Below are 55171 nucleotides of genomic sequence, written 5' to 3' on the forward strand. Positions count from 1 at the left end.
GTCAACCGCTACACCCTCGACGAGGAGGAGCCCTACGAGCCCCTGCGCGTCGACCCGGCGATCGAGGCCCAGCAGGCCGAGCGCCTCGCCAAGCTCCGGGCGTGGCGGGACGTCACACGCGTGGAGGAAGCACTCATCCGGCTGAAGAAGGCCGCCGAAGGAACGGACAACGTCCTCTACCCGATGAAGGACGCACTCGCCGCGTGCGCCACGGTCGGCGAGGTGTGCGGCGCGCTGCGCGAGGTCTGGGGCACGTACACCCCCACCGATGCGTTCTGAGCCTGCTGTGAGAAAGGGTGACGCAACGATGCACGACCAGATCAGGATCGTGGTGGCCAAACCGGGCCTCGACGGTCACGACCGCGGGGCCAAGGTCATCGCCCGGGCCCTGCGGGACGCCGGGATGGAGGTCATCTACACCGGCCTGCACCAGACGCCGGAGCAGATCGTGAACACCGCGATCCAGGAGGACGCCGGGTTCGTCGGCCTGTCCATCCTGTCCGGGGCGCACATGACGCTCTTCCCCAAGGTGATCGAACTGCTGAGGGACCGCGACGCCGCGGACATCGAGGTGTTCGGCGGCGGCATCATCCCGGACGCGGACATCGCCCCGCTGAAGACCCTCGGGGTGGCGGAGATCTTCACCCCCGGCACGCCCACGGAGAAGGTCGTGGAGTGGGTCCGCCGCCGGGTGGCCGACAGGGTCTGACCCCTCCGGTTCCCGCACGCGGGGCGGGCGGCGGCGGGCGGACCCCGGTGCCGCCCGTCGCTCATGTGCCGTCGTCCGGGAGCAGATCGGCCCGGATGCGCGGCATGGGCGCGCACGTCACCCGGTAACGGCCGTTCGGCACGTGCGCGGATCCCGTGATGTGCACGGTGAGCGGTCCCGCCCACTCGTACCCCTTCTGTTCACCGTGCCGGGCCAGTGAGTCCGTCAGCTCCTGGCCCACCGACTCGCCGCTCCGGTCCACCTCGGCGTGGACGTCGTCGGCCAGTTCGACGACGTAGACGTTCGGCACCACGACACGGCTGTGACTGCACACGACCGCGTGGTCGTCGCACTCCCGGCGCAGGGCGTCCAGCACCTCCACCGGTTCCCTGCCGAAGACCTTGGCGATCAGCGACTGCTCGAATTGCTCGATCGCGCGTTCCCACCGCTTCAGCTCTCCCATGGAGAGCGCGTGCCCGTCCCCCCGGACTTCACGCGTTCCGGACGCGGGTCGGCGGGTGCGCAGCCCCGGCGCCCGGCGGCAACCCCACGCGGCGTGTTCCGCTGAGATGTCTCAACTACCGTTCCCCGTCTGACAAATGTCATGGGATTTGATGTGCACGATCGGTCCTCAGGAGGAGGTCCGGGGTGTTGCGGGGCGGTGAGGATGGTCCGGGCGCACACACCGGTGCGCGCCGTCGACCGTGCAGGAAGTGCTCATGGACCTCACCCCTCGTCCCGCCCGCCCGGCGCACCGCCGCGGGCTCCGTCTCACGGCGCTGGCATCCGGCGCCGTGCTGCTGTCGCTCACCGCGGGCGCGCTCCCGGCGCACGCGGTGCCGGTGGCGCCCGTCAAGCCGGCCGCCGCGGAGTTCGCCGCCGGTCAGGGCCTGGACCGCAAGGCACTGCGGGAGTCGCTCGACGCGATACGGCAGGCCGGGATGTACGGCACGTACTCGGCCGTCCGTGACGGCTCGTCGCGGTGGCGCGGTGCCGCGGGCGTCGCCGACGTGGACACCGGGCGTCCGGTGCGCCCGCAGTCGGAGCACCGGGTCGGCAGCATCACCAAGACGTTCACCGCTGTCGCCGTGCTCCAGCAGGTCGCCGCGGGCCGCATCGAGCTCGACGCGCCGATCGGCCGGTACCTGCCGGACCTGGTGCCGGGCGAGCGCGGCCGCACCATCACGGTCCGGATGCTGCTCAACCACACGAGCGGCCTCGGCGATCACGTCCTGGGCGCCTTCCCCGGTCTGCTGGAGGACCCCGGCAAGGCCCTCGACGCCAGGCGTTTCCACCGCTTCGCCCCCGAGGAGCTGGTGCGCCTCGGGCTGGAGGCGCCCGCCGCGGCTCCGCGCGGCACCTACGCGTACTCCAACACCAACTACGTGCTCGCCGGGCTTCTGCTGCGGGAGGTCACGGGCCAGCAGCCGGAGCGGTACATCACCCGCAACGTCATCCGCAAGGCCGGGCTGCGGCACACGTACTTCCCGCGGACGGCCTTCCTGACCGGGCCGCACGCGAAGATGTACGAGTCGATGTACGGCCTGATAGCGCCCGCGCGCGACTACAGCGTCTACGACATGTCGTGGTGCGGTCCGGCCGGGTCGCTGGTGTCGACGGTCGACGACCTGAACTCCTTCTACCGGCAACTGCTGAGCGGCCGACTGCTCCGTCCCGCCGAACTGGCCGCCATGAAGACCACCGTCCCCACGTACGAGGCACCGGCGGGTGAGGAGGTCGCCATGCGCTACGGCCTCGGCCTCTACACGCTGAAGATGCCCGACGGCCGGTGGTACTGGGGCCACGACGGGGGCGTCTTCGGTGCCGGCACCTGGGCGCTGTCCACGGAGGACGGACGGCGGCAGGTCGCGATCGGCTACACCCTCATGAAGTACCAGCGCTTCGACGAGCAGGGGAAGCTCGAACCCCACCCGATCGACGAGGCGATGCTGCGCCATGTGACCCTGGCTCTCGGCGGTTCCGAGGCCGGCGCCCGGGCCCGGTCCTCCGCACCGGCGCACGTGATGCCGCAGCCGTTCGCCGCGCCCGACAGCCTGCGCCGCCCGGCGGCCGTGCCGTCGCCGCGGCAGGGCTGACCTTCCGCCGCCCCGACGGAGCGCGTTCGCGCCAGTGGCCCCCCGTGACGGGCACTGGCGCGAACGGCGCACGGCGTGTCAGGAGGTGCAGACCGGCACCCCGTCCAGCCATGCGGGCCCCTGGATGTAGATGTTGGTGACCCATGCCTTGTAGTCGGGGAGGTAGGACCAGGCGTCGTTGGTGTAGCCGTCGGCGGTGACGAGCTCCGCGTGCTTCTGGCACCCGACGCGGATCGTCGTCGGCTGCGGGAAGGCGTAGACCCGTGCGGCCTTGGTGGACGGCTGCGCCTTGGTCCACACCCCCGTGCCCCAGGTCCGGAAGACGTGGCCGGTCACCGGCCCGGTGTCGACGCGGACCGCTCCGAAGTAGGTGCCGTCCATCCGGACGTCGCTGACCATGAGTTTGGTGCCCGACTGCCTGGCCTCCACCATCCTGCCCGCGCCGAGGTAGATGGCGATGTGGCGCAGGTGCTGGGAGGTGCCCCAGGCGAGCAGGTCGCCGGGGAGCAGCGGCGTCAGGCCCTGGTCGGCGGTGAAGCGCGCGGCGGCGCGGTGCGTGTAGTACTGGGCGCTGGCCACGCCGTTGAGGATGTCCGAGCCGGTCGCCTCGGCGTAGGCGTGCCGCACCAGGCCGGAGCAGTCGAAGCCGAGCCGTTCGGGGTCGTGCGCGCTGGCCGGGTCGTCCGGGTCGACCTTCCCGTACGTGGGCCCCGGTTGCGGGCCGTGGCCGCCGCCCCACGTGTACCAGACGTCCGCCGCGACCTGCGCGCAGGCGGCGGCGACGGCGCGCTCCGCGTCCGCGGACGCGCCCGGCGCGAGGACGGCGCAGATGTTCCCGGCGGCGGCCGCGCGGGCGGCACCGGTGGTGGGCGCGACGGCCACGGGCGGCGCGCTGGAGGCGGCGGCGGGCAGGGGCGCCCAGAGGGAGAAGGCCAGGACGGCGAGGAGCGTGCCGATGAGGCCGGGCCGGTGACGCATACGAGGACCCCCGTGTGACGGTGCGATGGTGGGAGCGCCGACGTGCCGTGCGGCGCCGGTCATCAGAGTGCGGGCGCGGGTACCGCGTGATCCAGGGCCGGGCGGCACCCCGGTGGAACGGGCAACGGGAAACGGCCGGGAAACCCCGTCCGAGCTGCGCGGGTCGCCGGGGCCCCGACTGGGGAGTGTCCGCAAAGCAGCGTCGTCCGCCCGCCGGGCAGACGGGACTTCGCGGAGACGACCTGGGGCATCAGGGCCGGGCGCAGGGCCGGTGCGGGGGGACGGCGAGTTGGGGCAGGAGCGATTGCCGCTCCTCGGGACCGATGCGGTCGCGCAGCCGGCACGTGTGCGCCAGCCGGGCACCGATGTCCAGGTTCCACAGCCGTACGGTGCCGTCGTTGCTGCTGCTGGCGACCGTCCGCCCGTCGCGGGCGAAGGCGATGCCCCACACCGCGTTCGTATGCCCCGTCAGGGCTGCCCACAGCCTGCGACCCGGCACGTCCCACAGCCGCACCGTACGGTCGTTTCCGCTGGTGGCCAGGGTGTGGCCGTCCGGGGAGAAGGCGATGCCGCGAGCGGAGCCGGTGTGGCCGGTCAGCGCGGTGAGGGAGCGGTGCCGCCGGGTGTCCCACAGCCGTACGGTGCCGTCGTTGCCGCTGCTGGCGAGCGTGCGCCCGTCCGGGCTGAAGGCCACCCCGCGCACCGCGCCCGTGTGCCCGGTCAGTACGGCGGTCTGGCGTCGCGCGGCGACGTCCCACAGCCGCACGGTCAGGTCGTCGCCCGCGCTCGCCAGGGTGCGGCCGTCGGGGCTGAAGACGACGTCGTTGGCGAAGTCGGTGTGGCCGGTGAGGACGGCGAGCGGCCGGCGGGCGGCGACGTCCCACAACCGGACGGTGCCGTCCGATCCCGCCGACGCCAGCAGTCGCCCGCCGGGGGCGAACGCCACCGCGTACACGTCCCCGCTGCGTCCGGTGAGGACCGCGAGCGGCCGGCGGGCGGCGACGTCCCACAACCGGACGGTGCCGTCCGATCCCGCCGACGCCAGCAGTCGCCCGCCAGGGGCGAACGCCACCGAGAAGACGGTCTCGCGGTGACCGGTGAACGCCGCCAGGACGCGGCGCCGGGCGACGTCCCACAGCCGTACGGTGTGATCGGCGTCGGCGGTGGCCAGCAGTTTCCCGTCCGGGCTGTAGTCGGCTTGCCAGATCTCGGTGAACGGGCGTGCCGTCAGGGCCGATCCGTCCAGGTCCCACAGGACGACGGACTGGTCGAACCCGGCGGTGGCCAGTACCGAGCCGCCCGCGTCGGCGGCCACCCCGAGGACGTAGTCGGTGTGTCCGGAGAGCATCGCGGTGGGCCGGCCGCTGCGTACGTCCCACAGCCGGGTGGTGCCGTCGCCGCCCGCGCTGACGACCGCGGTGCCGTCGGGTGTGTAGGTGACCGCGTTGATGTCGTCGCTGTGTCCGGTCAGGGTCGCGGCGGGCCGCGCCGCGGCCGGGTCCCACAGCCGTACCGTACGGTCCATGCCACCGCTGCAGACCGTGCGGCCGTCCGGCGCGAACGCCACCCCCAGCACTTCGTCGGTATGTCCCCGCAGCACGGCCAGCGGGCGGGCTCGGACGGTGTCCCACACGCGTACGGTGTGGTCCGCGCCGGCGGACACCAGGGTCAGTCCGTCGGACGCGTAGGCGAGGGCGTTGACCTTGCCGGTGTGGCCGCGGAGGGTCGCCAGGGCGCGGTGGCGGCCGGTGGTCCGCCACAGCGCGACCGTCCCGTCCGCCCCGGCGGTGGCCAGCGAACGCCCCCGCGGGTCGAAGGCGACGGCGCGGCTTCCGGCGGTGGCGGGCAGGACCGCTGTCGTACGGCGGCTGGTGATGTCCCAGAGGCGTACGGGGCTGTCGGTGGCGGTGGCGGCGAGTGTGTGCCCGTCCGGGCCGAACGCGACGGAGCGGGCCCGTCCGGGCAGGGTGAACAGCGCGGACTGCCTCCGGCCCGCGACGCTCCACAGCCGCACCGTGCCGTCGGAGCCTGCGGTGGCCAGCAGCCGCCCGCCGGGGGCGAACGCGACCGCGTTGACCGGGCCCGCGTGCCCGGTCAGGCGTGCGGAGAAGTGCTGGGCCTGCGTGCTGAGCAGGGCCCCGCGTGCCTCGGTCGTGGCAGAGGTGCGGTAGGCCGCCTCGGCGAGGAGCATCGACGCCTCGGGCTGGCCCGCGGCCAGGGACGTGGACCGCGCGGCGAGGGCCTGGGAGCGGGCCACGCGTTCCTGGGCCACGGCACCCGCGCGCTGCTGGTACGCCAGGGCTCCGGCGGTCAGGGCGAGCGCCAGCAGGACGACGAGCGTGACCAGCATCCGCTGCTGGAGCCGGACCTGACGGCGGGCCTGTTCCGTCCGCCGGTCCTCCTCCGCCCGCCCGGCCCGGAGGAACGCCTCCTCCAGTGGGCTGAGCCGGCCGTCGCTGTCGAGTTCACCGGCCCAGGCGCACACGGTGTCCAGCCGGGCCCCGCGGTAGAGGGCGGACGGGTCGCGGCCCTCGCGCTCCCAGGCGGCGGCCGCCTGGGTCAGCTGCTGGTGGAGGAGGAGTCCGTCGCGGTCGGCGCGGATCCAGCCGTGCAGCCGGGGCCAGGCGTGGAGCAGTGCCTCGTGCGCGATCTCGACGGTGTCGCTGTCCAGGGTGATGAGCCGGGCCCGTACGAAGGCGTCCAGGGCGGACGCGGCGCCCTCGGCGTCGGAGAGCCGCTCCATGAGGGCGGTGCGGCTCATGCGCCGCCGGGTCGCTCCGGTGCCGTCGGTGGCGCCGGTGCCGTCGGTGACGTGGACGAGCCGTACCAGGTTGCGGCGGATCGTCCGCTGCTCGGACGGGTAGAGGCGGGCGAACACGTTCTCGGCGGTCCGCGCGATGGCGCCGTGGATGCCGCCGGTGTGCTCGTACCCGGCGACGGTCAGGGTGGAGCCCTCGCGCCGCTCCCAGGTGACCATCAGCGCGTGGGAGACCAGGGGCAGCGCTCCGGACGGGGTGTGGTCGGGCGGGGCGGCGGGGCCGGCGGCCGCGGGGTCGTCGCGCAGTCCCGCGTCGCGGAGGATCAGTTGGACGAGTCCTGGTTCGAGCGTGAGACCGGCGCGCTCGGCGGGGCGTGTGATGGACTCGCGGAGCTCCGCCACGGACATCGGGGGCAGGTAGAACAGCCCGTCGGTGAAGACGGGCGCCAGTTCGGGGAGTTCCAGGCAGCGCCCGGAGAAGTCGGCCCGTACGCCCAGTACGACGACGGCGGCGTCGTGGCCGGCGGCCCCGGGTTCCCCGGGCCGGGCCGTGGCGAGCGTGCGCAGCACGCGGACGAAAGCGCGTCGCTCGTCCTCGTCGGAGCAGAGGGTGAAGAGTTCCTCGAACTGGTCGACGAGCAGGACCGGGCGGACGGGCGGGGGCCGGCGGCCGTCGGGCCCGGGCGGCGCGGTGTCGTCGACCAGGCGGTGAACCGCGTCGAGGAGGGTCGCCGGCCGGCGCCGCAGTTCATGGGCGGTGATGCCGGGGTCGCTGCCGAGGGCCTTGGCGGTGCGGTCGAGGAGTTCCTGGAGCGGATGGGCGGTGGGCGTGCACCTGATGACGGGCCACCGGTCGGCGCCCGGCATGGGGAAGCCCCCGTCACGGCGGAGTGCCGGTACGAGGCCTGCGTTGAGGAGGGAGGACTTCCCGGCGCCGGAGGGGGCGACCAGCATCAGCGGTCCGCTGCCGACGCGTTCGAAGACACGCTCGACCAGCGCGGCCGTGGCGCGCTCCCTGCCGAAGAACCATGCGGCCTCCTGCGGGGTGTACGCGCGCAGGCCGCGGTAGGGGCACGGTCCGTCCGGCGGTGCTCCGGCACCGGCGGGACCCGCGGGACCGGGGGCGGTTTCCGCGCCGGGCGCCGCGGGTTGCCGTACGAGCCGCAGCAGGAGGCCGTCGGCCCGCAGGACTTCGTCGCAGCGGCCCGCGACGTCGACGGTCGCGCGCTTGGAGCCGGTCTCGATCTTGCTCAGGTAGCCCTTGCTGTAGTGGGTCCGGCGGGCCAGGTCGGCCAGCGACATGCCGCGCCGGGCGCGCAGGCGCCGCAGTTGTGCGGGGAAGGACATCGCTGCCGGATCGGGTGCGTCGTCATGGTGACCGGTGTCCGGTCCGCGGTCCGGGTTCCCCACGGCATCCCCCCATGGCCATGTGCGCCCTGGCAACGAGACGGCAGGTGGCCAGGTTACGGCGAGGATGGGACGGTCCGTGGGCGTTCCGTCCGGTGTGGCGAGAACAGGAACGTCCGGAGCGGCGGCTCGCTGCTCCGGACGTTCCCGTTGCGGGAGGAGATGGTCGGTGTGGGGCCGTGACGGAGGTTACGGCCGGTTCAGGCGGATGGAGTTGATGGGCGTGAGGTCGGCGTACACGCCGGTCTTGGCGGCGATGGGCGCTCCGCAGCCTCCGCCGTTGTAGCCGGTGCAGAGGTTGGCGGTCGCGCCGCCCGTCTGGTTGTTGAGCACCCAGTGGTTGCCGACCTGGTTGCTCAGGTTGTGCGCCCCGTAGCGGTAGAGGACGTGGGTCGGCCGGACGGCGGGGTTCTGGTTCTGCGGGTAGATGCAGACCGCTCCCTCGGGGCATCCGGCCCAGTCGGCGGCCGGCCTGGCGTCGGCCGAGGCGGTGAACACCATGACGGCGGCGGCCGCGGTGGCGAGTGCGGCGGCGCTGCGGATCATCTTGCGCATGTCGTTTCCCCCTTGCAGGTGGTGCCTTGCTGGGTCGTGCCTTTCAGGTGGTGCCTTGCTGGGTCGTGCCGTCGAGGCCGTGCCGCGGGGGCCGTGCCGTCGTTCCCGGCGACTTCAGGTTGCCTCCGCCGCGCACCGGGGTCGACGGGTTTCCCGTTGCCCGTCGGCCGGGCGGCCGGGAAACACCCGGTGACCAGCGAGCCCACGGAGCGGAGGTCAACGGCCGGAGGAGGAGGTGGGCCCGAGGGACGGCCGTCCGGGGGCGGACCGGGTGCCGTTCCGCCGGGGGCGGCAAATGAGTGAACTCCGCCGTCCGTGGACACGCCGGGCCGTTACGCCGGCACAGCAGCCGTGTTACGCAAAGCGGCCCGACGGTCGGGCCTGCCACAACGTAGGGACGGAAGATGACCAAGAGAATCCTGGCCGGCGTCGGTGTCGCGATGGCCATGCTCGGCGTGTCGGCTCCGGCGGCCGCGGCCGTCGGCGACCGCGGTGTCGACACCCAGAACGGCAACCACTCCCTGCAGTCGTACGGCAACACGGTGACCGGCGGTCAGATGAGCGGGCAGTTCGGGCTGGTACAGGGTTCGCTCAACAAGCTCTGCCTCGGTGTGCCGGTCGAGGGCGACGTCCAGAACATCCTCCTGGTCAACATCGGTGTCCAGGACCTGGTGAACGACTCGCAGAACCAGCAGTGCGCGGAGAACTCCACCGCCGTCAAGGGCGACAGCGCGCTGTCGCACATCCTGGAGGACGTGATCTCCGAGAACGCGTCCGTCGCCACCGACTAGGGTCTCCCGTTCGGATCAGGCTGGGTCGGGGAGTGGCGGACGCCACGAGGCCGGCACATACGGACGGGAGCACGGCATCCCCGCGCGGCCGGGCGCCCACCCGTTTCGGGGCGCCCGGCCGCGGCGTGCGGCATACGGGTGAATGCGGCGCGCCGCCGTCCCGCCGGGGGCATGAGGTCAAGGGGGGTCCGGTCGCTCGACGGGAGGACGCCATGGCCCTGCACCACTCCGGCGACGACGTGCGCGCCGCCGACCGCGACCTGGAACTGAATCCGCTCTTCAGCAGGGAACCGGTCACGATGCCGCGCGACGCCCTGCCGGACACGGCGACGGACCCCGCCGTCGCCTACCAGCTCGTGCACGACGAGCTGATGCTGGACGGCAACGCGCGGCTGAACCTGGCGACCTTCGTCAGCACGTGGGCCGAACCCCAGGCGCTGCGCCTGATGGCCGAGTGCGCCGACAAGAACATGATCGACAAGGATGAGTACCCGCAGACCGCCGAGCTGGAGATGCGCTGCGTGCGCATGCTCGCCCGGCTCTGGAACGCCGGCGACCCGCACCGGGCACCCGGCTGCTCGACCACCGGGTCGAGCGAGGCGGCGATGCTGGCGGGGCTGGCGCTCAAGCGGCGCTGGCAGCGGCGGCGGCGGGCGGCCGGGCAGGACACGGGGCGGCCCAACCTGGTCATGGGGATCAACGTCCAGGTGTGCTGGGAGAAGTTCGCGAACTACTTCGAGGTCGAGCCCCGGTACGTGCCGATGGAGGGCGACCGCCACCACCTCACCCCGGACACGGCGGCGGCGCGGTGCGACGAGAACACCATCGGGGTGGTGGCCGTGCTCGGGTCGACGTTCGACGGCAGCTACGAGCCGGTCGCGGAGATCGCCGCCGCGCTCGACGCCCTGCAGGAACGCACCGGCCTGGACGTTCCGGTCCATGTCGACGGGGCGTCCGGGGCCATGATCGCGCCGTTCGTCGACCCCGGCCTGGAGTGGGACTTCCGCGTACCGAGGGTGGCGTCGATCAATACCTCCGGGCACAAGTACGGCCTGGTGATGCCGGGCGTGGGGTGGGCCTTGTGGCGGGATGCCGACGCGCTCCCCGACGACCTGGTCTTCCACGTCAACTACCTGGGCGGCGACATGCCGACGTTCGCGCTGAACTTCTCCCGGCCCGGTGCCCAGGTGGTCGCGCAGTACTACAACTTCCTGCGGCTGGGGTTCGACGGCTACCGCAGGGTGCAGCAGACCTGCCGCGACGTCGCGACGCGGCTGGCGCGGCGGATCGGCGAACCGGGGCCCTTCGAGCTCCTCACCGACGGCAGCCAGACGCCGGTGTTCGCGTTCCGGCTGCGCGAGGGTGTCGGCGCGTACAACGTCTTCGACGTGTCCGCAGGCCTGCGCGAGCGCGGCTGGCTGGTGCCCGCGTACACCTTCCCGGCCCACCGCACCGATCTCGACGTGCTGCGCATCGTGGTCCGCAACGGCTTCGGGCACGACCTGGCCGATCTGCTGCTGGACGACCTGGGGCGGGTGGTGCGGCGGCTGGAACGGCAGGGCGGGCCGCAGCGGAGCGCCGAGGATTCCGGCGGCTTCGCCCACGGAGCCGAGACGAAGAACCCGCAGCATCCCGGGCGGCAGTGAGATGTGCCGGCTCTTCGGGATGAGCAGCGCGCCGCACCGCACCCGCGCCACGTTCTGGCTGCTCGACGCGCCGGACAGCCTCCGGGACCAGTCCCGCCGCGACCCCGACGGCGCGGGCATCGGGTACTTCGACGAGGACGGCACCCCCCGGGTCGACAAGGCGCCCCTGGCCGCCTACCAGGACCTGGCCTTCGCGCAGGAGGCGAAGCGGATCGACTCGGCCACCTTCGTCGCCCACGTGCGGTACGCCTCCACCGGCAGTCTCGTACCGCGCAACACCCACCCCTTCCGCATGGACGGGCGGCTCTTCGCCCACAACGGGGTCATCGAGGGCCTGGACGCGCTCGATGCCCGGCTCGGGGACGAGCGGGCGGCGGTGGCGGGCGACACGGATTCCGAACGGTTCTTCGCGCTGGTCACCCGGGAGATCCGCGCCCGTGGCGGCGACGTGGGTGCCGGTCTGGAGCACGCGGCGCGGTGGATCGCCGGCCATCTGCCCCTGTACGCGCTGAACCTCGTCCTGGTCACCCGGGACGAGCTGTGGGCGCTGCGCTATCCCGGCACCCACCGCCTGTACGTCCTGGAGCGGCCGGCCGGCGGCCACCACGGCGACCGGCACCTGGACCACAGCGGCACCGGGGGCCGGATGCGGGTGCACTCCGGGGACCTCACGTCCGTCCCGGCGGTGGTGGTGGCCAGCGAGCGGATGGACGACAACCCGCACTGGCGGCTCATGGAACCCGGTGAGCTGCTGCGCGTGGCGCCCGGCGTGCGCACGATCAGCCGGATCGCCCTGCCGGACCCCCCGGCACACCAGCTGCGCACGTCGGACCTGCGCCCGGAGGCCGCGGCCTCGCAGAGCGCCGACACGCTCTAGGAACCGGCGCCGGGGGTGTCCTTCTTCTTCCGTACGGACTCCTGAGCGGCCGGGCTCGGGGTCAGGCTGTCTGCCGCCTCACCGTCGTCCGCGTCGTCCACGTCCTCGTCGAGGCGGAGCTCCGCCTCCTCGAATTCGTGCAGGACCTCGTCCTTGGCCGTCCGGGGCTGGTGCTTCGGCTGGTTCATGCGTTCCGTGTTCCTCGCGGGAGGCCGTTCTAACCGGTCACCACGCCGAGGCGGTGCAGCTCGACCCCGGTCAGCCGGCCGCCGGTCACGAGCGCGGTCATGTACGTGCGGTACGGCTGGCGGCGCCGGTCGGTGGGTGAGCCGGGGTTCAGCAGCCGCAGCCCGCCGGGCGCCGTGCTGTCCCACGGGATGTGGCTGTGTCCGAACACCAGGACGTCGAGGCCGGGGAACCGCTGCTCGCAGCGGCGCTCGCGGCCCTGCGCGGGACCGGAGTCGTGGACGACCCCGAGCCGCAGCCCGCCGAGGACGGCGCGGGCGACCTCGGGCAGACGGGCGCGCAGGTCGGGGCCGTCGTTGTTGCCGTGCACCGCGACGAGCAGCCGGGCACGGGACTCCAGCAGGTCGAGGGTCGCGGTGTCGACCCAGTCGCCGGCGTGCACGACCGCATCGGCCCGCTCCACGGCGTCCAGCAGCTCGGCGGGCAGGCTCCTGGCGCGCTTGGGCACATGGGTGTCGGAGGTGAGGACCAGCCGGACCTCGTCGCTCATCGCCGGTGGTGATGGTGGTGGTGGAGGACCGCGCCGATGCGCGCCCGCCACGAGCCGGGCAGCGGGTGCGCCCTCCAGCCGCGGTCCCACTCGGCCCGGCAGGGCTCCCGGTCCGGGTCGGCGCCGGCGGGCCCGGCCGCGTCCCGGGAGGCGAGCGCGGTCAGTACGGCGGTGAGTGCGGCCAGCTCGATGGCATTGGGGCGGCCGTGGACGATACGCAGGTGGTGCGGCATTCACTCATGCTGCGCCTCGGGAGCCGCTCCGGGCATGTCGTGCTCGGCCACACGGGTGAGGCGTGCGCACGCCAGACGGTCGCTGTAGTTGCGCACCTGGCGAGCTCGGCTCTCCATTCGCCTCCGCGACCCGGCACCATCCGGGTCGCGGAGGCGGCGTCGGCACTCGCCACAGGCGTTCCCAGGCCGTGCCCGGCCGCACGACCGCCCGTCCGGGAGCGGCCGTCCACCGGTGGCGCGGGGGCGTCCGGTCACCGCTTCGGCGCAACGGGGGCGGGAAATCCTCGACGCGCGCCTCGGCTTCGGGTCCGTGATTCTTTGAGCAAACGCGACGAAAGGGCTTACGTCATGGCCACGTTGTGCAGACCCGCAGTGGCGGTCCCGGAGCATGTCATCACGATGCAGCAGACGCTCGATCTGGCGCGGTCCATTCACGCGGACCACCCGCAGCTGGCTCTGGCGCTGCGGCTGATGGAGAACACCGGCGTACGGAAAAGGCATCTCCTGCGGCCGATCGAGGAAACACTCAAGCACCCCGGTTTCGAGGCCCGTAACGCGGTCTACGAAGCGGAGTCCAAGGCGCGTGTGCCGGCGGTCATCCGCCAAGCGCTCGACGACGCGGAACTCCGTGCCCAGGACATCGATGTGATCATCTATGTGTCCTGCACCGGTTTCATGATGCCGTCATTGACCGCCTGGCTGATCAACACGATGGGCTTCCGCACGGACACGCGGCAGATCCCCATCGCCCAGCTGGGATGCGCCGCCGGCGGTGCGGCCATCAACCGCGCGCACGATTTCTGCACCGCCTACCCGGAGGCCAACGCGCTCATCGTGGCCTGCGAATTCTGTTCCCTGTGCTACCAGCCCACCGACCTGGAGGTCGGCAACCTGCTGTCCAACGGGCTGTTCGGGGACGGTCTGGCCGCCGCGGTCATGCGCGGCCGGGGCGGCACCGGCATCTCGCTGGAGCGCAACGGTTCGTACCTGGTCCCGCAGACCGAGGAGTGGATCGCCTACGACATCAAGGACACCGGGTTCCACTTCAAGCTCGACAAGCGGGTGCCCGGCACGATGGAACCGCTGGCGCCCGCGCTGAAGGAGCTGGCGGGGCAGCACGGCTGGGACGCTTCCGACCTGGACTTCTACATCATCCACGCCGGCGGTCCAAGGATTCTCGACGACCTCAGCAAGTTCCTGGGCGTACCACCGGAGGCGTTCCGCTTCAGCCGGGCCACGCTCACCGAGTACGGCAACATCGCCAGCGCCGTCGTCCTGGACGCGCTGCGCCGGCTGTTCGACGAAGGCAGCGCCGAGCACGAGGCGCGCGGCCTGCTCGCCGGGTTCGGCCCCGGTATCACCGCCGAGATGTCCCTCGGTCGCTGGACCATCTCCGACCGCTCCTGACCGCGTCTTCGCAGAGGAATCGCACCGTGCTGGATGAGACGACCACGGCCCCCCTTCCCCCCGTGCGCGAATGGCCCGCGCTCGATCTGTTCGGGGTGGACTTCGACCCGGTGCTCGCCGAGCTGATGAGGGAGGGGCCGGTCACCCGGATCAAGCTGCCCAACGGTGAGGGCTGGGCCTGGCTGGTGACGCGTTACGACGATGTGCGGATGGTGACCAACGATCCGCGCTTCAGCCGCAAGCTGGTCGTCCAGCACGACGTCACCCGGCTGGCCCCGCACTTCATCCCCGTCGACGGGGCGGTCGGCTTCGAGGACCCGCCCGACCACACGCGGCTGCGGCGCGCGGTGGCACCGGCGTTCACCACGCGCGGTGTGGAGCGGGTGCGGCAGCGGGCCCGGGAAAGCCTCGACGAGCTGGTCGAGGAGCTGCTGCAGGACGGGCCGCCGGCCGATTTCACCGAGCGGTTGCTCGGCCCGTTCCCGCTGGCCGTGGTCTGCGAGCTCATGGGTGTCGCCGAGGCCGACCGGCCGCGGATGCACGAGTGGACCTCGCTGATCCTGTCCTCGGCACAGGGCGCGGAGCGCAGCCAGCAGGCCAAGGAGGAGATGTGCGCCTACTTCACGGAGGTGCTGCGCGAGCGGCCGTCCGGCGGGGAGGACGTCATCGGCCTGCTGGCGGCGGCGATCGAGAACGGTGAGATCACCGCGTCGGAGGCGGTCGGGCTGGCGCTGCTGATCCAGATCGGCGGCGAGGCGGTCACCAACAACGTCGGCAACATGCTCTTCCTCCTGCTGACGCACCCGGAGCACCTCGCCCGGATGCGGGAGGAGCCGGAGATCCGTCCGCGCGCCATCGACGAGTTGCTGCGCTACATCCCGCACCGCAGCGCGGTGGGCCTGTCGCGGATCGCGCTGGAGGACGTGACGGTCGCCGGAGTGCGCATCCGGGCCGGCGATCCGGTCTACGTGTCGTACCTGGCGGCGAACCGCGATCCGGAGGTGTTCGCCGACCCCGAGTCGCTGGACTTCGACCGGAGCCCCAACCCGCATGTGGCGTTCGGCTACGGACCGCACTACTGCGTCGGCGCGATGCTGGCGCGACTGGAGTCGGAGCTGCTCGTGGACGCCATGGTGGACCGGTTCCCCGGGCTGCGGTTCGCCGTTCCGGTGGAGGAGCTCCGGTTCCGCCGCGGCGCGCTGATCCGCGGGCCCGAGTCCCTTCCGGTGACCTGGTGACCGCGCATCTGGGGGCGCCGCTGTCCCTGTTGGAGAGCGCACCCGACGGGCTGCTCGTCCCACCTGGGCACGGCCGTACCCTGCGTACGCCGGCCCAGCAGGTGACGTTCAAGGTGACGGGTGAGCATTCACGGGTGGCGTCGAGTTTCGAGGTCGTGGTCTCCCCCGGCTTCGACGTCGGGGCGCACGTGCACACGCGCAGCGAAGAGCTGTTCTACGTGCTGGAGGGTGAGTTGGACGTCCTGGCGTTCGAGCCGCGGGTGCGGACGCGGGACGACTGGCGGAACTGGGAGTCGTCGTCGGGGAAGCGGGTGGTGCGGGCGACGCCGGGCACGGTGATCGTGGTGCCGCCGGGCTGTCCGCACGCGTTCGCCAACCGGACGGACACACCGGCGAAGATGTTCTTCCAGGCGTCGCCGCCCCCGGACCACGAGCGCTACTTCGACGAGCTGCTGGAGATCCTGGACCAGGGCGGGCCGGTGGACCACGCCGCGATCGCGGCGCTGCGGGCGCGGTACGACATCGAGCAGCTCACGCCGCTGCGGCACGACGCGCACGCGGAGGCGTGAGCGCGTCGTGCCGCGTGCGGCCCGTCCGGCCGCTCAGGCGGTGGCGGGGAAGCGTTCCCAGACGCGGTGGCCGCCGAGCAGTTCGACGATGCGGGCGAGGGTGGCCGTACCGTCGTCGGCGGTCACCACTCCGGGGGCGCCGGACGGCACGCCAGCCGCTTCGAGGGCGTTCACGGCGCCGTTCCAGCCGCCGATGGCCTTGGCGTGGCGGAACGCCTCGGAGAGCATGAGCAGCACGCGGGGGTCGCTGGTGGCCCCGGCCTGTACGGCGTCCCCGGCCTTGGCGTCGCGGGCGCCGTAGGCGTCGTCGCCGTGGCCGGGCGCTCCGGCCAGGACGAGGGCGTCGAACTCGACCGAGCGGGCGGTGGCGAAGGTCCGCTGCACGGCGATCGGCTCGTCGCCGTCCGCGTCGAGCGTGCCGCCGGAGGGGGCGACGACGAGGGGCACCATGCCCGCGTCGAGAGCCGCCCGGCGCACCGCCCGCACCCCGTCCAGGTCGGCGTTCTCGTCGGCGACGATGCCGATGACCCGGCCGGCCGGGGGCCAGGTCCGCCCGATCTGGGAGAGGGCGGGGCTCGGCTCGACCGGTGCGAGGGGCTCGGTGGGCTCGGGCGCCGGCAGGCCGAGACCGGCAGCCACCCGAGCGCACAGCTCGGGGTCGATGTTCGCGAGCACCTTCAGCGCCCGTTCCTTGACGGCCTGTTCGTAGCACTTGCCGAGTTCGAAAGTGTAGGCACCGATGATGTGCTCGCGCTCGGTCGGCGTCATGCTGAGCCAGAAGCGGCGGGGCTGGCTGAAGTGGTCGGAGAAGGAGGCGGGTGCCGCACGGACTTTTTCGGCGGCCGGGACCGGGACGGGCACCTCGATGTACGCGCCGTTGTCCGCGCCCGCGAGGAACGGGCAGCCGCCGTCGAGCGAGTTGGGGCGGTAGGGCGCCACACCGGTGTGGACGGCCGTCTGGTGCAGGCCGTCGCGCAGCATGTCGTTGACCGGGGCGTGCGGGCGGTTGATGGGGATCTGGGCGAAGTTGGGGCCGCCGAGGCGGGTGATCTGGGTGTCGAGGTACGAGAAGAGCCGCCCTGCCAGCAGCGGGTCGTCGGTGATGTCGATGCCGGGGACGAGGTGCCCGGGGTGGAAGGCGATCTGCTCGGTCTCCGCGAAGTAGTTCGAGGGGTTGGCGTTGAGGGTGAGCAGCCCGATCGGCTGCACGGGGGCCAGTTCCTCGGGGACGATGTTCGTCGGGTCGAGCAGGTCGATGCCCTCGAAGGTCTGCTCCGGGGTGTCGGGGAAGGTCTGGATGCCCAGCTCCCACTGCGGGTACGCGCCGGCCTCGATGGCGTCGGCGAGGTCCCGGCGGTGGAAGTCGGGGTCCACTCCGTTGATCATCTGGGCTTCCTCCCACACCAGGGAGTGCACGCCGAGCTTCGGCTTCCAGTGGAATTTGGCGAGGGTGGTCGCGCCTTCGTCGTTGACCAGGCGGAAGGTGTGCACCCCGAAGCCCTCCATCATCCGGTAGGAGCGGGGGATGCCGCGGTCCGACATGTTCCACAGGGTGTGGTGCGTGGCCTCGGTGTGGAGGGTGACGAAGTCCCAGAAGGTGTCGTGGGCGCTCTGGGCCTGGGGGATCTCCCGGTCGGGATGCGGCTTCCCGGCGTGGACGACGTCGGGGAACTTGATGGCGTCCTGGATGAAGAAGACCGGGATGTTGTTGCCGACCAGGTCGAAGACGCCTTCGTCGGTGTAGAACTTCGTCGCGAAGCCCCGGGTGTCACGCACCGTGTCGCTCGAGCCGCGGGAGCCGAGGACGGTGGAGAAGCGGACGAACACCGGGGTCTCGACGTCCTTGCCGAGGAAGGCCGCCTTGCTGACCTTGGCGGCCGTCCCGTACCCCTGGAAGATCCCGTGCGCGCCGGCGCCGCGGGCGTGGACGACCCGCTCCGGGATGCGCTCGTGATCGAAGTGCATGATCTTTTCGCGCAGGTGGTGGTCCTGCAGCAGGACGGGGCCGCGGGGCCCGGCCTTGAGGGAGTGGTCCGTGTCGTGCAGGCGGTTGCCCTGCGCCGTGGTGAGGTACGGCCCGGCCTGCGCGGCCCGTGACCGGTCGGCTCCGGTCGGGCGGCCGGTGGGACCGAAGGTGTCGGGGCCGCTCTGGTCGGGCTTGGGCGGGAGCGGTCCGCGTACGGTGGCCGGCTCGTCCGCCTGCGCCGGTTCGGGCGCCGGGCGGCCGGGCGGTTCGGCCGCGGGCCCCTTGTCACCGCGAACCGCCTCGGTCACCTTGTGGGCGACCGCCTTGAGCGGGTGGGGGTCCTGGTTCCGGTTCGCCATCGTTCCTCCGTGCTCGGGTCGGCAACTCCACAGCCATGACCGTCGCCGGGGTGGCCGTAACGGATCCGCGGAACGGATCCGTCCTTCGGCACACCCGCGCGGGCATGGTCACGGCTCCGCAGGTACCCCGGGTCACAGGGCGGAAGCAGGACTTTCGTCACGAGTCGAGGACCGGGCGCCCTGCGGCCTGGCTGCCGGCGGGCAGGGCCCTTCACGGGGAGCCCTGAAGGAGGAGCCCGGAGGAGAGGTCCGCCTGAGGCCCGGGTGAGGACCGGGGGTCGTGCCGTCACAGAGCCATGGAGGCCCACACCGTCTTGCCCCGCGGGGGCGTCGGGGCCCAGGACCACGTGTCGCACAGGGCGTCGACCAGGAGCAGCCCCCTGCCGCCGGTCGCCAGGTCATCGGCCTCCCGCGGACACGGCGGGGCGGAGCTGGGGTCGGAGACGGCGCAGACCAGGTGGGTGGCGTGGCGGAACAGGCCGAGCCACACGGGGAATTCGCCGTGGTCGTCCCCGTCCCGCTCCGCTGCGGGCGGCTGCACTGCGTGCCGTACCGCATTGGTGACGAGTTCGCTGACGACGACCTGCGCGTCCCCGCTGACGGTCCGCAGTGCCCACCGGTCGAGTGTGTGGGCGACGAACCGGCGCGCCTGGCCGACGTTGCGCGGCGCGCCGTCGAAGCCGCAGGCCGCGAAGCCTCCGGGGGGCAGGAGGCCGATGTCGTCCGGGCTCATGCCCGGGGGCTCGCTGGGCAACGGCGCACCGGCTCCGGCGACATGGCCCGGCGGGCTCATCGGCCCGGCGTACGTGCTCGTCGAGTCCGGCATGTGAATCGTCACGGTGAAGTCTCCCTGCGAGCTTCGGGGTTCGAACGCTGCGGCAGCCGGTGCGGGACGAGTATCGTCGAGGTCGGCACGCGAGTGCAATTGCATCTGGGATTGCACTGTCCGATTCTGATGGGCACATACGAGCGATTCGAAAGAGGTTTGTGGGGGTGGAGTTGTTCAACGGCATGCGTTCGAGCTCCCTGGCATCGGCTGTGTGGATCAAGAGCAGTCACAGCAACGCCACGGGGAACTGCGTGGAGATGGCGGCGTTGCCGGACGGGCGGGTAGCCGTGCGCAACAGCCGGGACCCGGAAGGGCCGGCTCTGGTCTATACGAGGGAGGAGATAGCGGCGTTCGTGGCGGGGGCCCGGGACGGCGACTTCGACGCGCTTGTCGGCTGAAAGCCACCAGTGGCGGCTCCCGGCTCTGGCCCGGGCGCGGGTCGGATGGGTAGGGTCAGTCCATTCACCAGTCCGCAGGAGCGAGTGATGGCCGCAGCCGAACCGAGTCCGTCCTTGTTCGTCCGGCCCCTGGGAGCCGTCGAGAACAACCCGACCGCACTCAAGATCATCCTCGGCGGCAAACTCCGCGAACTACGCCTGCGCGCCGGACTCGAACCCGCCGACGTCGACGCCAAACTCGGCTTCTCCCGCTCCAAGACCAGCCGCATCGAACTCGGCCGCCACGGCTGCAAACCCTCCGACGCCACCGCACTGCTCCACCTCTACGGCGCCGACGACCCCCTCCAGACCGACGAATTCCTCCGCCTCCTCGAACAATCCCGCCGCCCCGACTGGTGGCGCTCCTACAGCGACGCCCTCTCCGACTTCTTCGCACCCCTCGTCGCCCTCGAAGGCGCCGCCGCCACCATCCGCACCTACGAACCCTTCTACGTACCCGGCCTCCTCCAAACCCCCGACTACACCCGCGCCGTCGTACGCTCCGGACCCGGCCCCCTCCTCGACCACGACATCCAACGCCGCGTCGCCCTCCGCCAGGAACGACAACGCCAACTCGACCAACCCGACGCACCACGCCTCTGGGCCATCATCGACGAATCCGTCCTCATGCGCACCGTCGGCGGACCCGCCACCATGCGCGCCCAGCTCCACCACCTCATCGACCTCACCCAACGCCCCCGCATCACCCTCCAGATCGCACCCCTCGACATCACCGCATCCGTCGGCGTCGGCACCGGCCTGACCTACCTCCGCTTCGCCCTCGAAGACCTCAAGGACGCCATCTACATCGAACACCTCACCGACAGCACCTTCAGCCAGAAACCCCAGATCGTCGAGCAATACCGCGACATGCTCGACCGCCTCGGCGCCTGCGCCCTCACCCCCCGCCAAACCCTCGACACCCTGCACAAACGACTCTCCACCCTCTGACACCCCCCCCGGCCCCCCGAGGCTTGTGAAGTCGTTCCGGCTCGCGCGGGGTACGGCGCGGCCCCGGACAGCCGTCCGTGGGGACGGGCCGCCCGGGGCCGCGGGGTCGTGTGCCGTGCCGGCGCGCTACGGGAGCCGGCCCACGCCGCCCCACTCCAGCCATTCGTCGGACGGCTGCACCGGTGCGAGGTCGGTGTCGGGCCGCCAGGTCGACACCTCCACCAGGCCGGGTTCGAGGACCTCCAGCCCGTCGAAGTACGCGCTGACCTCGTGCTCCTCCCGCACACGCCCCCAGCGGCCGCCGGTGCTCTCGGCCATGAAGTCGGTGACGAAGGAGCGGATCTCGGGGCGGTCGCTGACGAGCTGGCAGATGACGAGGAAGCTGCCCGGTACGAGACGGGAGGCCACGCGCCGGATCAGGGCCGCGGGGCCGTCCTCGTCCGGGATGCAGTGCATCACCGATACGAACAGGGCGGCCACAGGTCGGCTGAAATCGATCAGCCGCCGCGTCTCGTCGTGACCGAAGATCCCGTCGGTGTCCCGCATGTCGGCCTGGATGACCGCGGTGCGGTCGTTCTCCTCCAGCAGGGCCCGGCCGTGCGCGAGGACGATCGGGTCGTTGTCGACGTAGACGACCCGCGACTCCGGGTCCACGGCCTGGGCGACCTGGTGGACGTTGTCCTGGGTGGGCAGTCCGGATCCGTGGTCGATGAACTGGCGGATGCCGTACTCGGTCGCCAGCACCCGGACCACCCGGCGCAGGAACCGCCGGTTGTTGACGGCCAGCACCTTGGTGCTCGGCACCTGCTTCAGCAGTTCCTCGCACGCGTCGCGGTCCGACTGGTAGTTGTCCTCACCCCCCAGGAAGTAGTCGTACATACGTGCCACGCTGGGCACCTTCGTGTCGATGGCGTCGGGGCGCCACGACTCCTGTCGCATCCAGGCCTCACCCGGTCGGGGAACAGCAGCGTTCGTAGGACGGACATGTTAGGAACCGGGAGGGTGCAAGCACGGCCGATGCCCGACCTGAGTGAAATGATGGGGTCACTTTCGGACAGTCCGTCGCCCGTCCGCGGCGAGGACGACCGTCGGGGTACGGCGTGCGGGACGCCAGGTGGCGACCAGTGCGGCCGCGAGGAGCAGTTCGGCGATGTCGCCGCCGTAGTACATGAGTTCCGCCCCGCCGCGGATCTGCTCCAGCGGGGCCCGGACGCGCAGGTGGAGCCCCGCGTACATCATCTGCGCCACGGTGGCGTGCGCCGCGATCGCGAGGCCGAGGACGACCAGCCGCGCGGGGACCCCCGGCCGGGCCGGCCCGGGGTCCGGTCCGGCGACCGACCAGGCGAACAGCGCGCCCGAGAGCAGGAAGTGCGCGTGCAGGACGTGGTGCCACGGGCCGTGGCCGGCCGTGGCGCCGTACAGGGGCGTGAAGTACAGCGCCACGAGCGAACCCGTGCTCAGGAGCAGGGCGGTGACCGGGTGGGCGCACACGTGCACGGACCTGCTGCGCAGCGCGCGGGACAGGCGCCGGGCGTGCCGCACGGGCAGGGTGCGCAGGAGCAGGGTGACAGGGGCGCCCAGAACGAGCGCGAGGGGGGCGTACATGCCGATCAGCAGGTGCTGGAGCATGTGGCCCCGGAAGTCCTCGTGCGCGAAGGACGCCACCGGCGGCAGCAGCGCCAGGCCGAGCAGGCCGAGACCGCACAGGAACGAGCCGGTGCGCGCCCGGCTCCAGCCCGCCGCCGGGTTGTGGTGGCGGGCGAGCGCCGTGCCCAGGACGTACAGCGCGCCCACGGCGAGCAGCACGGTCGCCGGCAGCAGGACACCGAGGAGCTGCCCCGCTCCGTGGCCGGGCCCTGCGGGGTGGCCGGTCATGCGGCGGCGGGGCCGCCGGGCGCGGGCCGGGAGCCGTCACCGGGGCCGTCCTCGTGGTCCAGGGGGCGTCCCCGGCGCTGGAGGAGCCACCCGGCCAGTACCAGCAGCGCGCCCAGGAGCAGGAAGCCGAGGTCCCACCAGGTCTGGTGGGGGCCGGAGCGGACGTGGTGGATGCCGAGGACATGGTGGTCCAGCACCCCTTCGACCAGGTTGAACAGGCCCCAGCCGACGAGCACCCAGCCCCACAGGACCGCGGAGGTCCACACGCGCCGCCGATGGCGCGTCACCCGGGAGTACAGAAGGGCCAGGCCCGTGAGGACGGCGAGCCAGCAGACGGTGTGGAAGATCCCGTCCCACACCGTGTTCATCTCCAGGCCGTCGACGGTGGTGGGCGGGTAGTACTTCACCCCGATCCGGTCGTCGTCGGTGCTGGTCAGCATGTGGTGCCACTGCAGGAGCTGGTGCAGCAGGATCCCGTCGACGAACCCGCCCAGTCCTACGCCGAGGACGAGGCCCGGGAGCCGCAGGCTCCCCGTGCCGGTGCCGCGCGCGGGGGCGCCGCCGGTGGTGGTGGCCATCGGGCCGACTCCTTCTCTGCCGGTTCTCTTCCGGGGGTGGACGTCGGGCGTGTGCCCGCGGCGGCCGCTGCCAGTCATCCACACGCCCGCCGGCTCCACCACCCGGCGTGATCCGAACGGCTCCCGGCCGGTCACGCGTCCGCCGGGGGCTCCTCCAGGACGGTCAGCAGCTCCTGTGCCGAGACCACTTCGAGGGACAGGGTGCGGTAGCCCACCGAGTCGAACAGGACGGTGATCCGGTCCGGGTCCTTGCTGAGCACCGTGCCGTCGCCCCGCGGAACGCCGCGCCCCCGCCCGGCCGGCGTCACCGGTTCGGCGCAGGGGCGTGCGAGGACGGCCCGGCGGGTGCGGAGGGTCCCGTCCCGCCGCCCGCGCGCTCCGGCCCGGGCGGGCGCCTGCGGGCATGCAGTGCCAGTCACGTGCCTGCGGTGGTCACAGGCCGGTGCGGGCGGTGCCTCACGTGCCGCGGTGGTCACCGGGCGGCGCGCGGCGGTACGGTCACCTGCCTGCGGTCACAGGTCGCCGGTCTGCACGAGCCGGTTGGGGGAGCCCTTGCTGACCTGGAGCACCCCCTTCACGGACTGCTCGGCCAGCCGGACGGCGACCTGCTCCGGTGTGGCGCTCGGGGTCCTGGCCTTGTGGAGGACGGCCACGCCCGCCACGTGGGGGCTGGCCATGGAGGTGCCGTTGAGGGCGACGCTGCCGCCGCCGAGCCGCGCGGAGACGATCTGCTGACCGGGTGCGTAGATCCACAGGCAGGGGCCGAAGTTGGAGAAGCCGGTCTCCTGGTCGAGGTGCTGGGTGGCGCCGACGGTCACCACCCGGGCGGCGCTGGCGGGCGACACGGTGCAGGCGTCGACGGCGTCGTTGCCCGCCGCGACCACCGGGAGGACCCCCCGGTCGGACAGTGCGGTGGCCGCGCTGTTGACGGCCTCGGAACGCGGGCCCCCGATGGAGGCGTTGAGCACGGCGGGCTGGCGGGCGTGCTGGGCGACCCAGTCCAGTCCGGCGATGACGCCGGCGCTGGAGCCGTTGCCCTCGCAGTCGAGGACGCGGACGCTGACCAGGCCGGCCCTGCGTGCCACGCCGTACGTGGCGCCGGCGACCGTCCCGGCGACGTGGGTGCCGTGACCGTTGCAGTCCTGGCCGTTGCGGCCGTCTCCGATCGCGTCGAAGCCCGCGGATACGCGGCCGGAGAACTCCGGGTGCCGGTAGTCGATGCCGGTGTCGAGGATGAACGCCCCCACGCCCGAGCCGGTGGTGGCGACGTCGAACGTGTTGTCGAGCGGCAGGTAGGGCTGGTCGATCCGGTCCAGGCCCCAGCTGGTGGCGGGCGCGCGCAGCCCCTCGTCGGGCACCGGGGTCGCGGTGACCACGGCGTCCTCCTCCACCGACACCACCTCGGGCAGCGCCCGTACGGCCGCGAGCTGGTCCGGGGTGAGCCGGGCGGCGAAGCCCCGGAACGCGAGCGAGTAGGAGTACAGCGGGGTGACGCCCACCTGTTGGGTGACGGTGGCCGCCGCCGTCTGCGCGTCCAGGGCGACGATGTACTGGCCCGCGATGGCCTGTGGCTGGGTCTTCAGCGGCGCGGGGGTGGCGCGGGCCGGCGGCTCGGGAGTGGGTTCGGCCGCGGCGGCCGGAGCTGCCACCAGGGGCAGCAACAGGAGGAGGGCGGCGGACAGACGGCGTGCGGACGGCTTCATCCGGGGTCTCCGTTCGATGGGGCGGCAGTCCCGCGGCGCCGGCCGGATGCAGTACGCACCTGCCGAGGCCTACCGGGGGACATGCCTCACGCCTGGAATCTGGGCAGGCGGACGGCACGCCATGTCGCCGTGACAGGCGCACGCCATAAATGTGATGAATCGAGATGGAGAGGAGGTCGCCGAATCAGGTCAGGGCGCTGCGCCGATCGCGGCAGCGCCGCCCGCATGGGCGCGGGGACGCGATATGGGCACGGGCGCCGGGTGCGCCGCCGGCACGGGCACGGTTACCGGCACGGGCGCCGATCACTGCAGCACCACCCGCATGGGCGCGGGCCGCGGGTGCGGCGCGCGGTGTGCCGTTACGGGGCGTCCTCGAGGTAGCCGCACAGCCAGGACAGCGCGTCGCGCGCACCCTCGGTGTAGGCGCGGTCCGATTCCGGCAGCATGGGGTCCTCCAACCGGACCACGGCCGCGTCCACCTCGGCGGTGAGGAGGCCCATTTCGGGCACGCCGTCCGCCCCCACTCCGGTGACGGGCGAACGGGAGGAGGCGCCCATGGCCCATTCGTACGCCGCGGAGGCGCCGGCGGCGAACCGGGGCGGGTTTCCCGGGGAGCCGGACCGCACCGCCGCCTCGACATCGCCGTAACTGCGTACCCCGACCATTCGCACTGGCCTCTCCCTGCTTCCGCTGCCGGTCTGTGGCTCTTCACACGTACCCCACCACCGGCCGCCGATGACCGCGCGCCGGACCCGAGTTGAAGAACGATCGTTCTTGACTGCTCGTTCTTTTACTCGCTACGCTTCCGGCATGGGACGACCGAGGGGTTTCGACGAGGATCAGGCGGTCGCGCAGGCGGCCGTCGTGTTCGCGCGGCACGGATACGAGGGCACGTCCGTCGACGACCTCGTGGGCCGGCTGGGCGTGCACCGGGGCAGCCTGTACAAGGTGTTCGGCAGCAAGCGCGGCCTGTACCTGGCCGCACTGCGGCGCCACCTCGACGACGAGGTGCTGCCGTGCGCCGCCGCACTCGCCGGCTCCGCCGACCTGGCCACGGCCCTCGCGGCCGCCGCGGGCGGCTTCGACGGCGGTCCGGCCGCCGGTCTGCTCACGCTGGCCGCAGCCGAACAGGCGCCGCACGACTCCGACGTGGCCGCGCTGGTGGCGGAGGCGTGCGACGCGCTGGACCGGGCCCTCGGGGACGTGCTCGCGCGGTCGGGCGAGGAGTCCCCCGCAGCCGCCGCCCTCGCGCCCGCTCTGGGCGCGACTGTCCTGGGCCTGCGCTTGCGCGGCCGTACCACAACACCGGACGCCCGTCCGGTGCTCGCACTCGCAAGCCGGGTTCAGCCCGTCCGAGGAGGATGAAGATGGCGAAGGTCACCGTGGAGAACCGCTCCCTCGTGGTGGAGGTGGAGGGCTTCGACCGGCTGTGGGCCCTCAGGAGCCGGCTCGACATCCCGCTCGACCACGTGCGCGGGGCGACCCACGACCCCGGTATCGCCCGGGAGCCGAAGGGGATCCGCACCGGCGGGACGCACCTGCCCGGCGTCATCACCGCAGGCAGTTTCCGCCAGGACGGCGAACGCGTCTTCTGGGACGTCAAGAACCCGGCCGGAGCCGTCGTCATAGAGCTGGCGGACGAACGCTACGCACGGCTCGTGGTGGAGGTGGACGACCCGCGCGCGGTGGTGGCTTCCATCGAGCGGGCCCTGGCGCCCCGCTGAGCCGCCGGCCGCCCCGCCCCACCGCATCGGCAACCCCGCCCGTCCCCCGGCCACCCCGCCCGCCGCATCGGCAGCCCCGCCGAGCCGCCGGCCGCTCCCCCGCCCGTCACACCGCCGCTTGAACCGACACCGCCGGCCAACCGTACTCACCACGGCGGCCCGGGCCTGCGGGTCCGGCCCGCCGTGCCATCAGGTCACGTACGGGAGAGGACCCTCCAGGTGTCGATCCGCACCACCGCACAGCCGTCCCGAGCCGCCGCCCCGCCCCCGGAGGAGGACCGGCCACCGGGCGGCGGCGCCTCCGGATCCGGCGGTGCGCCGGACGGGCCACGCCGCCCCGGGTGGCGGCGCACGGGGCGGTCGGGCCGGGGGCGGGTGCGCCACGGGCTGGCCGCCGCGCTGGTGCTCGGCGCCCTGCTGCTGCCGGACGATCCCGCCCGCCTGTCCCCCGGCGCGTTCACCCGGATACCGGTGGAGGCGATATGCGGCGTGGCGCTGCTGCTCGTGCTGCGGGCGGGGGCCCGGCGGACGGCGGCGGCCCTCGCCGGCGTGCTCCTCGGGCTGCTGACGGTGCTGAAGTTCCTCGACATGGGCTTCCGCTCCGTGTTCGCCCGGCCGTTCGACCTGGTGCTCGACTGGGTGCTGTTCGACGACGCCGAGGCGTTCCTCGGCGACTCCGTGGGCCGCGCGGGTGCGGTCGGTGTGGTGGCGGGGGTGGTCCTCCTGGCCGTCGCGATGCTCGTGCTGATGGCGCTGTCGGTCGTCCGGCTGAGCCGGCTGGTCGTCCGGCACAGCGCCGCGGCGACCCGCGCCACGCTCGCCGCCGGGACCGCATGGGTGCTGTGCGCCGCCCTCGGTGTGCAGATCGCGGGCACGGAAGTGGCGTCCAGCGACACCGCCGGACTCGTGCAGAGCCGTGCGCGCCAGGTGCGAGCGGGCATCGCGGACCGGAAGGCGTTCGCCGAGGAGTCCGCGGTGGACGCCTTCCGCAGCGTCCCGGCCGACCGGCTGCTGACCGGGCTGCGCGGCAAGGACGTGCTGTTCGTCTTCATCGAGAGCTACGGCCGCAACGCGATCCAGGACCCGGACACCGCCCCGCAGGTCGGGGCCGTCCTCGCCAACGGGTCCCGCCGGCTGCGCGCGGCCGGGTTCTCCTCCCGCAGCGCGTTCCTCTCCTCGCCCACGACCGGCGGTGGCAGCTGGCTGGCCCACTCCACCTTCGCGTCCGGGCTGTGGATCCACAACCAGCGGCGCTACCGCGACCTGACCTCCAGTGACCGCCTCACCCTCACCAGCGCGTTCCGGCGCACGGGCGCCTGGCGGACGGTCGGCATCATGCCCGGCGTGACCCGCGCCTGGCCCGAGGGGCGCTTCTACGGCCTGGACCACGTCCACGACTCCCGCGAACTGGGCTACCGTGGGCCGAAGTTCAGCTGGTCACCGGTGCCCGACCAGTTCGCCCTGGCGGCGTTCCGGCGCCTGGAGCACGGCAGGCCGGGCCGGCCGCCGCTCATGGCGGAGATCATCCTCACCTCCAGCCACAACCCCTGGGCGCCCGTCCCCCGGCTGATGGGCTGGGACGACCTGGGTGACGGTTCTGTCTACGACGCCGTCGAGGCGGCGGGGAAGGACCCCGCGGACGTGTGGCGGGACCCGGACCTGGTGCGCGCCGAGTACGGCCGCTCCGTCGAGTACTCGCTGAACAGCCTCATCTCGTACGTGACGGAGTACGGGGACGACGACACCGTGCTGGTCTTCCTGGGAGACCACCAGCCCGTCCCGGCCGTCACCCGGGACCGCTACGGCCGGGACGTGCCCGTCTCGATCGTCGCCCGGGACCCCGCCGTTCTCGACCGGGTGTCCGGGTGGGGCTGGCAGGAGGGCCTCAAGCCGGGGCCGGACGCCCCGGTGTGGCGGATGGACGCCTTCCGCGACCGCTTCCTCACGGCGTACGGGCCGTGACGGGGCCGCGGGTGCCGGGAGGCGGCCGCGGCGGCGGTCATACGCTCTCGCGCGCCGCCTCCCGCACCGGCGCGGCGCCGCGGGACACCCGGAGGCACCAGAGCCACCGGATGTCACGGCCGAACGACCAGACCAGCAGCGCGAGCGCCACCACGACCACCGCGTACGCCGCGGCGGCCGGGAGGACACCGGCCCCGGCCACCAGGAGGACGACGCCCTGCACCGCGGCCACGGTCTTGCGGGCCGTGCTCGGCGGCAGGGGTCCGTTCAGCCACGGCAGCACCCGGGCCGCCGCGACGAAGACGTACCGCATGGCGCCGATCGCGAGCACCCACACGCCCAGTGACCTCGCGACCTGGACGCTCAGCACCAGGATGAGGAAGGCGTCCACCTCCATGTCGAAGCGGGCGCCCAGGGCGGTCGCCGTCCCGGTGCGCCGGGCGACCCGCCCGTCGACGGCGTCGAGGGCCAGCGCCACCGCGGTGAGCGCGGCGAGGGCGACAACCGGCGGACGGCCGGTGAAGAGTTCGGCGACCAGCGCCGTGACACCGCCGACGAGCGTCGTCCGGGTCAGGGTGACGCCGTTGGCGGGGCCGAAGGGCATGTGCCGGGGCCACGACCTGCGCAGGGCGCGGGTGAGCACGGCCCAGGTGGCGAGCGTGAACACCAGCCCCGTCAGCCACCCCGCCGGCCCCAGTCCCGTCAGCGTGCCCAGCAGGGCCAGCAGGACGAGTTGCGCGGCTGCCCCGAGGGCAGGTTCGACACGCAGCGGACGTGCATCGGACATGTCGCCCACCAACACGGGGCACCCCTCCGGACCTGTGACAGAGTCGATGGCCGCCGCGTACCGTGTGCGCGGCTTCGTCATCCTCACAACGTGCTCCACCACCTCAGCGTTCAACAGGAGAACCGATGCAGCGCACCGCGCGCGCCTTCTGGCTGCGCTCCCCCGGCCACGGCGAGATACGCGACGTCCCGCTGCCGGAGCCGGCCGCCGGGGACGTCCTGGTCCGCACCCTGTTCTCGGGGGTGAGCCGGGGCACGGAAAGCCTCGTCTTCCGCGGCGGCGTACCGGAGAGCCAGCGCACCGCGATGCGGGCGCCGTTCCAGGAGGGCGACTTCCCCGGCCCGGTGAAGTACGGCTACCTCAATGTCGGTCTGGTCGAGGAGGGGCCGCGGGAGCTGGTCGGCCGCACCGTCTTCTGCCTGTACCCCCACCAGACCCGGTACGTCGTCGAGGCCGGGGCCGTGACACCGGTGCCGGACTCCGTGCCCGCCGGGCGTGCGGTGCTGGCCGGGACGGTGGAGACGGCGGTGAACGCCCTGTGGGACGCCGCGCCGCTGGTGGGTGACCGGATCGCCGTCGTCGGGGCCGGGATGATCGGCTGCTCCGTCGCCGCCCTGCTCGCCCGGTATCCCGGCGTCCGCGTCCAGCTCGTCGACGCCGACCCGGCGCGTGCCGCCGTCGCCGCCGCCCTGGGTGTCGACTTCGCGCTGCCGGGGGACGCGCTGGACGGCTGCGACCTCGCCGTGCACGCGAGTGCCACGGAGGCGGGCCTCACCCGTGCGCTGGAGCTGCTCGCTCCCGAGGGGACGGTCCTGGAGCTGAGCTGGTACGGCGACCGGCGCGTCAGCCTGCCGCTCGGCGAGGCGTTCCACTCCGGCCGTCTGGTGCTGCGCGGCAGCCAGGTGGGACGGGTGTCCCCGGCCCGCCGGGCGCACCGCACCTTCGCCGACCGGCTGGCGCTCGCGCTCGACCTGCTCGCGGACCCCGCCTTCGACGCGCTCATCAGCGGCGAGTTCGCCTTCGAGGAACTGCCGTCCGCCCTGGCGGGGATCGCCGGCGGCAGTCTGCCGGGGCTGTGCCACCGGGTCAGGTACGACACGGACGGCGCCGGCGGCGCGTGCTGAACGCGCGGGGCGCCGCGACCGTACTCACATCGCAGGGGCCGCAGGCAGCGGCCCGGTTCCGACCGGGAGGTCAACGCCGTTGTTCAGTGTCACCGTCCGTGAGCACCTCATGATCGCCCACAGTTTCCGCGGCGAGGTCTTCGGACCCGCGCAGCGCCTCCACGGAGCGACGTACCTCGTGGACGCCACCTTCCGCCGCACCGGGCTGGACTCCGACAACATCGTGGTCGACATCGGGCTCGCCACCAAGGAACTGGGGGCGGTGGTCGCCGAGTTCAACTACCGCAACCTCGACGAGGAAGCCGAGTTCACCGGCGTCAACACCTCGACGGAGTACCTGGCGAAGGTCATCGCCGACCGCCTGGCCGACCGGGTGCACGCCGGGGCGCTGGGCGAGGGCGCCAAGGGGCTGGCCGGCATCGTGGTCACCCTGCACGAGTCCCACATCGCGTGGGCGAGTTACGAGCGGGCCCTGTGAACGGCCCGGCGTCGCCCGGCGCTTCAGCGGCTGCGTCACGCGGCGATTCCTCCGCCGTATCGCCCGGCGCTTCAGCGGCCGCGTCACCCGGCCGATCCTCCGCCGCGCCGCCCGGCGCCGGCGCATCGCCCGGTGGTTCCTCCGGTGCGTCGCCCGGCGCTCCGTCCGCCTCCCCTCCGGCCGCGGCCTCCTCCGCCTCCCCGTCGGCCTCCTCGCTGTCGCCCTCCTCATCGACCGCCTCTTCATCGACCGCCTCTTCGGGTCCGTCGTCCGCCGCCTCGCCCCCTCCGCCGCCCGCCGCCTCCTCGTCCGCCGCTCCGTCCGCAGCGCCGCGGCACGCGCGTGCGGTCCGCGTGGTGATGCCCGGGGGGGTCGACGACCCGGCGGCGCCGAGCGGCGGCAACACCTACGACCGCAGGGTGTGCCGCGACCTGCCCGCCGTCGGGTGGCAGGTGCACGAGCACGTCGTCTCGGGTGACTGGCCCTCCCCCGCGCCGGCCGCCCGCGCGGAACTGGCGCGGCTGCTGCGGGAGTCGTCGGACGGCACGCTGTTCCTCCTCGACGGGCTCGTCGCCTGCGCCGCGCCCGACGTCGTCGTGCCCGAGGCGGAGCGGCTGCGCATGGCGGTGCTGGTGCACCTGCCGCTGGGCGACGAGACGGGACTCGCTCCGGAGATCGCGGCGGCACGGGACGCCGGGGAGCGCCGGACGCTGCACGCCGTGGCGGCGGTCGTCGCCACCAGCCACTGGGCCGCCGAACGGCTGGTGGACCACCACGGCCTGCCCTCCGAGCGGGTCCATGTCGCCGCCCCCGGCGCCGACGTCGCCCCCCTGGCACCGGGCAGCGCACCCGGCAGTCCGCCCGCCACGGGCCCCGGTCCCGCCTGCGGCACCGGCAGCGCGCCCCGGCTGCTGTGCGTCGCCTCGGTCACCCCGCGCAAGGGCCAGGCGGAGCTGGTCGAGGCGCTCGCGGCCGTCACCGACCTGCCGTGGAGCTGCGTCTGCGTGGGGGGCCTGGAGCAGGACCCCGACTACGTCGACATGGTGCGCAAGCGGATCGCCCGGCACGGTCTCGACGACCGCGTGCAGCTGACCGGCCCGCGCAGCGGGCCGATGCTGAACGCCAGTTACGCGGGCGCCGACCTCCTGGTGCTCGCCTCCCGTGCCGAGACGTACGGCATGGTCGTGACGGAAGCGCTGGCGCGCGGGGTCCCGGTGCTGGCGACGTCCGTCGGCGGGGTCCCGGAAGCGGTGGGGCGTGCGCCCGACGGCGGCGTGCCCGGCGTCCTCGTACCCCCGGACGACCCGGAGGCGCTCGCGGCGGCACTGCGGCGATGGCTGGGCGAACCCGCCGAGCGGCACCGCGCGAAGGTGGCCGCGCGCCGGCGGCGCACCGCGCTCGCCGGCTGGGAGACGACCGCCCGCAGTCTGGCCAAGGTGCTGGAGCAGCTCCGGTACGACACCCAGGAGGCCGCGTGACCACGCCCGCCGGAACCCGGTACGCCCCGCAGTGGCTGGCCTTGCGGGAGGAAGCCGATGCCGCCGCGCGGGCGGTCGCCCTCCTCGGACCGCTGCGGCACCTGCCGCGACAGGAGACCGGGCTGGTCATCCGTGACCTGGGCTGCGGCACCGGCTCCATGGGACGGTGGCTCGCACCGCGGCTGGCGGGCGCGCAGCACTGGATCCTGCACGACCACGACCCCGATCTGCTCGCCCTGGCCGCCACCCGGATGCCGCGCAGGGGCGCGGACGGCGGCCGCGTCACCGTGGAGACGCGGTGCGGCGACCTGGCCGGGCTGACCGCGGCCGAACTGTCCGCGACACGAACCGACCTGGTGACGGCCTCCGCCCTGCTGGATCTGCTGACGCGCGAGGAGGTGGAGCGGCTGGCGGCGGCCTGCGCGGGGGCCGGCTGCCCCGCGCTGCTGGCGCTCTCGGTCGTCGGGCGGGTCGAGCTGACGCCGGCCGATCCGCTGGACGCCGCGATCGGCAGCGCGTTCAACGACCACCAGCGCCGCCTGGAGCGCGGCCGGCGGCTCCTCGGGCCCGACGCCGTCGCGGCGGCCCGCGAGATCTTCACCCGCCACGGCATGGCGGTGCGGGTGCAGCCCAGTCCGTGGCGTCTCGGTCCGGGTTTCCGCGGTGGCGCCGACACGGCCCTGACGGCGCAGTGGCTGCGGGGCTGGGTCGGTGCGGCCCGGGAGCAGCGGCCGGACCTCGCACCGCGGGCCACCGCGTATCTGCGGCGGCGCCTGGACGCCTGCGAGGCCGGTGAGCTCCGTGTGGTGGTGCACCACAGTGACCTGCTGGCCCTGCCCGGGCCGCCGGCCGCCGCCGCATGAGCGCCCGGGCGGTGCGGGCGCGGCTCGGCGTGCCGGCGGGAGCGGCGATCCTCCTGCTGGTCGTGTGGTGGCACGGTGCGGGTGCCGTGGTGGCCGGGCTGCGGGCGCTCGACGGCGTCACGCTGCTGGCCGCGGTCGGGCTGGGGCTGTGCACGACCGTGCTGAGTGCCTGGCGCTGGTGCCTCGTGGCCCGCGCCCTGGGCGTGCGGCTGCCGCTCGGGCGGGCCGTCGCCGACTACTACCGTTCCCTCTTCCTCAACGCGGCACTGCCGGGCGGTGTCCTCGGTGACGTGCACCGCGCGGTACGGCACGGGCGGAGCGCCGGGGACGTCGGCCGGGCGGTGCGGGCGGTCGTCGTCGAGCGGGCGGCGGGCCAGGTGGTGCTCGTCGCGGCCGGTGCGGTGCTGCTGGTCGTACAGCCCTCCCCGGTGCGGGGGGCGCTGGCCCGCGCCGTACGGGACGCCGCCTCGGCGCCGTGGCTGGGGGCGGGCGCGGTGACCGTGGCGGCCGTGCTCGCCGCGCTGGGCCGGGTGACGGTGGTACGGCGCCGGCGGGCCGGCGCGGAGCCGGGGCAGGAGCCGGAGACGGCGGTGTGGCCGGGCGGGTGGCGGGGGCGCCGCGGGGCCGGTGCGGAGCGGACCGGGGCACGCCTCGGCCTGCTCCGCACCGGCGTCCGGCCGGGTGTCCTGCTGGCGTCCCTCGCGGTGCTCACGGGGTACCTCGCCATGTTCCTCCTCGCCGCCCGCGCCGCGGGGTCGGCGGCGCCGGCGGCCGAGTTGCTGCCGCTGATGGTGCTGGCCCTGCTTGCCATGGCCCTGCCGCTGAACGTCGGCGGCTGGGGCCCCCGGGAGGGGGTCACCGCGTGGGCCTTCGCGGGTGCGGGCATGGGCGCGGCGCAGGGACTGACCGTCGCGGTGGTGTACGGGCTACTGAGCTTCGCCGCCGCGCTGCCCGGTGCCGGGGTGCTCCTCGCCCAGTGGCTCGCCGGGGCGCGGTGTGCCCAGGTCGAGTTCGAAGAGGGTGTCCTCGCCGAGCCGGGTGCGGCGCGTGGGTGGGCGCAGCGCGTCGCGCATCAGCTCCGGTCCCGGAAAGCCGAGCCCGCGGACGCCGTCACCGAGGAGGACGGGTGCGACGGTGAGGTAGAGCCGGTGCAGCGCGCGTTCGTGGAGGAAGCGCGACACGGTGACCCCGCCGCCCTCGACGAGGACGCGGCCGAGGCCGCGCCGCGCGAGTTCCCGTACCAGGCGGCGCGGGGTGAACGCCTCGCGGTCGGGCAGGACGACGACGTCCGCACCGTGCGGCCGTCCGGCGGTGCGCCGTGCGGGCTCGGCGCCCGCACCCACCAGCCAGAGGGTCCGCGCGGCCCCGTCGTGGAAGAGTCCGTGCCGCAGCGGCACCCGGCCGTGCGGGTCGATGACGACGCGGACCGGGTTGTCGCCGGTGCAGGCGCGCACGGTGAGGCGGGGATCGTCCGCCACGGCGGTGCCGGCTCCGACGACGACCGCGTCGGCGAGGGCACGCAGGTGGTGCAGGTGCTCCCGGTCCTCCTCGCCGGTGACGTAGTCGGCGTCGCCGGTGCGACTGGCGATGAACCCGTCGAGGCTCTGGCCGAGTTGGGCGAAGGTCACGTGGGGCCCCGCCAGGCACAGAGGGAGGTAGCGGTCGGCCAGGGCGTCCGCCTCGGGGGTGCCGTGCCGCCAGCGGGCCCGGCCGTCCGCGGCGCGGACCAGTCCGGCGGCCTCGGCGTCGCCCTCGGAGCGGATGCCGCGCAGCCGCTCCCACGCTTCGTCCGCGTCGACGACGGCGGCGTCGGTACGCGCCGCGGGGGCGGTCATCGGGTCCTCCGACCCGTGTCCGCCGGGGCGAGGAGGGAGTGGTACTCCGCGAAGGAGTCGACCAGCGAGGCCAGCAATTCCCTGCCCTTCTGGGCCGATGCCCGGGACGGGCGCCCGATCACACCGGATTCCGTGTAGGCCCGCATGCCGAGGGAAAGCAGATGCTTCCGGTCGTCGGCCAGGAAATCGGAGGTCTCATAACCGGGCCGCACCAATTCTGGATGGTCGTGCAGCAGTATGGAGGTTTCCACTTCACCGGCGTGCATATCGCTGTACGAAGAGGTCTCCACACCTGCTCGCTCACGCGCCGACGCCCAATCGGAAGAGCCGGGGAACAATGCCATGCGCATATCCGTACCGGCGGATTCCTGGACGATGTTGCGCACGATGTAGTTACCGCCGTGTCCATTGACCAGGACCAGTTTCCGCACGCCTGAGGCACGCAGCGAAACGGCGATGTCCCGTACCACCGCGTACAGGGTCGCGGCGGAGATACTGACCGTCCCCGGCCAGTCGGCATGCTCGTGCGAGCAGGAGATCGTCACAGGTGGGAGCAGGTGCACCGGGTAGGCGGCGGCTATCCTGCGGGCGATGGCGCAGGCGACGACGGTATCGGTCATCAAAGGGAGGAACGGGCCGTGCTGTTCGAAGCTCCCGATGGGCAGCACGGCGATCTCCGCCCGCGCGGCCCTGACGTCCTCCGTGGTGGTGTCCAGCGCGAGCGTGCCGGTTCCGGCTGTGTGCGGCTCGGCCACATTCATACACCGCGCCCCTTTCTTTCGAGAGCAGAACATCTCGTCAATTCCTTGCTTCCGGCGCGAGGTTACCCGATAGGATCCCGCCATGATAGATATCGATGGCACTTCACGGACAGCCACACGGTCATCGGGCGTCGAGCACGTGGTGAATGTACAACTGTCGACCGAGTACGGCGAATTCCTCGCCGTCGGTTACCTGGACACCGACCGCGGTGATGAGCACATGGCCCTGGTGTACGGCGATGTCCGGGCCGGGGACGACGTTCTGACCCGCGTGCATTCCGAGTGCCTGACGGGTGACGCCTTCGGGTCCCGGCACTGCGAGTGCGGCGAGCAGCTCTCCGCGGCCCTGCGCGTCGTCGCCGGCGAGGGGCGGGGCGTGCTGGTCTACCTCAGGGGCCACGAGGGGCGCGGCATCGGCCTGTTGGCGAAGCTGCGGGCGATGAGGCTCCAGGCGGAGGGACTCGACACGGTCGAGGCGAATCTGGCGCTCGGGTACCCGGACGACGCCCGCGAGTACGGGGCGGCGGCGGGGATCCTCGACCACCTCGGGGTGCGGTCCGTACGGCTGCTGTCCAACAACCCGCGCAAGAGCGAGGCGTTGGAGCAGCACGGGATCCGGGTCAGCGCCCGGGTGCCGTTGCTGATCCCGCCGCGTGAGGAGAACCTCTCCTACCTGTGGACCAAGCGCGAGCGCATGGGCCACCTCCTTCCGCACCTGGGCGGTCTGCCCGGGGCCTGAAGGAGTGCGGTACCGCGGCCCGATGAGACAAGCCGGGCCGCCCTGCGTACTCCCTGGCGACCAACCACCGGGCGGTCTCGGCCCCCGGCACCACCACGGGGGCACGCGTCCGTGCACCGGCCGTGGAAGTCCGTTGAGGAGCGCTGCACGTGCACGTTGACGAGAACGAACCGCTGACCGAGCCCCTGCGAGTGCCCGGCACGGGGTCCGGTCCGGAGCAGTCGATCATGGAGTCCTTCCAGCGGGTGCTCGACGCCCTGGACGCCGCGCGGGCCGAACTGCGGCAGACCGGTCCCGGGCTGCACGGGAGCGGCGAGGAGCCGGGCCGGTCCGCCGGGCCCGCCGTCCGGGGCGGCCCGGTGGCGCGGGAGGCGCCCCCGAAGGTGGGAGGCGGCCCGCCGGAGGACAGCGGGCCCGGCGGCCCACGAACGGGCGTGCCGACTCCGGTCCTGGTGGAGCCGTTGTGGGCGCGCGGCTCGGGGCCGGCGGGCCACGACACCTCCCGGGCGGACCCGCCGGGGACAGGCCGCCCGACGGCACCACCGCCGTACCCGGCCCACCCGTCACGCCCCCGGTCCTCCGGTGCCGCCCTGCCGCATCCCGAGGACACGGCGTACCCGGACCTGGCGTACCTGGACCTGGTGCATCCGGATCCGGCATACCCGGACCTGGCGTACCCGGAAGGCCTCCCCGGCGCGGTACCGCCGGGCGGGGCAGGTGGTCCGGCCGGCACCGCGCGGCTGCGGCTCATCGCCGGCAAGCGGGCGCGCCTGGCTGGGGCCTGCTCCGTCGGCGCGGTGGGCGGTCTCCTCGTGGCGTCCTCGTTGCTGGCCAACGGCGCCCTGGGTACGGGCCCGTCGGCGCCCTCCCCGCAGCCGGACCGCCCGGCGCCCGGCGCCGACCGGCCGCAGGAGGACACGCGGCACCCGCAGGGCGCGGTCCGGGAGGACGCCGGGCCGCAGCGGCGGACGTACCGGATACCCCGGCTCCGCCCCGGCGGCGAGTTCCCCGGGCGCTACGCCATCGAGGTCCGGGAGGCCGGAGCGAGGTTCCAGGGCCCGGGGTTCACCGCCTAGGGTCTCTCCGTTAGGGGCCGGTCAGGCGCCGACGTAGGCCGCGAGGTGCTCGCCGGTGAGCGTGGAGCGGGCGGCGACGAGGTCGGCGGGCGTTCCCTCGAAGACGATCCGGCCGCCGTCGTGGCCGGCGCCGGGCCCGAGGTCGATGATCCAGTCGGCGTGCGCCATGACCGCCTGGTGGTGCTCGATGACGATCACCGACTTCCCGGAGTCGACGAGCCGGTCGAGCAGGCCGAGCAACTGCTCGACGTCGGCGAGGTGGAGGCCGGTGGTCGGCTCGTCCAGGACGTAGACGCCGCCCTTGTCCCCCATGTGCGTGGCCAGCTTCAGCCGCTGGCGCTCGCCGCCGGACAGCGTGGTGAGCGGCTGGCCGAGGGTGAGGTAGCCGAGCCCGACGTCCGCCATCCGCTGAAGGATCTTGTGGGCGGCCGGGAGGTGCGCCTCGCCGGTGCGGAAGAACTCCTCGGCCTCGGTCACCGGCATCGCCAGCACCTCGCTGATGTCGCGCCCGCCGAGGTGGTATTCCAGCACCGATGCCTGGAACCGCCTGCCCTCGCAGTCCTCGCAGGGGGTGTCCACGCCGGCCATCACGCCCAGGTCGACGTAGAGGACACCGGCGCCGTTGCAGGTCGGGCAGGCGCCCTCGGAGTTGGCGCTGAACAGCGCCGGCTTCACTCCGTTGGCCTTGGCGAACGCCTTGCGGATCGGGTCGAGCAGCCCGGTGTACGTCGCGGGGTTGCTGCGGCGCGAGCCGCGGATCGGCGACTGGTCCACCGAGATGACGCCCTCGGAGCCCGGGATGGAGCCGTGGATGAGCGAGCTCTTGCCGGACCCTGCGACACCGGTCACGACGCAGAGCACGCCGAGCGGGATGTCGACGTCCACGTTTTGCAGGTTGTTCGCCGTCGCGCCGCGGATCTCCAGCGCGCCGGTGGCCTTGCGCACGGTCTCCTTGAGCCCCGCGCGGTCGTCGAGGTGGCGGCCGGTGACGGTGTCGCTCGCCCGCAGACCCTCGACGGTGCCTTCGAAGCAGACGGTGCCGCCCTCCGTGCCGGCACCGGGGCCGAGGTCGACGACGTGGTCGGCGATGGCGATCGTCTCCGGCTTGTGCTCCACCACGAGCACCGTGTTGCCCTTGTCCCGCAGCCGCAGCAGCAGGTCGTTCATCCGCTGGATGTCGTGCGGGTGGAGACCGATGGTGGGCTCGTCGAAGACGTACGTGACGTCCGTGAGCGAGGAGCCGAGGTGGCGGATCATCTTGACGCGCTGCGCCTCGCCGCCGGACAGGGAGCCTGCGGGCCGGTCGAGCGAGAGGTAGCCGAGGCCGATCTCCGTGAAGGAGTCGAGGGTGTGCTGCAGGGCGGTGAGCAGCGGTGCCACCGACGGTTCGTCGAGGCCGCGGACCCATGCGGCGAGGTCGCGGATCTCCATCGCGCAGGCGTCGGCGATGCTGATGCCGCTGATCTTCGAGGAGCGGGCGCCCTCGCTGAGGCGGGTGCCGTCGCACTCGGGGCAGGTCGTGAAGGTGACCGCGCGCTCCACGAAGGCGCGGATGTGGGGCTGCATCGCCTCCTTGTCCTTGGACAGGAACGACTTCTGGATCTTGGGGATCAGGCCTTCGTAGGTGAGGTTGACCCCCTTGACCTTGACCTTGGTCGGCTCCCGGTAGAGGAAGTCGTGCATCTCCTTCTTGGTGAACCGGCGGATCGGCTTGTGCGGGTCGAGGAAGCCCGACTCGGCGTAGACGCCCACGGTCCACACGTTGTCCGACTTCCAGCCGGGGATGGTGAACGCGCCCTCGGCGATCGACTTGGAGTCGTCGTAGAGCTGGGTGAGGTCGATGTCGGAGACCTTGCCGCGGCCCTCGCAGCGGTTGCACATGCCGCCGGTGCGCTCGAAGGTCGCCTTCTCGGCCTTGGTCTTCGCGCCGCGTTCGACGGTGATCGCGCCGCTCGCCCTGACGGAGGCGGTGTTGAAGGAGTACGCGCTGGGCGGGCCGATGTGCGGTGTGCCGAGTCGGCTGAAGAGGATGCGCAGCATGGCGTTCGTGTCGGTGGCGGTGCCCACCGTGGAGCGGGGGTCCCCGCCCATGCGCTGCTGGTCGACGGTGATCGCGGTGGTCAGTCCGTCGAGGACGTCGACCTCGGGGCGGGCCAGGTTGGGCATGAAGCCCTGGAGGAAGGCGCTGTAGGTCTCGTTGATCAGCCGCTGGGATTCGGCGGCGATGGTGTCGAACACCAGGGAGCTCTTGCCCGAGCCGGAGACGCCCGTGAAGACCGTGAGCCGCCGCTTGGGGAGCTCGATGCTGACGTCCTTGAGGTTGTTCTCGCGTGCGCCGTGAACGCGGATCAGATCGTGGCTGTCGGCCTGGTGCGGCAGTGCGGGCGACTGCTCGTCCGTCCTCGTGCGCGTGCTCATCGTGTCTCCATGGTGTCGAGCGGGACCGACGGTGCGGTCCTGTGCCGGCGTCGCCCGGTGGTCCGGCCGGTCGAGCGGTCCACCGGGCTGTCGGGTTGTCAGATAATCGGGCTGTCAGCTTGATATCAGGTTCGTTCGGGGAACGTTCGTGATTTCGCGGGTTGTTCGCGCGGAGCGCCGGTCCTCCGGCCGGCCGGGACCCCGGCTCACTGGGACCGGGCGAAGCGCACCATGTTGCCGGAGGGGTCGCGGAACGCGCAGTCACGGACGCCGTACGGCTGGTCGATCGGCTCCTGGAGCACCTCGCCGCCCGCGGCGCGGATGCGCTCGAAGGTGGCGTCGACGTCGTCGGTGCGGAAGATGACCCCGCGCAGCAGGCCCTTGGCGAGCAGCTCCGCCATGGCCTGCCGGTCGGCGGGCGAGGCGTTCGGGTCCGCGAGGGGCGGTTCGAGGACGATGTCGACACCGGGCTGCGACGGCGAGCCGACGGTCACCCAGCGCATTCCCTCGAAGCCGACGTCGTTGCGCACCTCCAGGCCGAGGGCGTCGCGGTAGAAGGCGAGCGCCTCGTCGTGGTCGTCGACGGCGATGAAGCACTGCGAAAGCGTGATGTCCATGCGCTTCACGCTACGGGCGGGGGGATCGCTGCGCTTCTCCATTCCTGACCGGTCGCGTGTGGATCTTCGCGAGGCAGGCGGGGACGGCCGCGCCCTCGTCGTCGGGGCCGGCCCGGTAGGCGCTCGGGGTCCGGCCGACGAGCTCGGTGAACCGTGAGCTGAACGACCCCAGCGAGGTGCAGCCGACAGCGAAGCACACCTCCGTCACGGTCAGGTCGCCCCGCCGCAGCAGCGCCTTGGCCCGCTCGATCCGGCGCGTCATCAGGTAGCTGTACGGGGTCTCGCCGAAGGCGGCGCGGAAACTGCGGGAGAAGTGGCCCGGTGACATGTGGGCGCTGCGCGCCAGCGCCGGGACGTCGAGCGGCTCCGCGTAGGCGCGGTCCATCAGGTCACGGGCCCGGCGCAGCCGGACGAGGTCCTCCAGCGTCATACGACCACCCTCCCACAGGCCGGGGAGCTGCCGGGCGGCAGGTCGTGCTCGGCCCAGACGACCTTGCCGGTGGAGGTGCGGCAGGAGCCCCAGCGGCGGCAGAGCATGTTGACCAGTTGCAGGCCGCGCCCGCCCTCCGCGCTCAGCGGCGCGTGCTGGATCTGCGGCAGGTCGGGGCCCGTGTCGGTGACCTCCAGCGCCAGCCGGTCGTGGAGGACCAGGCGGAGCCGGCCGGGGCCGTTGCCGTGGCGCAGGGCGTTGCCGACGAGTTCGCTGGTGACCAGTTCGACGGCGTCGGCCAGCTCCGCCAGGCCCCACCGGTCGAGCTGTTCGCGGACGTGCCGGCGGGCGATGCCGGCGGAGGTGCCGTCGGCGGGCAGCTCCCAGGACCCGAACGCGAAGCCGGCGGCGCCGTGGGGCGGGCGGGCGCCGGCGACCATCACCGTTTCGTCGAACCGGTCCGTGCCGCCCGGGCCGGCGGCGGCCACGGCGGCGGCGTCGCGCCGTCCCGGTGCCGACGCGGCCACGGTGTCCCTCAGCCGCCCGAGCTGGGTGTCGATGTCGTCCGTGCGCGTCTTGAGCAGACCGTCGGTGAACAGGAAGAGGGTGCTGTCGGCCGGGGCGGTCACGTGCACCGGGTCGTACGGGATGACCCCGGCGCCCAGGGGCGCTCCCTGCGGCAGCTCGACGTAGGAGGCTGTGCCGTCGGCGCCGAGCAACAGCGGGGGCGGGTTGCCCGCCGAGGCGAGCGTGCAGCTGCCGTCGACGGGGTCGTACACGCAGATGAGACAGGTGGCGACCTGGTCCTCCTCCAGGTCGCGGGCGGCCAGGTCCATCCGGGCGAGGACCCGCTCGGGTGCGATGTCCAGGGTCATGAGCGTACGGGCGACGGTGCGGAGCCTGCCCATGGTCGCGGCGGCCGCCAGCCCGTGGCTCATGACGTCGCCGACGACGAGGGCGGTGCGCCCGCCGGGGAGGGCGACGACGTCGAACCAGTCCCCGCCCACGCCCGCGGGATCCTTGGGCGGGGTGTAGCAGGTGGTGACGGTGAGTCCCGGGGTGGTGGGGGTGACCCGCGGCAGCAAGGTCCGCTGGAGGGTGAGGACCGTCTCGCGCTCGCGGCCGTAGAGGCGGGCGTTGTCGACGAAGACGGCCGCCTCCGCCGCGAGCTGGGTGGCGAGGGCCAGGTCGGCCCGGGTGAAGCCGGGCCGGTGGCCGGCCCGGACGAAGTCGGCGATGCCCAGGAGCACCCCGCGGGCGACCAGCGGGACCGCCATGTAGCTGTGCACGCCGGCCTCCTTCAGGAGGCGCGCGGCATGGCGCGTCGGGGCGATCATCTCGTACTGCGCGGCCGCGATCCTCCCGACCAGGACGGGCTGCCGGGTGATGAGGCACCTGTTGGGCAGGGTGGCGCCGGGGTGGACCGAGATGTCGCCCACCGGATCGGGTTCGAGGTCCCGGAGCGCGTCGATGCACGCGACCGCCATGGCGCGGGTGACCGGCCGCCCCGGGCCTCGCCAGCGGTCGACCTCCTCGCCGCGCAGCACGGATTCCAGCAGGTCGACGGCGGCACCGTCGGCGAGCCTCGGTACGGCGAACTCCGCGAGCTCGCGGGCGGTGGTGGCCAGGTCCAGCGTGGTGCCGATGTGCGTCCCGGCCTCGTGCAGCCAGGTCAGCCGGCGGTGGGCGGCGAGCCAGTCCGTCACGGCCTCCCTGGACCGCCGCCACTGCCCGGCCACCATCGACCGCGCCCCGGCGGAGCCGCGCCGGATCGGTGATCGTCGTCCGAGGGTCATCCGTTCCACCTCCGGCCCGCGGTCGGCGTTCATGGACGGCGATGTTGCGCAGGCCCCATCTTCTCCCCATCGGCGTCCGGTGCGCCTCCCGAACGGCGCCACCGCCGCGGCGGGCGTCGCGGCGGTGGACCGTGACGCCCCGGAAGCCCCGGTGCCGGACCGCCTGCTCGGCAGGGCGTGCACGCGTCCGGTGTCCCGCCGGGGGTGGACCATCGCGAAGGGGATGAAGCGGCCCGGCCGGGCGGCCGCGATGCGGGCCGGCGCGCGGTTGGCGGCCGCGTAGTCGTCGTGGAAGGCGGGCAGCAGCACGGTGCGGCGGATCTCCCCGCGGCCTCCGCGCGCCGGAGGTAGCCGTCGAGGGGTGCCGCGTCCCAGGGGCCGCTCAGGGCGGTGCCGCGACCCGCGTGGCAATGGCAGTCGATGATCCGGGCGCGATCATGGAGCCCAGGGCGCCGCCGACGGCGGGCAGCGCGGCCCTCGCCACGTTCTTCACGATGCCGCCGGCCGACCGGCGAGCGCAGGAGGCCGCGCACTCCGCGCGACACGTTGCGGAACATCCTGCCGAGGAACTGCTCCAGCCCGGCCTCGCTGCCGATCTCCAGCAGCTCGGCGGCCAGTTGCTCCTCCTCGGCCTCGGCTCCGAACTCCGCCTCGGCCTCGGCCTCCGGGTACCCGTGCAGCGCCCCTGCTCCGAACTCGTGGTCCTCTTCGTAGGTTTCGCTCGCGACGAAGGGGGCGAGACCGTACTGCTGCATGCCCGTCAACTCCTCGCCGTCGTGAGCCGACCGTGGTCCGGCGGGCCCTGGAAGGGTCCGGGGCCGTGGCACGAAGCCAGGGCGCGGGGACCGCCGGCAGCGTCGGGGGCGGACTCGGGCATTCCCCTGGGTTCGAGGGCGCACACGCCCGGTCCCCACACGGGCGCACGCCGGGGACCCGCCCCGCGCGCCCCTTCGAGCCGGGGGTGGCGAGGTGCGGGGCGGATGCAGGCAGTGGGTACGGCAGGCGCCGGGGCCGACGCGCTACGCCGCAGCGACGCAGGGCTCCGGCGCTGAAGCGATACGCAGGCGACGCAAGGCGCCGAGGACACGCGGAACGCACGGGCGACGCAGGGCGGCGGGGACACGCGGTGCGCGCACGGCGTGCCGCGTGGGCCGTGGGTTACGAGCGGCGGCGCGGTTTGCCGCGCTTGGCGGCCTTGGGTCCCTTGGCGCCCTTGGCCGCGCCGGAGGAGCCCCGCCGCGGGGCCTTGCCGGTCGACGTGCCGGCGGAGGGCCGGCGCGCGCCGCGGGCGTCCGGGGTCTTGCGCTTCGGCTGCGCATCCGCCGCCTGTGCCGTCACCGTCGCCGGGGGGCGGCCGCGGGAGCTGTTGACGGTGCGGCCGCGGACGATGCCGATGAACTGCTCCACCAGGTCGGTGGTGGCGTCCTCCGGCCACGACAGCACCACGCTCGACCGGGGCGCGTCCGGGACCGGCCGGTATGTGAGGTCCTTGCGGTGATGCAGGCGGGCGAGGGACTGGGGGACCACGAGAACGCCCACCCCGGCCGCGACCAGTTCCACGGCGTCCGCGGTCGTGGCGGGCCGCTCGATCGCGGGGCGTCCGGGGAGCTCTTCCCAGCCGAGGGTGTCGTCGAGGGGGTGGAGCACGATCTCGTCGGCGAGGTCCTCGGTGGAGACCTCGTCGACCGCCGCCACGAGGTGGTCCTTGGGGACGACCACCACGGTCGTCTCGGTGTACAGGGGGATCGCGCTCAGCACCGTCCGGTCGACCGGCAGCCGCACCAGTCCCGCGTCGGCGCCGCGGTCCCGCAGGACGCCGACCGCCTCGGCGGCGGACACGCCGACGAGGGTCAGCGGGACGCCGGGCAGCCGCTCGTTCCAGATCCGCACCCACTTGGTGGGTGTCACTCCCGGGACGTACGCCAGCCGGAACGAAGGGGATGCTTCCGAGCCAGTCACCACCCCAGGCTACCGGTCGTGGTCGGAGGCAGCACACACGCTCGATACCCTTGACACCATGACGTCGCACCAGAACACCCAGACGATGAAGCCCGCGACCGCGGCGAAGAAGCTGGGTGTGTACCTCGAGGCCACCCCCACCGAGTTCCAGGAGGGTGTCGTCTCGCGCACCGAACTGAACGCCTTGCAGGCCGATCCGCCGGAGTGGCTGCAGGAGCTGCGGCGCAACGGCCCGCACCCCCGGCCGGTGGTCGCGGCGAAGCTGGGCATCTCCATCGCGGGCCTCGCCCGGGGCGGCATCACCGAGCCCCTCACCACCGAGCAGATCGAGGCGCTGAAGCGCGAGCTGCCCGAGTGGCTGCAGAAGGAGCGGGCCACGCAGGCCGAGGTCCGCAAGGAAGCGGCGCGGATCAAGGCGCAGAAGGCGGAGAAGGCGGAGCGCGCCGGTCAGGGCGACAGCCCGCGCTCCTGACCGTCCGGGCCGGCCCCGGCCCGGGGGCGGTGCTCCCCCCGGCCGCCTCGTCCGGGGCTTCTCCCCCGCCCCACCCCGGCTCCCGCCGGGTCACCCGCCCTCGGGGCGGCCCGCGTCCCGCCGGCCGTCGTCCCGCGCCGGGGCCGCCGCCGTGGGGGGCCGGCGGACGAGGCGCAGGGCGGTCGCGGCGACCAGCAGCGTCACACAGGCGGTGAAGGCGAGACCGGCCCGCTGGAGGCCGAGCCACATGGTCAGCGCGCCGACGCCGACGACGGGCACCGAGATGCCCGTGTACGCGACGACGAAGAACGACGAGACCGTGGCGGCCCGGTGCGCGGCGGGCGCCACCTCGCCGACCGCCGTCAGCGCGGCGCGGAAGGCGGCGCCCTGGCCGAGGCCGCCGCAGACCGCGCCGAGGACGAACAGGGGCAGGGCCTTCGCCCACAGCGACGCGCCGACGAGCAGCAGGCCCGCCACCAGCACCAGGCAGCCCAGGGGCAGGGCCGTGCGCGCGGGAAGGCGTCCGGTCAGCGACTGTCCGACCGTCGACGACAGGAAGACGGAGAAGACGACGAGGCCCGAGACGGCCAGGTTGGTCACGCCGAGGGTCTGCGAGACGAAGCTCGGCGCCACCGCCGTGAACAGGCCGAGCAGGGCGAAGCCCGCGAAGGCGGCGAGCGCGGAGGGGACGAAGACGCCGCGGATCGGCGCCGGCACGTACAGGCCCTGCGGTCTCAGCCGGGCGTGGCGGCGCGGGTCGCGGACGGTCTCCGGCAGGAGCAGGACGAGGACGCCGGCCACCGCCACCAGCGCGAGGTGCGTGAGGAAGGGCAGGGCGAGGGGCAGCGGCGCGTACTCGGCCAGCAGTCCGGCCAGCAGGGGGCCGCAGCCCAGGCCCCCCATGTTGGCCGCCGTGGCGGCGAAGGCCGCGCGGGACTTCTGCTCCGGAGCCGCCAGCTCCAGCACGGTGACCGTACCGGCACCGCTCAGCAGCCCCGCCGAGAAGCCGGACAGCAGCCGGCCGGCGAAGAGCAGCGGCAACCCGCCCTCCAGCAGGAAGCACACCGCGCTGGCGGCGGCGAAGCCCAGTGCGCACAGCAGGACGGGGCGGCGCCCCGCCGCGTCGGAGTGGTTGCCGGCCAGCAGGAGCGTGGCGATCACGCCGACCGCGTAGGTGGCGAACACGACCGTCACCATCAGCTCGGAGAAACCCAGTTCCCGGCGGTACAGGCCGTACAGGGGCGTGGGGAGCGTGGTGCCCGCCATGCCGATGGCGAAGACGGCCGCCGCCGCCGGATAGCCGAGGCGCGGACCGCGACGCCTCCCGGGCCGGTTCCGTGGAGGTGTGCTGATCATGCGCATCACCCTAGGGGGCGTCTTGCCGGTCAGGCCGTTCCACCGGCCGCCGAGAGGCCCCTTCGGGGCGTGAGGCGGTGAGAGTCCGTGAGCGGTACGGGAAACCGTCCCGCTTCCGGTGGTCCGCACCTACGATGACCCGCACGAGTCTCGCGGAGGAGTGGGGGGGCGCCGGTGGTCGGAGGCGGAGGGCATACGGAGGCCCGGATCGGTGCCCAGCTCGCGGCGCTGGGGGTGGAACCGGGCGGGGTCCTGCTCGTGCACGCGTCGCTGCGGGCCGTGGGGCCGGTCGCGGGCGGCGGCGAGGCGGTGCTGCGGGCCCTGCGGGGCGCGCTCGGGCCGGCGGGCACGGTCGTGGTGCCGGCGTTCACCGCGCGCAACTCGGACAGCTCGGCCGCCTACCGGGAGCGGGTGCGCGGGCTCGACGAGGCGGAACGGGCGGCGCTGCGCGCGGCGATGCCGCCGTACGACGCCGCGGCCATGCCGTCGGACGGGGTGGGCGTGCTGCCGGAGATCGTGCGGACGACGGTGGGCGCGGTGCGCAGCGCGCACCCGCAGACGTCGTTCGCGGCGCTGGGCCCGCACGCCGGGACGGTCGTCCGCGGCCACCGCCCGGACTGCCACCTCGGCGAGGACTCGCCGCTGGCGCGGCTGTACGAGCTGGGGGCGCGGATCCTGCTGCTGGGCACGGGATACGACCGGTGCACGGCCTTCCACCTCGGTGAGTACCGGATGGCGCGGCCGCCGCGCCGCACCTACCGCTGCGTGATCCGCCGGGACGGGGTGCCCTGCTGGTGGTCGTACGAGGACGTGGCCCTGGACGACGGCGACTTCGGCGCCCTCGGCGCGGACCTGGAGCGTGACCGCCCGGGCGCGGTGCGGCGGGGGGCCGTGGGCGCGGCGCCGTGCCGGCTGCTGGATCTGGTGGAGGCCGTGGACTACGCCCGCGGCTGGCTGGAGCTCAACCGCGCCCGGGCATGAGGGGCGCAACGTGGCGGCAACGTCCGGTGTGGTTCTCCTGGGGCATGGTGACGACCGATCACGGACCGCGCGTCGAGGTGACCCCCGCGGCCGCCGCGGTGCTGCGGCGGCTGCGGGCGGCCCACGGCCCGCTGATGTTCCACCAGTCGGGTGGCTGTTGCGACGGGAGTGCGCCCATGTGCTACCCGGCGGGTGAGTTCCGGACGGGTGAATCCGATGTGCTGCTGGAGCGGCTGGTGGTGGCGGGGTTGGCGGAGCCCGTGCCGTTCTGGATGTCCCGGGCCCAGTACGCGGTGTGGAGCCACACCCGGCTGACCGTCGACGTGGTGGAGGGCCGGGGCAGCGGCTTCTCGCTGGAGGCCCCGGATGGCGTACGTTTCCTGATCCGGTCCCGGCTCGTCGGTTCGTAGCGGCGGCGGGTGGGGCAACTCTTCCGGGACCTGGTGCAGTTGCCCTGACCCCTGGGGGGACCCGTGGCCGTGATGCGGCGCCGTACCGCTGTGCGTCACGTGCGGATGCGCACGTTCCTGTTGCTCGTCGTGGCCGCCCTGCTGGGCACCGGTCTGGCCGCCGCCCCGCCCGCCGCGCCGGCACCGGTCTGGTCGCGGGTCGCGGCGGGCGTCGAGTACCGCACCGTCGACGTTCCGTCAGAGAACGGCACGGCGCGGGCCCATGTGCTGTCCGCCAACCTCGGTGACGCGCGGGTGTCGGCGGGGCTGCTGTACCCGGGGGTGGTCGCGGCGCGCTCCGCGCTGTCGGTGCTCGCCGACCGGGCGGGGGCCACGGGCGGCATCAACGGCGACTTCTTCAACGTGACGGAGACCGAGCACCCGGGCGTCGAGGCGACCGGCGCGCCGGTCGGCCCCGCGGTGGCCGACGGCCGCCCCCTGAAGGCCGCCGTGCCGAAGGGGCAGCGGTTCGGGCCGGCGCTGCCGCCCGGCACGAACACCCGTCAGGTGCTGGGTGTGGGCGAGGACGGCAGGGCGCGGATCGGGGAACTGGTCCTGGAGGGCGGTGTGTCGACGCCGTACGGGGAGCTGCCGCTCGGCGGGCTCAATCAGTACGCGCTGCCGGTCGATTCCGTGGGGCTGTTCACCAAGGACTGGGGCAGTGCCTCACGCGTGCGGGCGACCTGCGGCACGGACACCCGGCGCGCGGCGCCGTGCAGCACGGAGACGTACGAGGTGACGGTCCGCGGCGGCAAGGTCGTTGCGGTCGCGGAGGAACCGGGCCGCGGGGCCATCGCCGCGGGGACCGAGGTCGTCGTGGGGCGTGAGGCGGGCGCACGGGAGCTGCGGAAGCTGGTGGTCGGGGACCTGGTGACCGTCCGGCACGGGCTGGCGGCGGCCGGGTCGGAGCCGGTCGCGTACCGCTTCGCCGTGGGCGGGTACCCCGTGCTGCGCGGGGGCGTGCCGCTGGGCGGGCTGGACGGGGTGACGGCCGCGGTGCGGACGGCCGCGGGGACCGGCAGCGACGGCACGCGGCTCCTGCTGCTCGCGCTGGACGGCGGGACGGGCTTCCGCAGCGGCCTGACCGTCGCCGAACTGGCGGGCCTGATGCGCGATCTGGGCGCCTCGGATGCCGTGAACCTGGACGGCGGCGGGTCGTCGACGCTGGTCGCGCGGCCGGACGGGGCGACGAAGGTGAGTGTGCTCAACCATCCCAGCGGGGGTGGCCAGCGCCCCGTGCCGAACGGCATCGGGCTGTTCGTGCGGCCGGACGCTGCGTAGGGGTCAGGGCTTGAGGCTACTGACGACGTCGGCCGTGGCGGAGACGCCGTCGTAAATGGTGGGCGCCAGGCTCGTACTGGCCATGAAGAACCCGAGCAGCGCGCAGACCAGGGCGTGGGAGATCTTCAGCCCTCCGTTGCGGAGGAAGATCACCGCCAGGACCAGCAGAAGCAGCACCACTGAGACGGATACGGCCATGTGTCACCCCTCGGCTCGTTGCCGCGTGGGTCGTGCGGCATTCGGCGGCCAGTCTGGCGGAGCGGGGGCGCCGGACGGACGTACGGCATGTCGGCCGAACGGGTATTACCCGGCGGTGGGCCGTTACGCGGCGCCGGTGGCGCTTGCGCCGGGACGCATGCCGCCGGGGACGCGGCCGTGGGCGTCCCGGTGGGAACGCGGGAAGGCGGCACGCCGTCGGTGCGTGATGCGGTGTTTCGCCGGCTGTCCCGTGGCGGCCCCCGAGTACGTGCGTGAGCGGCGGCCGGGCCTCAGCGGCGGCGGACGCGGGAGGCGCCGGGGTGGCGGGCCACCTCGTGCAGGTGCTCCAGCGCGTCGAGGACGACCGTGCGGTCGTACCAGTCGAGCCAGCTCCCGGCCTGCCGGCCCGTCAGCTCCAGGGCCTTGAGCTGGGCGGGGTGCAGGTCCTTGAGGGGGCGGTCGAAGTGGGCGGAGACCATGCCGACGCAGCGTCCGCCGACGGCCAGCGGCACGCTGTGCGCGGCGCGGCTGCCGGCGGCGAGGATGGTGCGGCGGGCGTCCTCGGTGAACACCGGCGCCGTGGCGACGTCGTGCACGGTGACCTGGGCCACGTCCTTCGCCGCCTGGGCGCAGGAGGTGCCCTCGCCGCCGACGAAGTCGAAGAAGTTCACGAAGTCGTCGCTGAGGCCCGTGTGGTTCTCCATCCACAGTCCGCCGAGCTCGTGGTCCCCGATCTGCACGTCGCCCATGTACGTGCCGGTGACGGCGAGGGTCCGGGAGAGCACCTCCCGCAGCACGGCGCTGCGGGGTGCGTTCCCGGGGTCGTAGATGCCCAGCGTGTCGAGGCACGGCGGCGCCTGCCGGACCCGTCCGGGGAACCAGAGGTCCTCCCCCTCGTCCGGCCGCGGCAGCCGGACGAGGGCGTCGGCGAGGATCCGCAGCTTGACGTTGAAGCGCTGCGACGCGATCTGCAGGAGCGCGAAGGCCGACTCGGCGTCGTCCAGCCGGTAGCGCTCCCGGAGGATGCCCTGGGCCTGCGCGATCAGGGGCCGGTTCCGGGCCTGCCGCCGGAGGTGGCGGGCTTCGTCCCGCAGCCGCGCCAGCTCTTCCCGTCCGTCCCAGCCGTCACCGGTGCCCCGTCCGTCGACCTTGAACGTATCGGTCATCCGGTCCGTACCTCCAGCTCATGGGGTGCCGCAGGGCCTCACCGGCGCCTGTGCCCGGTTCCCCAGGGCTCACACCCGGTTCGCTCGTACGGGGACGGGACCGCGCCCGTCGACCGGTTTCACGGCGTACGGACGCACGCGTCCCACTCGGTGGTGCGGTCGCACCAGCGTTCCAGCAGGACCCGGTCGTGGCCGACGGCCAGGAGGCCGGCGCCGCTCTCGCGGCGGTACGCCTCGACGACGGCGACCAGGGCGGCGGTCGTCGAGGCGTCGAGCATGGCGGTCATCTCGTCGCAGATCAGCCAGCGGGGGCGCAGCACCAGGGCGCGGGCGAGGCAGGCGCGCTGGAGCTGGCCGTCGCTGACCTCGTGCGGGCGGCGGCCCAGCAGGTCGTCGGTGAGGCCCACCGCGCCGGCGAGCTCGGCCGTCCGGCCGGTGGCCCCGGCGCGGCGCCCGGTCGCGCGCAGCGGCTCGGCGATCAGGTCGCGCAGCGCCAGCCGCGGGTCGGCGGCGAGGCGGGGCTGCTGGAAGACGACGCCGATCGCGGTGCGCAGCTCCCGCGGAGCGCGGTGGCGCCAGCCGCGTACCTCTGCGCCGTCCACGGTCACCCGGCCCGCGTCCGGGCGGTGCAGCAGCGCGGCGACCCGAGCGAGGGTGGACTTGCCGCAGCCGCTGGGGCCGAGCAGACCGACGGCCTCGCCCGGCCGGACGGTCAGCGAGGCGCCGCGGACGACGGGTCTGCGGGGGTCGTACCCGGCGGTGACGGTGTCGAGTTCAAGCACGGGCGGGCTCCTCGCTGTGGTGGCAGGCGACACCGTCCTCCAGGCGCGGGGGCGTGCCGCAGGCGTCGGTCGCGCGGTCGCAGCGGGGGGCGAAGGCGCAGCCGTCGGGCAGGGCGCCGAGTTCGGGGGGCATGCCGGGGATGGGGGTGAAGTCGCGTTCCGGCAGGGCGGCGAGCAGGCCGCGGGCGTAGGGGTGCCGGGGTCCGGGGGTGCCGAAGAAGCGGTCGGCGGGGGCGACTTCCACGATGCGGCCGGCGTACATCACGGCGACCCGGTCGGCGATCCGCTCGGCCGCCGTCAGGTCGTGGGTGATCAGCAGCAGGGCGCGGCCGCCGTCGGCGTGGCGGCGCAGTTCGTCGGCCGTGCGGTCGACCAGGTCGCGGTCGAGGCCGGTGGTCGGCTCGTCGGCGAGCAGCAGGGGCGCGTCGCCGACGAGCGCGAGAGCGGTGGCGGCGCGCTGCGCCTGGCCGCCGGACAGCTCGTGCGGGTAGTGGTCGAGGAGCCCGGCGGGGAACGAGGCCCGGCCGGCCGCCGCCTCGGCCGCCGCGCGCAGGCCGGAGCGGGGCGTGCCGGTCAGCTCGCGCAGGGTCTCCTCCAGGTGGGCGCGCACGGTCCGGACGGGTGTCAGGTGCGCGGCCGGGGACTGCGGGACGAGTCCGACGCGCCGTCCGCGGACCGTGCGGGCGAGGGTGCGCTCGTCCGCCGACAGCAGGTCGATGCCGTCGATGACGGCCGTGCCGGCGGTGCGGGCGTTGCCGGGCAGCAGGCCGAGCAGCGCGGAGGCGAGGACGGACTTCCCGCAGCCGCTCTCACCGACGAGGGCCAGGCACTCCCCCGCCGCCAGGTCGAAGCTCGCGTCGCTGACGGCCGCGATGTGCCGGCCGCCGCGCAGGTCGAAGCGTACGGAGAGGTCGCGTACGGAGAGGACGGGGCTCACAGCATCAGCTCCGATCGGCGGCGCGGGTCGAGCCGTTCCCGCCAGGCGCCGGCCAGGCCCGCGATGGCGAGGGTCGGGATGATCAGGAACAGGCCGGGGAAGAGCGTGGGCCACCAGTCGCCGGCGAGGAGCGAGCCGCGCGCCGTCTGCACCAGGTTGCCGAGGCTGGCCTGGTGGGCGGGCAGGCCGAGGCCCAGGAAGGACAGGGCGGACTCGTGCCACATGGCGTGCGGCACCATGAGCACGGCGGCCAGCCCGGCCTGCGGCAGTACCGCGGGCAGCAGATGGCGGACGGTGACCCGCCACCGGGAGGCGCCGCCGGAGACGGCCGCGTCGATGTACGGGCGGGAGCGCAGCGACAGCACCTCGGAGCGGACGATCCGGGCCGTGGACAGCCAGTGCGTGAGCGCGACGGACACGATGACGGGCCACACGCCGGGGCGGAACATGGCCACGATGAAGATGCCGAGCAGGAGGTGCGGCACGGAGGCGAAGGTGTCGACGAGCCGCATGACGAGCCGGTCGGTCCAGCCGCCGAGGGCCGCGGCCGCCGCGCCCACGGCGGTGCCGATGACGGTGGCGACGAGTGCCGCGACGAGCCCGACGAGGAGCGAGACGCGCAGGCCGTAGACGCAGCGCAGCAGCAGGTCGCGGCCCACGTCGTCGGTGCCGAAGGGGTGTGCGGGGGACGGCGGCCGCAGCTTCAGCGACAGGTCCACGGCTTGCTGGTCGAGCTGGACCAGCGGCGGTACGACGAGCACGGCGAGGACGACCGCCGCGACGACGGCCGCGGAGACGCGCACGCGGACGGTGCGGGTGGAGCGGCGGGTGCGTCCGCGGGACGTCCAGGTGACGGGAGTGCGGGAGTTTCCCCCGGGGAAGGCGGTCTCAGCCATCGAATCCCACCCTCGGGTCGGCCAGTCCGTACAGCAGGTCGGAGAGCAGGTTGCCGAGCAGCACCGCCGCGGTGGCCAGCACGGTCAGTGCGGCGAGCAGCGGGAAGTCGACGGAGGTGGCGGCCTGGACGGTCGCGGCCGCGATGCCCGGCCAGCTGAAGACGGTCTCCACGAGCAGCGCGCCGGTGATGAGTTCGGGGACGCGGGAGCCGATGAGGGTGAGCATCGGCAGCATCCCGGAGCGCAGGGCGTGTCCGAGCAGGACGGTGCGTCCGCGCAGCCCGCGCGCGCGGGCGCCGCGGACCGGGTCCTCGTCGAGCGCGCGGGCGACGCCCTGGCGCACGTACAGGAAGAACCAGGGCAGCTGGGAGATGCCGAGGACCAGCGCGGGGAGCACCAGGTGGGTGGCGACCTGGCCGGCGGTCACGGTGTCGCTGGCCGTGTCGGTCAGGCCGCCGGCCGGCAGCACGTCGAGCTCCAGGGCGAAGAACCAGATGGCGAGCAGTCCGAGCCAGAAGGCCGGTGCGGCTTCCAGGGTGTAGGCGGCGGAGCTGACGCACCGGTCGAGCCAGCCGCCCTGCCGCCGTGCGGCCAGCACGCCGAGGGCGGTGCCGAGCAGGACGGCGACGGCGAAGGCGGTGGCCGCGAGCAGCACGGACCACCCGATGCGCTCGCCGATGACGTCGGCGACGGGCTGGCGCATGACGCTGGAGTCGCCGAGGTCACCGGTGACGGCGTCGGTGAGCCAGTTCCACCAGCGCGGGACGAGCGGCTGGTCGGCGCCGAGGTTGGCGCGGAGCTGGTCGAGGTTCTCCTGGGAGGCGGTGAGCCCGGCGGTGCCGGCGTACGCCTTGACGGGGTCGAAGGGGGACGCGGCGGCGACGGCGAAGACGCCGAAGGTCACCACGAGGAGGACGGGGACGGCGAACAGGGCCCGCCGTCCCGCCATCCGGGCCATCGCCCCCCAGGGGAGGCGGCGGCCTGCTGGTGCGGCGGTCACTTCTTGGGCGTCCACTTCTCGACGTTCCACCACGGGCCGGCGGCGAGGCCGTGGTCGTGCGGCTCGACCTGCGTGGACAGCCCGTCCCAGGCGTCGCCGACGACGTACACGTGGTCGATGTGGGTGAGGAAGGTGTAGCCGGGGTTCTTCACCAGTTCGCGCTGGATGGTGTCGTAGGCCGCCTTGCGGGCCGCCTTGTCGTCGGTCTTCCGGCCGTCGTCGAGGGCCTTGTCGACGGCGGGGTTGTCGTACCACGCCATGTTGTTGAAGCCGTCGCCGCCGAGGGAGGACTTGAGCAGCTGGTACTGGTCGAAGTCGGGGTCGCCGGGCGATCCGCCGCCCGCGAGGACCGCGTCGTGCTTCATGCGCGGTTCGATGACCTCCCAGGTGCCGGCCTGGGTGCGGATGTCGATGCCGGCCTTCTTGGCATCGGAGGCGTAGGCGAGGGCGTGGTCCTGGCGGAGCTTGTCGCCGGAGAGGTACCAGAGCGGGAAGGCCGCGCGGACGCCGTCCTTGGTGCGGATGCCGTCCGGGCCGCGCCTCCAGCCGGCGTCGTCGAGGATCTTCTCCGCCGCGGCCAGGTCGTGGCGGCGCTCGGTGCCCCGGGTGAACCACTCGCTGTCCGTGGGGACGGGTCCGTAGGCGGGCTTGCCGGCGCCTTCGAGGATGTTGTCGACCATGGCCTCGCGGTCGACGGCGATGTCGAGGGCGCGGCGGATCGCGGTGTCACCGGTGACCTTGTGGTGCGTCGGCAGGGTCACGGTGCGGTAGTCGTAGGTCGTGGCCTCGTACGTCTTCTTGTCGCCGTCGTTCCTGAACCCCTTGGCGAGGTTGGGCGGCAGGATCGCGCCGTCGAGGTCGCCGGAGCGCAGGCGGGTGGCGCGGACGTCGTCGTCCTTGATGATCGC

Annotated in this window: 55 protein-coding genes and 1 pseudogene (1 of these 56 cut by a window edge); 25 read left to right on the plus strand and 31 right to left on the minus strand. The window is 73.6% G+C overall.

Translation table 11 applies throughout. The features are described from left to right. A partial coding sequence (locus tag ACIA79_RS28330; protein ID WP_399431198.1) for a methylmalonyl-CoA mutase family protein occupies positions 1-279 on the plus strand: 279 nt, incomplete at its 5' end. A gap of 28 nt (positions 280-307) precedes the next feature. Further along, a complete protein-coding gene (locus ACIA79_RS28335; RefSeq protein ID WP_399431199.1) occupies positions 308-709 on the plus strand; it encodes a cobalamin B12-binding domain-containing protein in 402 nt (133 codons plus the stop codon). A 61-nt stretch (positions 710-770) separates the two neighbouring features. Here the strand turns inward: ACIA79_RS28335 and ACIA79_RS28340 are convergent, their stop codons facing one another. After that, on the minus strand, positions 771-1172 hold the full coding sequence (locus ACIA79_RS28340; protein ID WP_399431200.1) for a DUF3662 domain-containing protein: 402 nt from the start codon (positions 1170-1172) through the stop codon (positions 771-773). 256 nt (positions 1173-1428) lie between these two features. Between ACIA79_RS28340 and ACIA79_RS28345 the strand changes: the two genes are divergently transcribed. After that, on the plus strand, positions 1429-2805 hold the full coding sequence (locus ACIA79_RS28345) for a serine hydrolase domain-containing protein (RefSeq protein WP_399431201.1): 1377 nt from the start codon (positions 1429-1431) through the stop codon (positions 2803-2805). A gap of 78 nt (positions 2806-2883) precedes the next feature. Here the strand turns inward: ACIA79_RS28345 and ACIA79_RS28350 are convergent, their stop codons facing one another. From ACIA79_RS28350 to ACIA79_RS28360, 3 genes are all read right to left on the minus strand, one after another. After that, positions 2884-3783, minus strand: a complete 900-nt coding sequence (locus ACIA79_RS28350; protein ID WP_399431202.1) for an NlpC/P60 family protein — start codon at positions 3781-3783, stop codon at positions 2884-2886. Between the two features lie 250 nt (positions 3784-4033). Beyond that, on the minus strand, positions 4034-7951 hold the full coding sequence (locus ACIA79_RS28355; protein WP_399431203.1) for a helix-turn-helix domain-containing protein: 3918 nt from the start codon (positions 7949-7951) through the stop codon (positions 4034-4036). A 186-nt stretch (positions 7952-8137) separates the two neighbouring features. Continuing rightward, positions 8138-8503 carry a hypothetical protein gene (locus ACIA79_RS28360; protein WP_399431204.1) on the minus strand — a complete coding sequence of 122 codons (366 nt, stop codon included), beginning with the start codon at positions 8501-8503 and terminating at the stop codon, positions 8138-8140. A gap of 404 nt (positions 8504-8907) precedes the next feature. Between ACIA79_RS28360 and ACIA79_RS28365 the strand changes: the two genes are divergently transcribed. From ACIA79_RS28365 to ACIA79_RS28375, 3 genes are all read left to right on the plus strand, one after another. Then, entirely contained in the window at positions 8908-9294 is a 387-nt protein-coding gene (locus ACIA79_RS28365; RefSeq protein ID WP_399431205.1) for a rodlin, read from the plus strand. 212 nt (positions 9295-9506) lie between these two features. Then, positions 9507-10940 (plus strand): glutamate decarboxylase, encoded by a 1434-nt coding sequence (locus ACIA79_RS28370; RefSeq protein ID WP_399431206.1) that lies wholly within the window; start codon positions 9507-9509, stop codon positions 10938-10940. Between the two features lies 1 nt (position 10941). Further along, positions 10942-11817 carry a class II glutamine amidotransferase gene (locus ACIA79_RS28375; RefSeq protein WP_399431208.1) on the plus strand — a complete coding sequence of 292 codons (876 nt, stop codon included), beginning with the start codon at positions 10942-10944 and terminating at the stop codon, positions 11815-11817. On the opposite strand, the gene ACIA79_RS28380 is transcribed toward ACIA79_RS28375, so the two are convergent. From ACIA79_RS28380 to ACIA79_RS28390, 3 genes are read right to left on the minus strand one after another with little or no spacing between them, the layout of a single operon-like run. Beyond that, positions 11814-12005 carry a hypothetical protein gene (locus tag ACIA79_RS28380; RefSeq protein ID WP_399431209.1) on the minus strand — a complete coding sequence of 64 codons (192 nt, stop codon included), beginning with the start codon at positions 12003-12005 and terminating at the stop codon, positions 11814-11816. The two genes, ACIA79_RS28375 and ACIA79_RS28380, sit on opposite strands and share 4 nt — an antisense overlap. Before the next feature lie 29 nt (positions 12006-12034). Further along, the gene (locus ACIA79_RS28385; protein ID WP_399431210.1) at positions 12035-12553 is read right to left on the minus strand and encodes a metallophosphoesterase family protein; all 519 of its coding nucleotides are present in this window, start codon (positions 12551-12553) and stop codon (positions 12035-12037) included. Next, entirely contained in the window at positions 12550-12786 is a 237-nt protein-coding gene (locus ACIA79_RS28390) for an acyl-CoA carboxylase subunit epsilon (protein WP_399431211.1), read from the minus strand. Before ACIA79_RS28390 ends, ACIA79_RS28385 begins: the two co-directional genes overlap by 4 nt. Before the next feature lie 318 nt (positions 12787-13104). On the opposite strand from ACIA79_RS28390, the gene ACIA79_RS28395 reads away from it, so the two are divergent. Genes ACIA79_RS28395 through ACIA79_RS28405 form a run of 3 tightly spaced genes read left to right on the plus strand, consistent with a single transcriptional unit; the run spans position 13105 to position 16000 of the window. After that, a complete protein-coding gene (locus ACIA79_RS28395) occupies positions 13105-14193 on the plus strand; it encodes a type III polyketide synthase (protein ID WP_399431212.1) in 1089 nt (362 codons plus the stop codon). A 26-nt stretch (positions 14194-14219) separates the two neighbouring features. Beyond that, positions 14220-15431 carry a cytochrome P450 gene (locus ACIA79_RS28400; RefSeq protein ID WP_399431213.1) on the plus strand — a complete coding sequence of 404 codons (1212 nt, stop codon included), beginning with the start codon at positions 14220-14222 and terminating at the stop codon, positions 15429-15431. Then, positions 15428-16000 carry a cupin domain-containing protein gene (locus tag ACIA79_RS28405; protein ID WP_399431214.1) on the plus strand — a complete coding sequence of 191 codons (573 nt, stop codon included), beginning with the start codon at positions 15428-15430 and terminating at the stop codon, positions 15998-16000. The genes ACIA79_RS28400 and ACIA79_RS28405 overlap by 4 nt, the downstream gene beginning before the upstream one ends. Positions 16001-16033: 33 nt before the next feature. On the opposite strand, the gene ACIA79_RS28410 is transcribed toward ACIA79_RS28405, so the two are convergent. Beyond that, positions 16034-18325, minus strand: a complete 2292-nt coding sequence (locus ACIA79_RS28410) for a catalase (protein ID WP_399431215.1) — start codon at positions 18323-18325, stop codon at positions 16034-16036. Between the two features lie 286 nt (positions 18326-18611). Next, positions 18612-19163, minus strand: a complete 552-nt coding sequence (locus tag ACIA79_RS28415) for an ATP-binding protein (RefSeq protein ID WP_399431216.1) — start codon at positions 19161-19163, stop codon at positions 18612-18614. 173 nt (positions 19164-19336) lie between these two features. Here ACIA79_RS28415 and ACIA79_RS28420 point away from each other — a divergent pair, with 173 nt between their 5' ends. Continuing rightward, positions 19337-19552, plus strand: a complete 216-nt coding sequence (locus ACIA79_RS28420) for a DUF397 domain-containing protein (protein WP_391816963.1) — start codon at positions 19337-19339, stop codon at positions 19550-19552. A gap of 87 nt (positions 19553-19639) precedes the next feature. Next, positions 19640-20542 (plus strand): helix-turn-helix domain-containing protein, encoded by a 903-nt coding sequence (locus ACIA79_RS28425; protein WP_399431217.1) that lies wholly within the window; start codon positions 19640-19642, stop codon positions 20540-20542. A 126-nt stretch (positions 20543-20668) separates the two neighbouring features. Here ACIA79_RS28425 and ACIA79_RS28430 read toward each other — a convergent pair whose 3' ends face one another. The 6 genes from ACIA79_RS28430 to ACIA79_RS28455 form a co-directional block, all read right to left on the minus strand. Next, the gene (locus ACIA79_RS28430) at positions 20669-21481 is read right to left on the minus strand and encodes an SAM-dependent methyltransferase (RefSeq protein ID WP_399431218.1); all 813 of its coding nucleotides are present in this window, start codon (positions 21479-21481) and stop codon (positions 20669-20671) included. Between the two features lie 105 nt (positions 21482-21586). After that, positions 21587-22417 (minus strand): cytochrome c oxidase assembly protein, encoded by an 831-nt coding sequence (locus ACIA79_RS28435; RefSeq protein WP_399431219.1) that lies wholly within the window; start codon positions 22415-22417, stop codon positions 21587-21589. After that, entirely contained in the window at positions 22414-22995 is a 582-nt protein-coding gene (locus tag ACIA79_RS28440; protein ID WP_399431220.1) for a DUF2243 domain-containing protein, read from the minus strand. Before ACIA79_RS28440 ends, ACIA79_RS28435 begins: the two co-directional genes overlap by 4 nt. Before the next feature lie 131 nt (positions 22996-23126). Continuing rightward, positions 23127-23414, minus strand: a complete 288-nt coding sequence (locus ACIA79_RS28445; RefSeq protein ID WP_399431221.1) for a hypothetical protein — start codon at positions 23412-23414, stop codon at positions 23127-23129. A 93-nt stretch (positions 23415-23507) separates the two neighbouring features. Then, positions 23508-24698: a S8 family peptidase gene (locus tag ACIA79_RS28450; protein WP_399431222.1), complete on the minus strand. Its 1191-nt coding sequence runs from the start codon at positions 24696-24698 to the stop codon at positions 23508-23510. Between the two features lie 359 nt (positions 24699-25057). Further along, positions 25058-25369 carry a hypothetical protein gene (locus ACIA79_RS28455; protein ID WP_399431223.1) on the minus strand — a complete coding sequence of 104 codons (312 nt, stop codon included), beginning with the start codon at positions 25367-25369 and terminating at the stop codon, positions 25058-25060. Between the two features lie 139 nt (positions 25370-25508). Between ACIA79_RS28455 and ACIA79_RS28460 the strand changes: the two genes are divergently transcribed. The 3 genes from ACIA79_RS28460 (at position 25509) to ACIA79_RS28470 (ending at position 28384) form a co-directional block, all read left to right on the plus strand. After that, complete coding sequence (locus tag ACIA79_RS28460; protein ID WP_399431224.1) at positions 25509-26063, plus strand: TetR/AcrR family transcriptional regulator; 555 nt, start codon at positions 25509-25511, stop codon at positions 26061-26063. Positions 26064-26065: 2 nt separating this feature from the next. Further along, complete coding sequence (locus ACIA79_RS28465) at positions 26066-26422, plus strand: hypothetical protein (protein WP_399431225.1); 357 nt, start codon at positions 26066-26068, stop codon at positions 26420-26422. 219 nt (positions 26423-26641) lie between these two features. Further along, on the plus strand, positions 26642-28384 hold the full coding sequence (locus ACIA79_RS28470; protein ID WP_399431226.1) for a sulfatase: 1743 nt from the start codon (positions 26642-26644) through the stop codon (positions 28382-28384). Between the two features lie 37 nt (positions 28385-28421). Here the strand turns inward: ACIA79_RS28470 and ACIA79_RS28475 are convergent, their stop codons facing one another. Continuing rightward, positions 28422-29171 carry a CDP-alcohol phosphatidyltransferase family protein gene (locus ACIA79_RS28475; RefSeq protein WP_399431227.1) on the minus strand — a complete coding sequence of 250 codons (750 nt, stop codon included), beginning with the start codon at positions 29169-29171 and terminating at the stop codon, positions 28422-28424. Positions 29172-29296: 125 nt separating this feature from the next. Between ACIA79_RS28475 and ACIA79_RS28480 the strand changes: the two genes are divergently transcribed. From ACIA79_RS28480 to ACIA79_RS28500, 5 genes and pseudogenes are all read left to right on the plus strand, one after another. Beyond that, positions 29297-30295: a zinc-binding alcohol dehydrogenase gene (locus tag ACIA79_RS28480; RefSeq protein WP_399431228.1), complete on the plus strand. Its 999-nt coding sequence runs from the start codon at positions 29297-29299 to the stop codon at positions 30293-30295. A gap of 79 nt (positions 30296-30374) precedes the next feature. Next, positions 30375-30773: a 6-pyruvoyl trahydropterin synthase family protein gene (locus tag ACIA79_RS28485; RefSeq protein WP_399431229.1), complete on the plus strand. Its 399-nt coding sequence runs from the start codon at positions 30375-30377 to the stop codon at positions 30771-30773. Positions 30774-31132: 359 nt separating this feature from the next. Continuing rightward, positions 31133-32251: a glycosyltransferase family 4 protein gene (locus ACIA79_RS28490; protein WP_399431295.1), complete on the plus strand. Its 1119-nt coding sequence runs from the start codon at positions 31133-31135 to the stop codon at positions 32249-32251. Continuing rightward, positions 32248-33114 carry a class I SAM-dependent methyltransferase gene (locus ACIA79_RS28495; RefSeq protein WP_399431230.1) on the plus strand — a complete coding sequence of 289 codons (867 nt, stop codon included), beginning with the start codon at positions 32248-32250 and terminating at the stop codon, positions 33112-33114. The genes ACIA79_RS28490 and ACIA79_RS28495 overlap by 4 nt, the downstream gene beginning before the upstream one ends. Further along, positions 33111-34004, plus strand: a pseudogene (locus ACIA79_RS28500) (lysylphosphatidylglycerol synthase domain-containing protein); the annotation flags it as partial. The gene ACIA79_RS28495 and the pseudogene ACIA79_RS28500, both read left to right, overlap by 4 nt. Before the next feature lie 36 nt (positions 34005-34040). Here ACIA79_RS28500 and ACIA79_RS28505 read toward each other — a convergent pair. Together ACIA79_RS28505 and ACIA79_RS28510 are read right to left on the minus strand one after the other, a co-directional pair. After that, complete coding sequence (locus ACIA79_RS28505) at positions 34041-34949, minus strand: RibD family protein (RefSeq protein WP_399431296.1); 909 nt, start codon at positions 34947-34949, stop codon at positions 34041-34043. Next, the gene (locus ACIA79_RS28510; RefSeq protein WP_399431231.1) at positions 34946-35710 is read right to left on the minus strand and encodes a creatininase family protein; all 765 of its coding nucleotides are present in this window, start codon (positions 35708-35710) and stop codon (positions 34946-34948) included. The genes ACIA79_RS28505 and ACIA79_RS28510 overlap by 4 nt, the downstream gene beginning before the upstream one ends. 82 nt (positions 35711-35792) lie before the next feature. On the opposite strand from ACIA79_RS28510, the gene ribA reads away from it, so the two are divergent. Together ribA and ACIA79_RS28520 are read left to right on the plus strand one after the other, a co-directional pair. After that, complete coding sequence (gene ribA, locus ACIA79_RS28515; RefSeq protein ID WP_399431232.1) at positions 35793-36449, plus strand: GTP cyclohydrolase II; 657 nt, start codon at positions 35793-35795, stop codon at positions 36447-36449. A 149-nt stretch (positions 36450-36598) separates the two neighbouring features. Beyond that, entirely contained in the window at positions 36599-37525 is a 927-nt protein-coding gene (locus tag ACIA79_RS28520; protein WP_399431233.1) for a hypothetical protein, read from the plus strand. 21 nt (positions 37526-37546) lie between these two features. On the opposite strand, the gene ACIA79_RS28525 is transcribed toward ACIA79_RS28520, so the two are convergent. The 5 genes from ACIA79_RS28525 to ACIA79_RS28545 all read right to left on the minus strand — a co-directional run bounded on the left by ACIA79_RS28525 (position 37547) and on the right by ACIA79_RS28545 (position 44745). Then, positions 37547-39943 carry an ATP-binding cassette domain-containing protein gene (locus tag ACIA79_RS28525; RefSeq protein ID WP_399431234.1) on the minus strand — a complete coding sequence of 799 codons (2397 nt, stop codon included), beginning with the start codon at positions 39941-39943 and terminating at the stop codon, positions 37547-37549. Positions 39944-40149: 206 nt separating this feature from the next. Next, positions 40150-40560, minus strand: coding sequence for a VOC family protein (locus ACIA79_RS28530; protein ID WP_399431235.1), 411 nt, complete (start codon positions 40558-40560; stop codon positions 40150-40152). 10 nt (positions 40561-40570) lie between these two features. Continuing rightward, the gene (locus ACIA79_RS28535) at positions 40571-40990 is read right to left on the minus strand and encodes a helix-turn-helix transcriptional regulator (RefSeq protein WP_399431236.1); all 420 of its coding nucleotides are present in this window, start codon (positions 40988-40990) and stop codon (positions 40571-40573) included. Continuing rightward, positions 40987-42819: a SpoIIE family protein phosphatase gene (locus tag ACIA79_RS28540; protein WP_399431237.1), complete on the minus strand. Its 1833-nt coding sequence runs from the start codon at positions 42817-42819 to the stop codon at positions 40987-40989. Before ACIA79_RS28540 ends, ACIA79_RS28535 begins: the two co-directional genes overlap by 4 nt. Positions 42820-43944: 1125 nt before the next feature. Beyond that, positions 43945-44745 carry a LysR substrate-binding domain-containing protein gene (locus ACIA79_RS28545; protein WP_399431238.1) on the minus strand — a complete coding sequence of 267 codons (801 nt, stop codon included), beginning with the start codon at positions 44743-44745 and terminating at the stop codon, positions 43945-43947. 58 nt (positions 44746-44803) lie between these two features. Here ACIA79_RS28545 and ACIA79_RS28550 point away from each other — a divergent pair, with 58 nt between their 5' ends. Beyond that, complete coding sequence (locus tag ACIA79_RS28550) at positions 44804-45217, plus strand: DUF5997 family protein (RefSeq protein WP_399431239.1); 414 nt, start codon at positions 44804-44806, stop codon at positions 45215-45217. Positions 45218-45307: 90 nt separating this feature from the next. Here ACIA79_RS28550 and ACIA79_RS28555 read toward each other — a convergent pair whose 3' ends face one another. Continuing rightward, positions 45308-46579 carry an MFS transporter gene (locus ACIA79_RS28555; protein WP_399431240.1) on the minus strand — a complete coding sequence of 424 codons (1272 nt, stop codon included), beginning with the start codon at positions 46577-46579 and terminating at the stop codon, positions 45308-45310. Positions 46580-46747: 168 nt separating this feature from the next. Between ACIA79_RS28555 and ACIA79_RS28560 the strand changes: the two genes are divergently transcribed. The 3 genes from ACIA79_RS28560 to ACIA79_RS28570 all read left to right on the plus strand — a co-directional run bounded on the left by ACIA79_RS28560 (position 46748) and on the right by ACIA79_RS28570 (position 49284). Further along, entirely contained in the window at positions 46748-47554 is an 807-nt protein-coding gene (locus ACIA79_RS28560) for an aminoglycoside N(3)-acetyltransferase (RefSeq protein WP_399431241.1), read from the plus strand. Positions 47555-47598: 44 nt separating this feature from the next. Then, positions 47599-47964 carry a DUF779 domain-containing protein gene (locus ACIA79_RS28565; RefSeq protein WP_399431242.1) on the plus strand — a complete coding sequence of 122 codons (366 nt, stop codon included), beginning with the start codon at positions 47599-47601 and terminating at the stop codon, positions 47962-47964. A gap of 105 nt (positions 47965-48069) precedes the next feature. Next, complete coding sequence (locus ACIA79_RS28570) at positions 48070-49284, plus strand: phosphodiester glycosidase family protein (RefSeq protein ID WP_399431243.1); 1215 nt, start codon at positions 48070-48072, stop codon at positions 49282-49284. Between the two features lie 3 nt (positions 49285-49287). Here ACIA79_RS28570 and ACIA79_RS28575 read toward each other — a convergent pair whose 3' ends face one another. The 7 genes from ACIA79_RS28575 to ACIA79_RS28605 all read right to left on the minus strand — a co-directional run. After that, positions 49288-49482 carry a hypothetical protein gene (locus ACIA79_RS28575; RefSeq protein WP_399431244.1) on the minus strand — a complete coding sequence of 65 codons (195 nt, stop codon included), beginning with the start codon at positions 49480-49482 and terminating at the stop codon, positions 49288-49290. 290 nt (positions 49483-49772) lie between these two features. Beyond that, positions 49773-50648 (minus strand): ANTAR domain-containing protein, encoded by an 876-nt coding sequence (locus tag ACIA79_RS28580; protein ID WP_399431245.1) that lies wholly within the window; start codon positions 50646-50648, stop codon positions 49773-49775. A gap of 119 nt (positions 50649-50767) precedes the next feature. Further along, a complete protein-coding gene (locus ACIA79_RS28585) occupies positions 50768-51430 on the minus strand; it encodes an ABC transporter ATP-binding protein (protein ID WP_399431246.1) in 663 nt (220 codons plus the stop codon). Continuing rightward, a complete protein-coding gene (locus ACIA79_RS28590) occupies positions 51423-52367 on the minus strand; it encodes an ABC transporter ATP-binding protein (protein WP_399431247.1) in 945 nt (314 codons plus the stop codon). The genes ACIA79_RS28585 and ACIA79_RS28590 overlap by 8 nt, the downstream gene beginning before the upstream one ends. Then, positions 52364-53263: an ABC transporter permease gene (locus tag ACIA79_RS28595; protein ID WP_399431248.1), complete on the minus strand. Its 900-nt coding sequence runs from the start codon at positions 53261-53263 to the stop codon at positions 52364-52366. The genes ACIA79_RS28590 and ACIA79_RS28595 overlap by 4 nt, the downstream gene beginning before the upstream one ends. Beyond that, on the minus strand, positions 53256-54221 hold the full coding sequence (locus tag ACIA79_RS28600; protein ID WP_399431297.1) for an ABC transporter permease: 966 nt from the start codon (positions 54219-54221) through the stop codon (positions 53256-53258). The genes ACIA79_RS28595 and ACIA79_RS28600 overlap by 8 nt, the downstream gene beginning before the upstream one ends. Positions 54222-54259: 38 nt before the next feature. Further along, positions 54260-55171, minus strand: partial view of an ABC transporter substrate-binding protein gene (locus tag ACIA79_RS28605; protein WP_399431249.1) — the 3' portion only. 684 nt of this gene lie beyond the right edge of the window; the window shows 912 of its 1596 coding nt (coding positions 685-1596); its start codon lies beyond the right edge, outside the window; it ends in the stop codon at positions 54260-54262.

Origin of the sequence: Streptomyces sp. NPDC051310 (assembly GCF_044455245.1) — a bacterium.
GTDB lineage: Bacteria > Actinomycetota > Actinomycetes > Streptomycetales > Streptomycetaceae > Streptomyces.

Bases quoted from the DNA above. Each gene is read 5' to 3' on its own strand.
- ACIA79_RS28335 (WP_399431199.1), top strand. From the start codon at position 308: ATGCACGACCAGATCAGGATCGTGGTGGCCAAACCGGGCCTCGACGGT.
- ACIA79_RS28340 (WP_399431200.1), bottom strand. From the start codon at position 1,172: ATGGGAGAGCTGAAGCGGTGGGAACGCGCGATCGAGCAATTCGAGCAG.
- ACIA79_RS28345 (WP_399431201.1), top strand. From the start codon at position 1,429: ATGGACCTCACCCCTCGTCCCGCCCGCCCGGCGCACCGCCGCGGGCTC.
- ACIA79_RS28350 (WP_399431202.1), bottom strand. From the start codon at position 3,783: ATGCGTCACCGGCCCGGCCTCATCGGCACGCTCCTCGCCGTCCTGGCC.
- ACIA79_RS28360 (WP_399431204.1), bottom strand. From the start codon at position 8,503: ATGCGCAAGATGATCCGCAGCGCCGCCGCACTCGCCACCGCGGCCGCC.
- ACIA79_RS28365 (WP_399431205.1), top strand. From the start codon at position 8,908: ATGACCAAGAGAATCCTGGCCGGCGTCGGTGTCGCGATGGCCATGCTC.
- ACIA79_RS28370 (WP_399431206.1), top strand. From the start codon at position 9,507: ATGGCCCTGCACCACTCCGGCGACGACGTGCGCGCCGCCGACCGCGAC.
- ACIA79_RS28375 (WP_399431208.1), top strand. From the start codon at position 10,942: ATGTGCCGGCTCTTCGGGATGAGCAGCGCGCCGCACCGCACCCGCGCC.
- ACIA79_RS28380 (WP_399431209.1), bottom strand. From the start codon at position 12,005: ATGAACCAGCCGAAGCACCAGCCCCGGACGGCCAAGGACGAGGTCCTG.
- ACIA79_RS28385 (WP_399431210.1), bottom strand. From the start codon at position 12,553: ATGAGCGACGAGGTCCGGCTGGTCCTCACCTCCGACACCCATGTGCCC.
- ACIA79_RS28390 (WP_399431211.1), bottom strand. From the start codon at position 12,786: ATGCCGCACCACCTGCGTATCGTCCACGGCCGCCCCAATGCCATCGAG.
- ACIA79_RS28410 (WP_399431215.1), bottom strand. From the start codon at position 18,325: ATGGCGAACCGGAACCAGGACCCCCACCCGCTCAAGGCGGTCGCCCAC.
- ACIA79_RS28420 (WP_391816963.1), top strand. From the start codon at position 19,337: ATGCGTTCGAGCTCCCTGGCATCGGCTGTGTGGATCAAGAGCAGTCAC.
- ACIA79_RS28425 (WP_399431217.1), top strand. From the start codon at position 19,640: ATGGCCGCAGCCGAACCGAGTCCGTCCTTGTTCGTCCGGCCCCTGGGA.
- ACIA79_RS28430 (WP_399431218.1), bottom strand. From the start codon at position 21,481: ATGCGACAGGAGTCGTGGCGCCCCGACGCCATCGACACGAAGGTGCCC.
- ACIA79_RS28435 (WP_399431219.1), bottom strand. From the start codon at position 22,417: ATGACCGGCCACCCCGCAGGGCCCGGCCACGGAGCGGGGCAGCTCCTC.
- ACIA79_RS28440 (WP_399431220.1), bottom strand. From the start codon at position 22,995: ATGGCCACCACCACCGGCGGCGCCCCCGCGCGCGGCACCGGCACGGGG.
- ACIA79_RS28450 (WP_399431222.1), bottom strand. From the start codon at position 24,698: ATGAAGCCGTCCGCACGCCGTCTGTCCGCCGCCCTCCTCCTGTTGCTG.
- ACIA79_RS28460 (WP_399431224.1), top strand. From the start codon at position 25,509: ATGGGACGACCGAGGGGTTTCGACGAGGATCAGGCGGTCGCGCAGGCG.
- ACIA79_RS28465 (WP_399431225.1), top strand. From the start codon at position 26,066: ATGGCGAAGGTCACCGTGGAGAACCGCTCCCTCGTGGTGGAGGTGGAG.
- ACIA79_RS28475 (WP_399431227.1), bottom strand. From the start codon at position 29,171: ATGTCCGATGCACGTCCGCTGCGTGTCGAACCTGCCCTCGGGGCAGCC.
- ACIA79_RS28480 (WP_399431228.1), top strand. From the start codon at position 29,297: ATGCAGCGCACCGCGCGCGCCTTCTGGCTGCGCTCCCCCGGCCACGGC.
- ACIA79_RS28490 (WP_399431295.1), top strand. From the start codon at position 31,133: ATGCCCGGGGGGGTCGACGACCCGGCGGCGCCGAGCGGCGGCAACACC.
- ACIA79_RS28505 (WP_399431296.1), bottom strand. From the start codon at position 34,949: ATGACCGCCCCCGCGGCGCGTACCGACGCCGCCGTCGTCGACGCGGAC.
- ACIA79_RS28510 (WP_399431231.1), bottom strand. From the start codon at position 35,710: ATGAATGTGGCCGAGCCGCACACAGCCGGAACCGGCACGCTCGCGCTG.
- ribA (WP_399431232.1), top strand. From the start codon at position 35,793: ATGATAGATATCGATGGCACTTCACGGACAGCCACACGGTCATCGGGC.
- ACIA79_RS28525 (WP_399431234.1), bottom strand. From the start codon at position 39,943: ATGAGCACGCGCACGAGGACGGACGAGCAGTCGCCCGCACTGCCGCAC.
- ACIA79_RS28530 (WP_399431235.1), bottom strand. From the start codon at position 40,560: ATGGACATCACGCTTTCGCAGTGCTTCATCGCCGTCGACGACCACGAC.
- ACIA79_RS28535 (WP_399431236.1), bottom strand. From the start codon at position 40,990: ATGACGCTGGAGGACCTCGTCCGGCTGCGCCGGGCCCGTGACCTGATG.
- ACIA79_RS28540 (WP_399431237.1), bottom strand. From the start codon at position 42,819: ATGAACGCCGACCGCGGGCCGGAGGTGGAACGGATGACCCTCGGACGA.
- ACIA79_RS28550 (WP_399431239.1), top strand. From the start codon at position 44,804: ATGACGTCGCACCAGAACACCCAGACGATGAAGCCCGCGACCGCGGCG.
- ACIA79_RS28555 (WP_399431240.1), bottom strand. From the start codon at position 46,579: ATGCGCATGATCAGCACACCTCCACGGAACCGGCCCGGGAGGCGTCGC.
- ACIA79_RS28565 (WP_399431242.1), top strand. From the start codon at position 47,599: ATGGTGACGACCGATCACGGACCGCGCGTCGAGGTGACCCCCGCGGCC.
- ACIA79_RS28570 (WP_399431243.1), top strand. From the start codon at position 48,070: ATGCGCACGTTCCTGTTGCTCGTCGTGGCCGCCCTGCTGGGCACCGGT.
- ACIA79_RS28575 (WP_399431244.1), bottom strand. From the start codon at position 49,482: ATGGCCGTATCCGTCTCAGTGGTGCTGCTTCTGCTGGTCCTGGCGGTG.
- ACIA79_RS28580 (WP_399431245.1), bottom strand. From the start codon at position 50,648: ATGACCGATACGTTCAAGGTCGACGGACGGGGCACCGGTGACGGCTGG.
- ACIA79_RS28595 (WP_399431248.1), bottom strand. From the start codon at position 53,263: ATGGCTGAGACCGCCTTCCCCGGGGGAAACTCCCGCACTCCCGTCACC.
- ACIA79_RS28600 (WP_399431297.1), bottom strand. From the start codon at position 54,221: ATGGCCCGGATGGCGGGACGGCGGGCCCTGTTCGCCGTCCCCGTCCTC.